Source organism: Vandammella animalimorsus (assembly GCF_002288875.1).
In the GTDB taxonomy this organism is placed as follows: Bacteria; Pseudomonadota; Gammaproteobacteria; order Burkholderiales; family Burkholderiaceae_C; genus Lampropedia; species Lampropedia animalimorsus.
The window spans coordinates 282,109-339,779 of the sequence record NZ_NTBH01000003.1; the positions used below are offsets into that span (position 1 = coordinate 282,109).

Annotated in this window: 48 protein-coding genes (2 of these 48 only partly in view); 19 read left to right on the forward strand and 29 right to left on the reverse strand. The window is 64.3% G+C overall.

Annotation, left to right across the window (positions count from 1 at the left end; genetic code table 11):
• Positions 1-253, reverse strand: partial view of a methyltransferase domain-containing protein gene (locus tag CLI93_RS06755; RefSeq protein WP_095542961.1) — the start only. It extends 641 nt beyond the left edge of the window; 253 of the gene's 894 nt are visible here — the first part of the coding sequence; it begins with the start codon at positions 251-253; its stop codon lies off the left edge, out of view.
• A gap of 417 nt (positions 254-670) precedes the next feature.
• Between CLI93_RS06755 and CLI93_RS06760 the strand changes: the two genes are divergently transcribed.
• Entirely contained in the window at positions 671-1,222 is a 552-nt protein-coding gene (locus tag CLI93_RS06760) for a ComF family protein (protein WP_238945877.1), read from the forward strand.
• Between the two features lie 42 nt (positions 1,223-1,264).
• Here the strand turns inward: CLI93_RS06760 and minE are convergent, their stop codons facing one another.
• The 3 genes from minE to minC form a co-directional block, all read right to left on the reverse strand.
• Entirely contained in the window at positions 1,265-1,549 is a 285-nt protein-coding gene (minE, locus tag CLI93_RS06765; RefSeq protein WP_095539828.1) for a cell division topological specificity factor MinE, read from the reverse strand.
• A 3-nt stretch (positions 1,550-1,552) separates the two neighbouring features.
• Complete coding sequence (gene minD / locus CLI93_RS06770) at positions 1,553-2,368, reverse strand: septum site-determining protein MinD (RefSeq protein WP_095542960.1); 816 nt, start codon at positions 2,366-2,368, stop codon at positions 1,553-1,555.
• A gap of 146 nt (positions 2,369-2,514) precedes the next feature.
• The gene (minC, locus tag CLI93_RS06775) at positions 2,515-3,288 is read right to left on the reverse strand and encodes a septum site-determining protein MinC (RefSeq protein WP_095539827.1); all 774 of its coding nucleotides are present in this window, start codon (positions 3,286-3,288) and stop codon (positions 2,515-2,517) included.
• Positions 3,289-3,641: 353 nt separating this feature from the next.
• Here minC and CLI93_RS06780 point away from each other — a divergent pair, with 353 nt between their 5' ends.
• The 4 genes from CLI93_RS06780 (at position 3,642) to CLI93_RS06795 (ending at position 7,822) form a co-directional block, all read left to right on the forward strand.
• Complete coding sequence (locus CLI93_RS06780) at positions 3,642-3,941, forward strand: FmdB family zinc ribbon protein (protein WP_095542937.1); 300 nt, start codon at positions 3,642-3,644, stop codon at positions 3,939-3,941.
• A gap of 78 nt (positions 3,942-4,019) precedes the next feature.
• Entirely contained in the window at positions 4,020-5,813 is a 1,794-nt protein-coding gene (gene aspS, locus CLI93_RS06785) for an aspartate--tRNA ligase (protein ID WP_095542936.1), read from the forward strand.
• A 54-nt stretch (positions 5,814-5,867) separates the two neighbouring features.
• Positions 5,868-6,509, forward strand: a complete 642-nt coding sequence (gene coaE / locus CLI93_RS06790; RefSeq protein ID WP_095542935.1) for a dephospho-CoA kinase — start codon at positions 5,868-5,870, stop codon at positions 6,507-6,509.
• A 32-nt stretch (positions 6,510-6,541) separates the two neighbouring features.
• Positions 6,542-7,822, forward strand: a complete 1,281-nt coding sequence (locus CLI93_RS06795; RefSeq protein ID WP_095542934.1) for an FAD-dependent monooxygenase — start codon at positions 6,542-6,544, stop codon at positions 7,820-7,822.
• Between the two features lie 9 nt (positions 7,823-7,831).
• Here CLI93_RS06795 and trxA read toward each other — a convergent pair whose 3' ends face one another.
• A complete protein-coding gene (gene trxA, locus CLI93_RS06800) occupies positions 7,832-8,740 on the reverse strand; it encodes a thioredoxin (RefSeq protein WP_095542933.1) in 909 nt (302 codons plus the stop codon).
• A gap of 295 nt (positions 8,741-9,035) precedes the next feature.
• On the opposite strand from trxA, the gene purE reads away from it, so the two are divergent.
• The 4 genes from purE to CLI93_RS06820 all read left to right on the forward strand — a co-directional run bounded on the left by purE (position 9,036) and on the right by CLI93_RS06820 (position 13,200).
• Entirely contained in the window at positions 9,036-9,539 is a 504-nt protein-coding gene (gene purE, locus CLI93_RS06805) for a 5-(carboxyamino)imidazole ribonucleotide mutase (RefSeq protein ID WP_095542932.1), read from the forward strand.
• 101 nt (positions 9,540-9,640) lie between these two features.
• Positions 9,641-10,891, forward strand: a complete 1,251-nt coding sequence (locus tag CLI93_RS06810) for a 5-(carboxyamino)imidazole ribonucleotide synthase (protein ID WP_095542931.1) — start codon at positions 9,641-9,643, stop codon at positions 10,889-10,891.
• Positions 10,892-10,912: 21 nt separating this feature from the next.
• Positions 10,913-11,938, forward strand: a complete 1,026-nt coding sequence (locus CLI93_RS06815) for an L-threonylcarbamoyladenylate synthase (RefSeq protein ID WP_095542930.1) — start codon at positions 10,913-10,915, stop codon at positions 11,936-11,938.
• A gap of 299 nt (positions 11,939-12,237) precedes the next feature.
• Positions 12,238-13,200, forward strand: coding sequence for an SGNH/GDSL hydrolase family protein (locus CLI93_RS06820; protein WP_095542959.1), 963 nt, complete (start codon positions 12,238-12,240; stop codon positions 13,198-13,200).
• 106 nt (positions 13,201-13,306) lie between these two features.
• On the opposite strand, the gene corA is transcribed toward CLI93_RS06820, so the two are convergent.
• From corA to CLI93_RS06840, 4 genes are all read right to left on the reverse strand, one after another.
• A complete protein-coding gene (gene corA / locus CLI93_RS06825) occupies positions 13,307-14,290 on the reverse strand; it encodes a magnesium/cobalt transporter CorA (RefSeq protein WP_095542958.1) in 984 nt (327 codons plus the stop codon).
• Between the two features lie 259 nt (positions 14,291-14,549).
• Positions 14,550-15,032, reverse strand: coding sequence for a uracil-DNA glycosylase family protein (locus CLI93_RS15125; protein WP_124856044.1), 483 nt, complete (start codon positions 15,030-15,032; stop codon positions 14,550-14,552).
• 544 nt (positions 15,033-15,576) lie between these two features.
• Positions 15,577-16,077 carry a ribosomal protein S18-alanine N-acetyltransferase gene (rimI, locus tag CLI93_RS06835; protein ID WP_095542928.1) on the reverse strand — a complete coding sequence of 167 codons (501 nt, stop codon included), beginning with the start codon at positions 16,075-16,077 and terminating at the stop codon, positions 15,577-15,579.
• A gap of 23 nt (positions 16,078-16,100) precedes the next feature.
• Positions 16,101-17,012, reverse strand: coding sequence for a M23 family metallopeptidase (locus tag CLI93_RS06840; protein ID WP_095542957.1), 912 nt, complete (start codon positions 17,010-17,012; stop codon positions 16,101-16,103).
• A 296-nt stretch (positions 17,013-17,308) separates the two neighbouring features.
• Here CLI93_RS06840 and pilB point away from each other — a divergent pair, with 296 nt between their 5' ends.
• From pilB to CLI93_RS06855, 3 genes are read left to right on the forward strand one after another with little or no spacing between them, the layout of a single operon-like run.
• Complete coding sequence (gene pilB, locus CLI93_RS06845) at positions 17,309-19,039, forward strand: type IV-A pilus assembly ATPase PilB (protein WP_095542927.1); 1,731 nt, start codon at positions 17,309-17,311, stop codon at positions 19,037-19,039.
• A 30-nt stretch (positions 19,040-19,069) separates the two neighbouring features.
• A complete protein-coding gene (locus CLI93_RS06850) occupies positions 19,070-20,311 on the forward strand; it encodes a type II secretion system F family protein (RefSeq protein WP_095542926.1) in 1,242 nt (413 codons plus the stop codon).
• Positions 20,311-21,189 carry a prepilin peptidase gene (locus CLI93_RS06855; protein WP_095542925.1) on the forward strand — a complete coding sequence of 293 codons (879 nt, stop codon included), beginning with the start codon at positions 20,311-20,313 and terminating at the stop codon, positions 21,187-21,189. Before CLI93_RS06850 ends, CLI93_RS06855 begins: the two co-directional genes overlap by 1 nt.
• Positions 21,190-21,408: 219 nt before the next feature.
• Here CLI93_RS06855 and CLI93_RS06860 read toward each other — a convergent pair whose 3' ends face one another.
• Together CLI93_RS06860 and CLI93_RS06865 are read right to left on the reverse strand one after the other, a co-directional pair.
• Positions 21,409-22,401: a Bug family tripartite tricarboxylate transporter substrate binding protein gene (locus CLI93_RS06860; RefSeq protein WP_095542924.1), complete on the reverse strand. Its 993-nt coding sequence runs from the start codon at positions 22,399-22,401 to the stop codon at positions 21,409-21,411.
• 110 nt (positions 22,402-22,511) lie between these two features.
• Entirely contained in the window at positions 22,512-23,738 is a 1,227-nt protein-coding gene (locus CLI93_RS06865; RefSeq protein ID WP_095542923.1) for a CaiB/BaiF CoA transferase family protein, read from the reverse strand.
• Between the two features lie 614 nt (positions 23,739-24,352).
• Here CLI93_RS06865 and yajC point away from each other — a divergent pair.
• The 5 genes from yajC to CLI93_RS06895 all read left to right on the forward strand — a co-directional run bounded on the left by yajC (position 24,353) and on the right by CLI93_RS06895 (position 31,655).
• Entirely contained in the window at positions 24,353-24,694 is a 342-nt protein-coding gene (gene yajC, locus CLI93_RS06870; RefSeq protein WP_095539810.1) for a preprotein translocase subunit YajC, read from the forward strand.
• Positions 24,695-24,952: 258 nt separating this feature from the next.
• Positions 24,953-26,893, forward strand: coding sequence for a protein translocase subunit SecD (gene secD / locus CLI93_RS06875; protein WP_095542922.1), 1,941 nt, complete (start codon positions 24,953-24,955; stop codon positions 26,891-26,893).
• Between the two features lie 13 nt (positions 26,894-26,906).
• Positions 26,907-27,857, forward strand: coding sequence for a protein translocase subunit SecF (secF, locus tag CLI93_RS06880; RefSeq protein ID WP_095542921.1), 951 nt, complete (start codon positions 26,907-26,909; stop codon positions 27,855-27,857).
• Positions 27,858-27,991: 134 nt separating this feature from the next.
• Positions 27,992-30,775 carry a DUF1631 family protein gene (locus CLI93_RS06885; protein WP_095542920.1) on the forward strand — a complete coding sequence of 928 codons (2,784 nt, stop codon included), beginning with the start codon at positions 27,992-27,994 and terminating at the stop codon, positions 30,773-30,775.
• Between the two features lie 466 nt (positions 30,776-31,241).
• A complete protein-coding gene (locus tag CLI93_RS06895) occupies positions 31,242-31,655 on the forward strand; it encodes a hypothetical protein (RefSeq protein ID WP_095542918.1) in 414 nt (137 codons plus the stop codon).
• 170 nt (positions 31,656-31,825) lie between these two features.
• Here the strand turns inward: CLI93_RS06895 and CLI93_RS06900 are convergent, their stop codons facing one another.
• The 11 genes from CLI93_RS06900 to CLI93_RS06950 form a co-directional block, all read right to left on the reverse strand.
• Complete coding sequence (locus CLI93_RS06900) at positions 31,826-32,407, reverse strand: YceI family protein (RefSeq protein ID WP_095542917.1); 582 nt, start codon at positions 32,405-32,407, stop codon at positions 31,826-31,828.
• Positions 32,408-32,590: 183 nt separating this feature from the next.
• Positions 32,591-33,160, reverse strand: a complete 570-nt coding sequence (locus tag CLI93_RS06905) for a YceI family protein (RefSeq protein WP_095542916.1) — start codon at positions 33,158-33,160, stop codon at positions 32,591-32,593.
• Positions 33,161-33,207: 47 nt separating this feature from the next.
• Positions 33,208-33,768 carry a cytochrome b gene (locus CLI93_RS06910; protein WP_095542915.1) on the reverse strand — a complete coding sequence of 187 codons (561 nt, stop codon included), beginning with the start codon at positions 33,766-33,768 and terminating at the stop codon, positions 33,208-33,210.
• Positions 33,769-34,099: 331 nt separating this feature from the next.
• Positions 34,100-35,011 carry an SAM-dependent methyltransferase TehB gene (gene tehB, locus CLI93_RS06915; protein WP_095542914.1) on the reverse strand — a complete coding sequence of 304 codons (912 nt, stop codon included), beginning with the start codon at positions 35,009-35,011 and terminating at the stop codon, positions 34,100-34,102.
• 113 nt (positions 35,012-35,124) lie between these two features.
• A complete protein-coding gene (locus tag CLI93_RS06920; protein WP_095542913.1) occupies positions 35,125-35,958 on the reverse strand; it encodes a metal ABC transporter permease in 834 nt (277 codons plus the stop codon).
• Positions 35,955-36,848: a metal ABC transporter permease gene (locus CLI93_RS06925; RefSeq protein ID WP_275249538.1), complete on the reverse strand. Its 894-nt coding sequence runs from the start codon at positions 36,846-36,848 to the stop codon at positions 35,955-35,957. The genes CLI93_RS06920 and CLI93_RS06925 overlap by 4 nt, the downstream gene beginning before the upstream one ends.
• Positions 36,845-37,819, reverse strand: coding sequence for a manganese/iron ABC transporter ATP-binding protein (locus CLI93_RS06930; RefSeq protein WP_238945876.1), 975 nt, complete (start codon positions 37,817-37,819; stop codon positions 36,845-36,847). Before CLI93_RS06930 ends, CLI93_RS06925 begins: the two co-directional genes overlap by 4 nt.
• Positions 37,816-38,787, reverse strand: coding sequence for a metal ABC transporter substrate-binding protein (locus tag CLI93_RS06935; protein ID WP_172424310.1), 972 nt, complete (start codon positions 38,785-38,787; stop codon positions 37,816-37,818). Before CLI93_RS06935 ends, CLI93_RS06930 begins: the two co-directional genes overlap by 4 nt.
• 207 nt (positions 38,788-38,994) lie before the next feature.
• Complete coding sequence (locus tag CLI93_RS06940) at positions 38,995-39,501, reverse strand: acetone carboxylase subunit gamma (RefSeq protein WP_095542912.1); 507 nt, start codon at positions 39,499-39,501, stop codon at positions 38,995-38,997.
• Positions 39,502-39,592: 91 nt separating this feature from the next.
• Positions 39,593-41,911: a hydantoinase B/oxoprolinase family protein gene (locus CLI93_RS06945; protein WP_095542911.1), complete on the reverse strand. Its 2,319-nt coding sequence runs from the start codon at positions 41,909-41,911 to the stop codon at positions 39,593-39,595.
• 38 nt (positions 41,912-41,949) lie between these two features.
• Entirely contained in the window at positions 41,950-44,103 is a 2,154-nt protein-coding gene (locus tag CLI93_RS06950; RefSeq protein WP_095542953.1) for a hydantoinase/oxoprolinase family protein, read from the reverse strand.
• Between the two features lie 508 nt (positions 44,104-44,611).
• On the opposite strand from CLI93_RS06950, the gene CLI93_RS06955 reads away from it, so the two are divergent.
• Both CLI93_RS06955 and CLI93_RS06960 read left to right on the forward strand, forming a co-directional pair.
• Positions 44,612-46,663, forward strand: a complete 2,052-nt coding sequence (locus CLI93_RS06955) for a sigma-54-dependent Fis family transcriptional regulator (RefSeq protein ID WP_172424309.1) — start codon at positions 44,612-44,614, stop codon at positions 46,661-46,663.
• 336 nt (positions 46,664-46,999) lie between these two features.
• Positions 47,000-49,771 carry an IPTL-CTERM sorting domain-containing protein gene (locus CLI93_RS06960; RefSeq protein WP_172425535.1) on the forward strand — a complete coding sequence of 924 codons (2,772 nt, stop codon included), beginning with the start codon at positions 47,000-47,002 and terminating at the stop codon, positions 49,769-49,771.
• Between the two features lie 125 nt (positions 49,772-49,896).
• Here CLI93_RS06960 and CLI93_RS06965 read toward each other — a convergent pair whose 3' ends face one another.
• From CLI93_RS06965 to uvrA, 7 genes are all read right to left on the reverse strand, one after another.
• The gene (locus CLI93_RS06965; RefSeq protein WP_095995995.1) at positions 49,897-50,394 is read right to left on the reverse strand and encodes an FKBP-type peptidyl-prolyl cis-trans isomerase; all 498 of its coding nucleotides are present in this window, start codon (positions 50,392-50,394) and stop codon (positions 49,897-49,899) included.
• Between the two features lie 100 nt (positions 50,395-50,494).
• Positions 50,495-52,591, reverse strand: coding sequence for an oxidoreductase (locus tag CLI93_RS06970; protein ID WP_095995994.1), 2,097 nt, complete (start codon positions 52,589-52,591; stop codon positions 50,495-50,497).
• A gap of 48 nt (positions 52,592-52,639) precedes the next feature.
• The gene (locus CLI93_RS06975) at positions 52,640-53,443 is read right to left on the reverse strand and encodes an ABC transporter permease (RefSeq protein WP_095551511.1); all 804 of its coding nucleotides are present in this window, start codon (positions 53,441-53,443) and stop codon (positions 52,640-52,642) included.
• On the reverse strand, positions 53,436-54,182 hold the full coding sequence (locus tag CLI93_RS06980; protein ID WP_095543670.1) for an ABC transporter permease: 747 nt from the start codon (positions 54,180-54,182) through the stop codon (positions 53,436-53,438). Before CLI93_RS06980 ends, CLI93_RS06975 begins: the two co-directional genes overlap by 8 nt.
• Positions 54,183-54,226: 44 nt before the next feature.
• A complete protein-coding gene (locus CLI93_RS06985; protein WP_095543669.1) occupies positions 54,227-55,003 on the reverse strand; it encodes a transporter substrate-binding domain-containing protein in 777 nt (258 codons plus the stop codon).
• Between the two features lie 123 nt (positions 55,004-55,126).
• Positions 55,127-55,753 carry a class I SAM-dependent DNA methyltransferase gene (locus tag CLI93_RS06990; protein WP_095543668.1) on the reverse strand — a complete coding sequence of 209 codons (627 nt, stop codon included), beginning with the start codon at positions 55,751-55,753 and terminating at the stop codon, positions 55,127-55,129.
• Positions 55,750-57,671, reverse strand: the 3' portion of a protein-coding gene (gene uvrA, locus CLI93_RS06995) for an excinuclease ABC subunit UvrA (protein ID WP_095543667.1). The gene runs 1,270 nt beyond the window's last position; the window shows 1,922 of its 3,192 coding nt (coding positions 1,271-3,192); its start codon lies beyond the right edge, outside the window — the gene reads right to left on this strand; it ends in the stop codon at positions 55,750-55,752. The genes CLI93_RS06990 and uvrA overlap by 4 nt, the downstream gene beginning before the upstream one ends.

A 57,671-nucleotide genomic window follows, 5' to 3' on the forward strand; every position in this document is an offset into this window, starting at 1 on the left:
GCTCGGGCTGTTGCTGCACGATCCAGCAGCTGCTTTTGGGGTAGCGCTGCACGATCAGGTCGTGGGTTTGCATGCCGCCGCGCACGGGTTCCCAGTCACACCAGGTCTGTGGTGCGCGAGCCATCCAGGCCAGGCGCTCTTGCATGCGCCTGCCGATTTCTTCGTGCAGCCAGGGGCTGGCTGCCGGCGCGTGGGCTTGCCAGCGCGCCAGTGCGGTGGGGTCCAGGGTGGGGGGCGTGTCGGTGGGCGGCATGTGTTCGGTGGGCGGTGCAGCCAGCGCGCGAGTATAGGTGGTGCGGGCTGCCATGGCATGATGGCGTGCGCATGGCAGGCCGTGCCTGGGCTTGCCAGCGCGGGTGGCCCAGGCAGGGTTGCCAATGTTCAGGAGCCTGCCATGCCTTTGCATTTGTTGCGTTTTGACTTGCTGGCCCGTTGTCTGCCGGCGCAGTGCCCGCTGTGCCGGCGCTGGCCGGTGTGGCATGGGCCGGCGGGCCTGTGCGCCGATTGCCTGGCGCGCCATGGGCGGCAGATGCCGCGTTGTGCACGATGTGCCTTGGCATTGGCGGCCCCTGCGGCTGCCGTGCTGGCTCAGGGGGAGGGGGGTGAGATGAGGGGGGAGGAGGCGCAGAGCAGGGCGCTGCCTTGGTCTGCCCTGGTTTGCGGCGCTTGTATGGTGCGGCCCGGCCCGTTGCAGCATTGCGTGGCGGCGGTGGACTACGCCTACCCTTGGCAGCAGCTCATTGCCCAGTTCAAGTACTACGCTGCGCCGGCCTGGGCGCATGGCTTTGCGCAGCTGCTGCTGCGGCAGCCGGGCAGTGCGGCCTTGCTGCACGGAGCCGATGCCATCGTGGCCGTGCCGCTGGCTGCGGCGCGCTTGCGCCAGCGCGGCTACAACCAGGCCTGGGAGCTGGCGCGCGCACTGGCTGCGCAAACGGGGCAGGCGCACAAGCTGCGTCGGGATGTGGTGCTGCGCCACGGCATGCAGGCGCAGCAGGCTGGCATGGGGCGGCAGGCGCGCTGGCGCAATCTGCGCCGGGCCTTTGCAGTGCAGCAGCCCGGCCCGTGCTTGCAAGGGCAGCACGTGCTGCTGGTCGATGACGTGATGACCACGGGCGCTACGTTGTGGGCGCTGGCCCGGGTGCTACAGCGTGATGCGGGTGTGGCGGCGGTCTCCGCCATGGTGTTTGCCCGCACGCCATTGCCGGCCGGGCAGGGCGCGTGAGCAGGTGCTGCGCTCGCCTGGGCGGCGGGCAGAGTGCCGGATTTATTGGCCGCCGGGCTTGGCGCGCAGTTCCGACTCCGGCATCTCGATCTTGACTTCCAGCACTTCCAGGTTGTCTTGCCGGTCGAGGTTGACCTTGATGTCGTTGGGGTGGATCTGGATGTATTTGGAAATCACCTGCACCAGGTCTTTTTGCAGGTCGTTGAGGAAGTCCGGCTTGCTGGTGGTGCGGTCGCTGCGCTCGTGCGCGAGGATGATTTGCAGGCGCTCCTTGGCCACGGAGGCGGTTTTTTTCTTCCCGCCAAAGAGCATGTCGATCAAGGCCATGGCTTACCTCCCGCCGAAGATGCGCTTGAGAAAACCGCCTTTCTGGGCATCGACAAAGCGCAGCGGCCGCTGCTCACCGAGGAAGCGGGCAATCACGTCCTGATAAGCCTCGGCCACGTCCGAGCCTTTCATGTGCACGGCAGGCAGGCCCTGGTTGGAGGCTTGCAGCACGGTCTCGGATTCGGGGATGACGCCGATGAGCGGGATGCGCAGGATTTCCTGGATGTCGGTCAGCGACAGCATCTGACCGCCCTCCACGCGACCCGGGTTGTAGCGCGTGATGAGCAGATGCTCCTTGACGGGCTCCTTGCCATCAATGGCGCGTTTGGTCTTGGACGAGAGCATGCCCAGGATGCGGTCGGAGTCGCGCACCGAGGAGACTTCCGGGTTGGTCACGACCAGGGCCTCATCGGCAAACTTCATCGCCAGCAGCGCGCCGCTCTCGATGCCGGCGGGCGAGTCGCAAATGATGTACTCGAAGCCCATGCCGGCCAGGTCGTTGAGCACCTTTTCCACGCCTTCCTCGGTCAGTGCGTCCTTGTCGCGCGTTTGCGAGGCGGCCAGGATGTAGAGGTTTTCCAGCTGCTTGTCCTTGATCAGCGCTTGATTCAGGTTGGCCTCGCCCTGGATGACGTTGATCAGGTCGTAGACCACGCGGCGCTCGGCGCCCATGATCAGGTCCAGATTGCGCAGCCCCACGTCGAAATCGATCACTGCCGTTTTGTGCCCGCGCATGGCCAGGCCCGATGAGAAGCTGGCACTGGTGGTGGTTTTACCGACCCCGCCTTTTCCGGAAGTGACGACGATGATTTTGGCCATGGAATGCATCCTGTGAAAGTTACGGTTCTGGTCGCACCCGGCCCGGTGGCTGCGGGGCGGAGCGGGTCAAAGTGTGCGTATTCTGCCTTGGTGTGCGTGGCGCTTGGCGCCTGTCATGAGCTGGCGGTGTTTCAGAGTGTCATTGCTCAGCCTTTGCCCAGCGGCTCGATGAGCAGGCGCTCGCCATCGAGGCGCACCTGCGCCGGGCGGCCGGCGACTTCTGGCGGCAAGTCGTTTTCCGCCGTGCGGTAAATGCCGGCCACCGAGACCAGCTGCGCCTCCAGGCACAGGGTCAGGATGCGGGCATTGGGGTTGCCGCGCGCACCGGCGATGGCGCGGCCGCGCAGCGGCGCATACACGTGCACATGGCCGTCGGCGATCACCTCGGCGCCGAAGTTCACGGCCGTCATGACGATCAGATCCGCGCCTCGGGCATAGACCTGCTGGCCCGAGCGCAAGGGCTTGTCGATCAGCACCGTCTCGCTGGCGGGCGCCTCGCGCACCACCTCCACCTCACGCACTACTTCGCGGATTTCCACCGAAGGCGGCGCGGGCTCGGGGGCGGCGCGCTGCGGCGGGGCGTCGGGCGCTACGGACAGGCCAGCGGCGCGCGCAAACTCGATCTGCACCGCGTTGCCGCCGCGCACCGCCACGGGCGTGGTCTTGAGGCTGCGCAATGTGCCCATCAGCCCGCGGAAGTCGATGGCGCCAGGGTCGTCGCGCACGGCGCTCAGGTCGATGATGACGGCGTCGTTGTCGAAGAAATCCGGCTCGTCGGCAAAGCGCTCGGCCAGCGCCTTGCGGATGGCGTAGGTGTCCGTGGACTTGAGCAGCAACGCCACCACGGGCAGCGTGGCGCTCTTGAGTTCAAAAGGCACCTTGGCGCCGGCAGGCGCTGGGGCGGGGTTTTGGCTGGGCATCGGTGTCCATCCAGAAAGAGAAGGGGCTGAGCGCCTGCTCACAATCCCTGCACAGCGGGCAATCCAGCGGATTCGGGCGGTCTACGGCGCCCGTAAAAACTTGCTGCCCAACCCGACCTGGGGCGAGCGCTGTGTGCGGCAATTTTGAAGACAGGCTCTGACAAAGCCTGCGAGTTTAACTGCTTAACTGCCAGGCCCGACAGGGCGGCAGCCGCGCCCGGCGGCCTGCCTGGCAGGCGCTTTGCGGGCGCCGCCCAGGCACTGGGCGCGGCTTTTATAATCAGCGGTTTTTTCTGCAGACAGGCCATGGGCTGACCATGGGCCTTTTTCTGGATTTTTCATCGCGCTGTTGTATGCCGATCTACGCCTACCTGTGCGGCCAATGCGGCTTTCGCAAAGATGTGTTGCAAAAGCTCTCTGATGCGCCGCTGACGCTGTGCCCGCATTGCGGCGCCCAGGCCTTTGTCAAGCAGCTGTCTGCGCCGAGCTTTCAGCTCAAGGGCACGGGCTGGTACGCCACGGATTTCAAAAACAGCGGCAAGCCGCCCAGCCCAGCGCCCAGCAGCGGCGATGCCGCGCCCGCAGCCGCCTCGACCGGTGCCAGCAGCGGTGGCGGCAGCCCGGCCGCGCCAGCCGCACCGGCTGCCGCCTGAGTGGCGCTGTCTGTGGCGCTTTCTTTTTCTTGCACCAGAACAACCCCGGCTGAAACCAGCCAGAAACGGACATTTTTTATGGCAATGCGCACCGAATACTGCGGCCTGGTCACCGAAGCCCTGACTGGCCAGACTGTGACCCTGTGCGGCTGGGTCAACCGCCGCCGCGACCATGGCGGCGTGATCTTCATCGACCTGCGCGACCGCGAAGGCTATGTGCAGGTGGTGTGCGATCCCGATCGCCCCGAGATGTTCGCCGCCGCCGAAACGGTGCGCAATGAGTTCTGCCTGCAAATCACCGGCCTGGTGCGCGCGCGCCCCGAAGGCACGAGCAACGACAACCTCAAAAGCGGCAAGATCGAAGTGCTGTGCCATGAGCTCAAGGTGCTCAACCCCTCGGTCACGCCGCCGTTCCAGATGGACGACGACAGTCTGTCCGAAACCACGCGCCTGACGCACCGCGTGATGGACCTGCGCCGCCCCTACATGCAGAAGAACCTGATGCTGCGCTACCGCGTCAGCATGGCGGTGCGCCAGTTCCTGGATGCGCACGGCTTCATCGACATCGAAACGCCCATGCTGGGCAAGAGCACGCCCGAAGGCGCGCGCGACTACCTCGTGCCCAGCCGCGTGCACGACGGCCAGTTCTACGCCCTGCCGCAATCGCCCCAGCTCTACAAGCAAATGCTGATGGTGGCCGGCTACGACCGCTACTACCAGATTACCAAGTGCTTCCGCGACGAGGACTTGCGCGCCGACCGCCAGCCCGAGTTCACGCAGATCGATATTGAAACGTCCTTCCTCACCGAGCAGGACATCCGCGCGCTGTTCCAGCGCATGATTTGCGAGGTGTTCGCCAAGACCATGGACGTGGATCTGGGCGAGTTCCCCGTCATGACCTTTGCCGAGGCCATGCGCCTGTACGGCTCGGACAAGCCCGATCTGCGCGTCAAGCTGGCCTTTACCGACCTCAAGGACGTGATGGCCGATGTGGAGTTCAAAGTCTTCTCCGGTCCGGCCACCATGCCCGGCGGGCGCGTCGTGGCGCTGCGCGTGCCCGGCGGCGGCGCCATGCCGCGCAGCGAGATCGACGCCTACACCGAGTTCGTCAAGATCTACGGCGCCAAGGGCCTGGCCTGGATCAAGGTCAACGACATCGCCAAGGGCCGCGACGGCCTGCAATCGCCCATCGTCAAGAACCTGCACGACAAGGCCATTGCCGAGCTGCTGGCGCGCACCGGCGCGCAGGATGGCGACCTGATCTTCTTCGGCGCGGACAAGGAAAAAATCGTCAACGACGCCATGGGCGCGCTGCGCGTGAAGATTGGCCACAGCGAATTCGGCAAGGCCAATGGCCTGTTTGAAGACCGCTGGGCGCCGCTGTGGGTGGTGGACTTCCCCATGTTCGAGTACGACGAGGAAGACAAGCGCTGGGTGGCCATGCACCACCCCTTCACCAGCCCCAAGGACGGCCACGAGGAATTGCTCGCCACCGACCCCGGCCAGTGCGTGGCCAAGGCCTACGACATGGTGCTCAACGGCTGGGAGCTGGGCGGCGGCTCGGTGCGTATCCACCGCGCCGACGTGCAAAGCAAGGTGTTCAGCGCCCTTAACATCGGTGAGGAAGAAGCGCGCGCCAAGTTCGGCTACCTGCTCGATGCGCTGCAATACGGCGCGCCGCCGCACGGCGGCCTGGCCTTTGGCCTGGATCGCCTCATCACCCTTATGACGCGCGCCGAATCCATCCGCGATGTGATCGCCTTCCCCAAGACCCAGCGCGCCCAGGACTTGCTCACCCAGGCCCCCTCCGCGGTGGACGAAAAGCAATTGCGCGAGCTGCACATTCGCCTGCGCAACCCGCAGCCGCAGTGATGCGGCCCGCGCCCGCAGCCACGGCCCAACGCTGAACCGCACCGCCTGTTTGCCATGCATTGCGAGCCAGACAGCAAACCGCCACGCCTGATTGGCCTGAGCGGCGGCATTGGCAGTGGCAAAAGCACGGTGGCGGCTTTGTGGCAGGAGCTGTTTTGCGTGCCCGTGGCCGATGCCGACGGTATTTCGCGCCAGCTGACGCAGCCCGGCGGCGCGGCTGTGGCCGCCATCGCGCAGCACTTCGGTACTGAATACGTCAGCGCAGACGGCGCTATGGACAGGGCCAGGATGCGCCAGCGCGTGTTTGCCGATGCGCAGGCCAAAAAGGCGCTGGAAGCCATTTTGCATCCCTTGATTTTTCAGGCCTTGCAGGATTTGGTGCAGCAAGCGCAGGCGCGCCGGCAGACGGCCATCGTGCTGGACATCCCCTTGTTGGTGGAATCCGCGCACTGGCGCCCGCGGCTGGACGCAGTGGTCATCGTCGATTGCAGCGCCGAGCTGCAACTGCAGCGCGTCATGCAGCGCTCGCAACTGCCGGCGCAAGAGGTGCAGCGCATTCTTGGCCAGCAGGCGCCGCGCCGCGCCAAGCTGGCCGCGGCCGATCTGGTGATTGCCAATGGCGACATCACCCTGGCGCAACTGCGCGCGCAGGCCCAGCGCGCTGGAGCCTTGCTGCAGCTTGAGCAGCGCCGGTAGCGCGCGCTTTTCTCTTCAAAAATCAGGAACACATGCAGGCCACATCACAGGCACTGGTAGCGGGCGGCGGCATTGCGGGCCTGAGTGCGGCCATCGTGCTGGCCGAACAAGGCTTTGCCACTACATTGATCGAGCAAACCCCCCAGTTCGTTGAAGTGGGCGCGGGCCTGCAAATCGGCCCGAATGCCTGGCGCTGCCTGCGCGCTTGGGGGTTGGAGCGGGATGTATTGGCCGTCTCCAGCTTGCCCCATGCCATGGTTGCCAAAAACCTGCATACAGGCGCCGTTCTGGGCACGCTGCCGCTGGGTTTGAGCTCGGAGCAGCGCTATGGCGCCCCCTATGCCACTGTGCTGCGGGCCGATTTGCTCAATTGCCTGGCGCAGCGCGCCAGGCAGACCGAGCGCCTGACGCTGCGCATGGCCGGCCAGGTACAGGCCATTGACAGCCACTGCGCTGGGCAGGCTGTTTCCCTGCGCATGGCGGGCGCCGATGGTGTGACGCAGCAGCTTCAAGGTGAGCTGCTGTTGATCGCCGATGGCGCTGGCGGCCGATTGCGCCAGCAAACAAATGTGGAGGCAGCACAAGAGCCGCTGTCTCGTTCAGGCTACACCGCCTATCGCGGCATCATCCGGCAATCTGCGCTGCCGCATTGCCTGAGAAGCCAGCAGGTCAGCGCCTGGCTGGGCAAGTACCTGCATGCGGTGACTTATCCCTTGCGGGGCAACGACTGGCTCAATGTGGTCTTGATTGCCAACGACATGGCGCTGGCGCACAGCACGAGGCGCGGCAGTGCAGATATCCAGGCGGTGCTGGGCAGCATTGAGCGGCATGGCCCGTTGGCCAAAGATCTGAAAGATACGATTCTGGCGATCGAGGCCCACGGCATGAACACGCTGGGCTATCGCTGGACGGAATGGCCGCTGCGCATCCGCCGGCCCGTGCCGTCACCCCGGGCCCTGGCATCGGGCCGCATGGCCTTGCTGGGCGATGCGGCCCATCCCATGGTGCCGTTCCTGGCCCAGGGCGCAGCCATGGCGATCGAAGATGCCCAGCAGTTGGGGCAATGCCTGCAAGGGCTGCAGGCTGACGCGCCTGCCAGTGCCATTCCGACGGCGCTGGCTCAATGGGCCCGGCTGCGAGCCGGGCGCGTGGCCAAGGTGCAGAAACAGGCGTTGCGCAATGGCCGGATCTTCCATGCGCAAGGCTTGGTGCGCCATGGGCGCGATGCTGCCCTCAGGCTGATGGGCGCTTATCTGATGGACAAGCCCTGGCTGTTCGCCGGCGGGCCCGTGCCCAAATCAGAGAAGGCTTGAGCAGGCCGCTCAGCTCAGCACCACGCTGGAGAGACGGCGGCGGTAGCTGGCCACGGTGGGGTCCTCGGGCGGGATCTGCCCTTCGGCTACGACCGGCTTGGGCGGCTCGATCAAATCCAGGATGGCCACATAGGTCTTGCGAGCCAGACCATCGTTCCATTGGCGATCGCGCATCAGGATTTCCAGCAGCTCATCCATGGCGGCCGTCCATTGGTTGTGCGCCAACAGGATTTGTGCGCGCTGGTGGCGGGCCTCGAAGTTGCGCTTGTCAGCGGCAATGGTCGCGTCCAGTTCCTTGAGTCGGGCATTGGCGTCGCCTGCGCGGTGCGCGGCGTCGAGGGCGTCCATCCAGGTCTTGAGCGCGCCATAGCGCTGTGAAGTCCCGGCCTGCGCAATGACGGGCGCAAAGGCCACCTTGGCTTCGTCTTCCAGGCCCATTTCCAGCAGCAGCTTGACGTAATCGAAGCGTGCGGCCTCGTCCTCGGGCTTGTCCTGCACGGCCTGCTGCAGCTTGTCCAGGCGGGTTTGCAGATCTTCCTCCACGGCCGGCTCGGCCGCCAGCGCCGCGCCCTCGTCCTCGATGGCCGGAGCGCCTTCGGGCAGATGCTTGTCCAGGAAGGCGCGCACCTGCGCCTCGGGCAGAGCGCCCATGAAGCCATCGACCGGCTGGCCTTGCACCATCAACACGCAGGTGGGAATGCTGCGCACACCGAACATGCCGGCGAGCTGCTGCTCTTGATCGGAGTCGATCTTGGCCAGCTTGAAGCGGCCCTGGTAGGCCGTCTCCAGTTTCTCCAGCACTGGCCCCAGCGAGCGACAAGGACCGCACCAAGGGGCCCAGAAGTCCACCAGCACGGGCGTGTGCATGGAGGCCTCGATGACCTCGGCCTCAAAGTTTTCGATCGTGACGTCCATCATGCAAACCTCGTTCGATTCAGAATCAGCGCGCGAGTGTAAGGGATGCCCCTAGAGCGTGTTATGCACTTTTCGCCCATTCCCGCCAATAGGGCCTGTGCTCAAAAATCCTCGCGCTGTGTTCATCCCCAGATAGGGGCGGCCCGCTGAGTTACAACACGTGGCAATCGCATGGGCGATTGGTTACGTTTTGCGCTTTGCGCTTTGCAGCCCGTCCCGACCTGGGGATAAGCGCGATTCGCGGTGAGTTTGAGGACACGCTCTAGAATCGCGCGTTTTGTTTCATGGACACGACGGCATGACGCAGGCGCACATCCAGGTGGGCGTGGTCATGGGCTCCAGCAGCGACTGGGAGACCATGCAGCACGCAGTTTCGATTCTTCAGGAGTTCTCCATCGCGCACGAGGCGCGGGTGGTTTCGGCGCATCGCATGCCCGATGACATGTTCGCCTACGCCGAGGCGGCCGAGCAGCGCGGCCTGCAGGCCATCATCGCAGGCGCGGGCGGCGCGGCGCACCTGCCCGGGATGTTGGCGGCCAAAACCATCGTGCCCGTGCTGGGCGTGCCCGTGGCCAGCCGCCATCTGCAGGGGGTGGATTCGCTGCACAGCATTGTGCAAATGCCCAAGGGCGTGCCGGTGGCCACCTTTGCCATTGGCGCTGCGGGCGCGGCCAATGCGGCGCTGTTTGCCGTGGCCATGCTGGCGCGGCACAATCGGTCGCTGGCCCAGCAGCTGCAGCAGTGGCGCGCGGCCCAGACCGAGCTGGCGCGCGGCATGGCATTGCCGCCTGCCACTGCCTGATATCCCTTGAGGCGGCAGCGCTGGTTCAAGTCAATCCCCCCAGGCCCTAGCGGCCAGCAGCCACACCGAATCGATCAACCTCACCAAAGAAGGCCTCTTTCATGCATGAGCCGCTGTCCATCCAGCCGCCGCTGTACGAACCCATTGCGCCCGGCGCCACCCTGGGGGTGATGGGCGCCGGCCAGCTGGGGCGCATGTTTGTGCATGCGGCCCAGGCCATGGGCTATGCCACGGTGGTGCTCGATCCGCAGCCGGGCAGCTCGGCCGGGCAGGCCAGTGAGCGGCAAATCGTCTGCGCCTATGACGATCCGCGCGGCCTGGCCGATCTGGCCAAGTCTGCGGCAGCCATCAGCACCGAATTCGAAAACGTACCGGCGCATGCTCTGACCGCCTTGGCCAAGCTCAACCGCGTCGTGCCGCCGCCCGTGGCCGTGGCCATCGCCCAGGATCGGGCGGCCGAGAAAATCCACTTCCAGCACCATGGCGTGCCGGTGGCGCCGTTTGCCGTGATCGATTCGCCGCAATCGCTGATTGCGGCTGCGCCCACGCTGTTTCCGGGCATTCTGAAAACGGCCCGCCTGGGCTACGACGGCAAGGGCCAAGTGGCCGTGGCCCATGCGCAGGAGTTGGAGGCTGCCTGGCATGCGCTGGGCCGCGTGCCTTGCGTGCTGGAAAAGCGCCTGGAGCTCGATTACGAATGCTCGGTGATCCTGGCGCGCGGCTTCGACGGGGCCATGGTGCATCTGCCCGTGCAGCGCAACATCCATCGTGGCGGCATTCTGGCCACCACGCTGGTGCTGCCCGGCAACATCGACGCTGTCGTGCAGGACAAGGCCTTGCAGGCGGCCCAGGCCATTGCCGTGGCCACCGAATACGTGGGCGTGCTGTGCGTGGAGTTCTTTGTGCTCAAGGACGGCAGCGTCGTTGCCAATGAAATGGCGCCACGGCCGCACAACAGCGGGCACTACAGCATCGACGCCTGCGACGTGTCGCAGTTCGAGCTGCAGGTGCGCACCATGGCCGGCTTGCCGCTGACCATGCCGCAGCAGCACAGCCCGGCCATCATGCTCAATCTGCTGGGCGATCTGTGGTTTCCGGCTGGCGAGGATGAGCCCGTCACGCCCGATTGGCCTGCCATTCTGGGCCTGCCCGGCGTGCACCTGCACCTGTACGGCAAGTCGCAGCCGCGCCCTGGGCGCAAGATGGGCCATGTCACCATCACCGCGCGCGGTACGGAAGCCGCCCTGCAGACTGCCGCCGAAGTGGCCGCAGCGCTGGGCCTGCCTAGTGATTTCGGCAGCCAGGCGCGCGCGCCCAGCCGCCACCCCTTTCTTGCCGCGCGCAGCGCCTGAGCGCCGCCGCCCCCGCCTGCCATGATCCTGCCGCCCAGCGAATCCGCCATCGCCCAAGCCATTGCTGCGTTGCAGCAAGGCCAGTTGCTGGGGCTGCCGACCGAGACGGTGTATGGCCTGGCTGCCGATGCCTGCCAGGATCAGGCCGTGCAGCAGATTTTCTTGCGTAAAGGCCGCCCGGCGCAGCACCCGCTGATCGTGCATGTGGCCGATGCGGCTGCTGCCGAATACTTTGCCGCCACCATCCCGGACTTTGCCCGCGCGCTGATGGCCGCTTTCTGGCCCGGCCCGCTGACGCTGATCCTGCCGCGGCGCCCGGGCGTGGCCGAGCGCGCCGCGGGCGGCCATGCCACGATCGGGCTGCGCTGTCCGGCCCATCCGGTGGCGCGCCAAGTGCTGCAACAAGGGCTGCAGGCCGACCCACCGATCCGTGGCCTGGCCGCGCCCAGCGCCAACCGCTTTGGGCGCGTCAGCCCGACCCAGGCTGAGCACGTCATCGAGGAGCTGGCCGGCAGCGGCCAGGGCGATTTGCTGGTGCTCGATGGCGGCGCCTGCGAAATCGGCATCGAATCCACCATCGTCGATTGCAGCCGTGGCCAGCCCGTGCTGCTGCGCCCCGGTCACGTACAGGCGCAGGACATCGCCCGCGTCACTGGCCTGCCCGTGGGCCGCAGCGGCGCAGCGCGTGATGCCCAAGATGACGACGCGCCGCAGGCGCCAGGCACGCTCAGCGCCCACTATGCCCCCAATGCCACGGTGCGGCTGATGGATGCCAGCGCCATCCAGACGGCGCTGGGCATTCTGGGCGCGCAAGGCAAGCACATTGCCGTGTATGCGCGCACGCCCATGCACAGCCCATCGCGTGACATCGTGCTGCGGCGCATGCCGGCCACGCCGCAGGCCACCGCACAGGAGCTGTTCCAGGTGCTTCGCAGCTTTGATGTCCAGGGTGTGAAGCTCATTTGGATCGAGACCGTGCCCGATGAGCCGGCTTGGGATGGCGTGCGCGACCGGATCGAGCGCGCGGCGGCCAGCGCCAGCGGATAAACTAGCGCGCTGTTGTGCCTTCGTTCTTGGCTCCGTTGCGACGGTTTTGGAAAAGCGGCGGCCGCCCGAAAGCAATGCGTGCGATGCGTTTGGCAATGCTGCGCTTTGTGCTTGGCAGGCGGGTGTGCTTTTCAGATCTGTGTTGTTGCGGGTCGAGAAAAATGGGCACAGGCTTTCGCCCGCCGGCCCATGCATGCCCGGGCCTGTGGGCCACCAGCGCTGCCCATGGCGATGCGCACGGTGCCTGCCCCATAGTGCCCGGCCGCGACGCTGGCCCAACGCAACCGGAGAACACCACCATGGCATACCAATGGCGCCGCTGCATCGCTCCGCTGGCAGCAGGCATTACCGCCGTCGCTTTGAGCGCCTGCGGCTCAAGCAGCACCGTCGAGTCGGCGCTCACCCCCAGCCGCATCATTGCGTTTGGCGATGGCCACAGCGACCTGGGCCAGAGAGGCTCGAGCTACACCGTCAATGGCACGGGGGGCATTTCGAACTGGAGCGAGCAGGTTGCACGCGACTACGGCTTGAGCCTGAAGCCTTCGGCGCAAGGCGGCCTGTCCTTTGCGCAAGGCAATGCGCGCGTCAGCGCCAAACCCGACGCCGCTGGCGAGGCCAGCACGCCGACGCTGGCCGAGCAGATTGACGCTTTCTTGGCCGCCCAGCAGTTTGGCCAGACCGATCTCGTGCTGGTCAGCGGCGGCACGGCCGACATCATCGTGCAGGCGCGCGCCGCTTTGGCGGGCCAGATCACGCGCGAGGCCGCGGGCCAGCAAGTGCGCCGCGCAGGCCAAGCCCTGACCGAGCAAGTGCAGCGCTTGCTGGCCAACGGGGCGCAGCACGTGGCCATCATCGGCAGTTACGACCTGGGCACCTCGGTGTGGGCGCGCAACTTGCAGGAGCAGGCGTTTCTGCGCGATCTGACGCGCCAGTTCAACGAGGGCTTCAAGGTCTCCATGCATGAGCAGGGTTTTGGCAATCGCGCGCTGTATGTGGATTTTGAGTACTACCTCAACAACATCACGACGGGGCCGCAGTATTTCGGCATCGAGCACATTGACCGTCCGGTGTGCACCTCGGTCGATGCCGGCGCCGGCATCGGCATTGGCGCAGGCCAGGTCAACTCCGCGCTGTGCAACAGCACGACGCTGGTCTCGCCCCAGGTCGAGCGTTATGGCTTTGCCGACGCCATTTACCTGACCCCCACGGTGCATCAGCAGTTTGGCAGCTGGGCCTACGGGCGTATTCGCGAGCGCTGGTGAGCGCGCTTGGGCGCGCAGGCCATGGTCACAAGGCCGGATGCCGATGAAAAAAGCCTGGGCGGCCGATAAGGCGCCCAGGCTTTTTGCGTAGAAGGGACGCGCACTTTTATTTGAGCCAGCCCTTGCGGCGGAAGTACAGCATGGGCAGCGCGGCGCTGGCAATCATCAGCCCCAGCGCGAAGGGGTAGCCGTATTTCCAGCTCAGCTCGGGCATGAACTGGAAGTTCATGCCGTAGATGCTGGCAATCAGCGTGGGCGGCAGCAGGGCTACGCTGGCCACCGAGAACAGCTTGATGATCTTGTTCTGGTTGATGTTGATGAAGCCGACGGTGGCATCCATCAGGAAGTTGATTTTGTCGAACAGAAAGGCCGTGTGGTTGTCCAGCGATTCGATGTCGCGCAGGATTTGGCGCGCATCCTCGAACTGCTCTGCGCTGAGGATTTTGCTGCGCATGAGAAAGCTCACGGCGCGGCGCGTGTCCATCATGTTGCGGCGGATCTTGCCGTTCAAATCCTCGTGGCGCGCGATGCTGCCCAGCACCTCGCCGGCCTGCTCGTCGTTGACCTCGCCCGAGAGAATGCGCTGGCTGGCCGCGTCCAGCTCGTCGTAAATCCACTCCAGCGAATCGGCCGAATACTCCGCATCGGTGTCGAACAGGCTTAGCAGCACCTCCTTGCAATCCTCAATCAGGCCGGGAATGCGCCGCGCGCGCAGGCGAAAGAGGCGAAACACCGGCACATCGTCCTCGCGGATGGAGAACAGCACGTTGTGGCTGCGCAGCTCGGGGTTTTGCAAATTCATGATGAAGGCCACGCGCACGTAGCGCGGCGAGTCGTCATCGATGAGAAAGTCGCTGCGGATGTGCAGCTCGCCGTTGTCTTCCTCGTAAAAACGCGCCGATTCCTCAATGTCGTCATCCACCGCATCGTCGGGGATGTGCAATGAGAAATGCTGCTTGATCCAGAGCTTTTCTTCCTGCGTGGGCGATTCCATGTCCACCCAGACGGGCTGGAGCTGGGTTAGGTCATGCAGGGTTTCGATGTCCTTTTGCACCAGGCGGCCATTGACCAGGACGAAGACATTGAGCATCGGGGCGCTCCATTGCGGCGTGACGGGTTGCGGGAAAGGGGCGAAGAGGGGGCTGGGGCGGCTTTCAGCGCCTGCCACCATGGCCCCCGGGCAATTTCCCGGACAGGCACGGCCTGGGCGCTGAAAGCTAGCGACTCGGGTCGGCTTCCATCGAGGACTCCAATTCAATGGCGCTACAAAACGGCATGGGTTTGCGGCACATGCCATGGCAAAGGGTGTTGCGCTGCAACAGGCGATTATGGCACTGGAGGCAGGCCTCCTAGCTCGGCTCCTGCGCCTGCAGCAGTTGCATGGCGCCTTGCAGATCGCGCCAGGCATCGCGCTTGGCGTGGGCGGCGCGCAGCAGGTAGGCAGGGCTGTAGCTGACCACCAATGCCGTGCCGCCGAACTGGTGCTGGGTTTTGCGCAGCGCCCCCAGCGGCAGCGATTCGCCCAGCAGGTGCTGGGCGCTGTCGCGGCCCAGGGCCAGGATGAGGGCCGGGCGCTGCTGCGCCAGCCAGGCCTGAAGGGACCAGTCTTGCCCCTGCCGGGGCTGGCCGTCTGCAGGGCGCTGCGCCCAGCTGCACCAAAGCCCTGGGCTGTGCGCCAGGCCCATGGCGCGCACCATGTTGTGTAGCAGCAGTAGCGCTGCGTCATGCTCAGGCCCGAGTGGGCGCAAATCGTCCACGACCAGCAGGCAGTTGCTGGCATGGACAGCTTGGTGGCTTTCGGGCGGGAACAGTGGCGCAGCAGGCGTCAGCACTGTGGCGCTTACGGGGTTGGCAGAGGTCGTGGCCGGAGGCCGGGCTTGGGGCGCTGCAGTAGCCCGCGCAAGAGGGGGACGGCCTGGGCGAGTGGAGCCGGACAGTGCGCCGTGAGGGGCATTACCCGGCGCCGTGTGCCCACTGCGCGCGGCCATGGTCGGTTCAGCAGCGGCCGCAGGCATGTCGCTGGGCCTGTGCGGAACGGCATTTGCCGGGGTTCGATCTGTTGTTGGCGCATGCGGTGTCGGCCCGAGCCACCATGGATCGGCCCCCATGGCCTGCAGCATGGCGTGGCGTCGGGCATCCAGCCAGGGGGGGCTGGCGCTGTCGGAGCGGCTGAGCATGGCCTAGAGCAAAGGAAAAGGTGCAATGGGGCAGGGCGGGCTGAAGCTGGCGGTCGATTGTAAGAGCCTGTTCGAAGGCTCTGCATGGCAGGCAATGAAGCGGATTGGGGGCGGCTTGCAGCGCCCGCAAAGCCCATCTCAAACCACTTCTTGCTAGCTCTGGCCTTTGAGCAGGCCCCAAGTCTTGGCGAAGCGCTGCTCAATCGCATCCAGCCGCAGCGGTGGGCGCAATGGCCAAGGACTTGCGCATCACGATGGCGTGCTCGCGCTGCTGGCCGTCGAGCGGGTAATAGTGCTTGCGCACGGCAATGGTCTGGTAGCCGGCCGCCACATAAACGTCCTGGGCGCGGGCATTGCTTTGCCGCACTTCCAGCCACAGCTGGGTGGCCTGCTGTTTCAGCGCCCAGAATTCCAGCGCCTGCAGCAGCAATTGGCCCAGTCCCATGCCGCGGCAGTCTGGGGCAACGGTGATGTTGAGCAGGTGGGCCTCGTCCACCCCAGGCATGGCCACCAGATAGCCCAGCAGGCGCTGCTCTTGCCACAGGCAAGGCATGTAAAAGCCTGCAGTGATGGAGTCTGCGAAGTTGCCTCGGCTCCAGGGATGGCTGTGACTGGCCTCTTCGATGGGCAGTACGGCATTCAGATCGTCCAGGGCCATGGCGCGCCAGTGACAGTCGGCCACTGGCGAGGGGGTGGTCATGGGGTCTGTGGCGGCAGAGGGCATTACGGCTTGCGTTCCAGTACCAAGAGCGGATCCAGGCGCACGTCGAACCAGTTCATGCCCCAGTGCAGATGGGGCCCGGTGGCGCGCCCGGTGGCGCCGACGGCGGCGATGATCTGCCCTTGTTCGACGCGCTGGCCGACCTGCACGTCGATACGCGAGAGGTGCAGGAAATTGGAGCTGATGCCAAAGCCATGGTCGATGAGCAGCGTGCCGCCAGTCAGAAACAGATTGGGGTTGGCAAAGGTGACAATGCCACCAGCGGGTGCTTTGACCGGTGTGCCGGTGGGGGCGGCGATGTCCATGCCCGAGTGGCCGCTGCCACTGGGAATGCCGTTGTAGACGCGCGCATTGCCAAAGCGCCCGCTGATGCGCCCTTTGACAGGCCAGATGAAGGGGTGGGCAAAGTCGGCGCGATCGTCGTCGCGTTGGCGCGCGGCAGTGACTTGGGCCTGCTCGCGTTTGATGCGCTCGGCAAGCTCCCCCTTTGGGCTGGCCGTTTTGGGCGGCACGCCCTTGACGTATTCAGTGGGCCAGTCGCGCGGCGTGACCTGGACCGTGGCCGTCAGCTGGCGGCCGTCGGGCGTTTGCACCTGCACAATCGCTGGGCCTGGCTCATTGCGGCCCACGCCGAATACGACCGTGCCATAGTTGGTGGTGCGCAGCACCCGGCCCCGGTATTGCACATGGCTGCCAGCGGGCACGCGACCGATCACCATAGATCCCTGCTGAACGCTGGCGGGAAAGCGCAGCACTCTGTCATCTGTGCCTGCGGGGGGTGTTTGTGCCAGTGTCGCGCCGCCCAGCAGTGGCATGGCCAGCAGCCAGGCAGTGAGCCAGCGGCGCGAGCGCAATGTCGTGACCGGCGCAGTCTTGAGCAGCTGGGGTGGGGTCGATATGGTGGGGTGGCGCATGGGCGGCATATGCAGATGTTGGTAGGGCACTATCGGGGATTGGCGGGCGGCAGCCAGTGTAGGCCCATCCCCTGCGCTGCGCGAGCCGAAAGCGCAGAACATGCCCATGGTGCCCGCCTGGCGAGCACATACGCAAATCTGCTGAAAAAACAACAGGATAAGAATAGTTAACGTTTGCTGGGGATTACCCTGGGGTAAACGTAACCACTTGTACGGAAATCCGATACACTGCACAGACCGATGTGCTCGCTGCTGCGGCATTTTCACTTTGAAACACCACACCGTGTTGCTGACAAATGGCCACTGAAGACCTTACCAAAAAAGCCACTGCCGAACTGGTCGTGCCCAGCGTTGCCAGGGCATTTCTGGTGGCCAAGCAGCTGACGCAGGAGCAGGTGGATGCCACGCTGCAGCGCGCCCGCAACGAAGGGCGGGACTTTCTCAGTGCGCTGGTCGAAGGCAACGTTCTGTCGGCCACCCAGGCGGCAAAAACCATTTCGGATGTTTTTGCTGTGCCTTACATCGACCTGGGCGCCGTCGATGCCATGCGCCTGCCGGCCGATCTGCTGGATTTGAAGCTGTGCCTGTCCTACAAAGTGATTGTGCTGGGCAAGCGCCAGAGCCGGCTGATCGTCGCCAGCGCCGACCCGAGCAACCGAGATACGGCGGAGAAGCTGAAATTTGCCACCCAGGCCTCCATCGAGTGGCTGGTGGCGGCGCACGACAAGATCTCAGCCTTGCTCGATGAGCTGGCCAAGGCCAATGCCCTCGATGGGCAGTCTTCGGATTTCCAGTTCGATGAGCTCGATGGCACCGTAGAGGAGGTGTCAGATGATGACGCTGGCGATGCCTCCAGCGATGCCGATGATGCGCCGGTGGTGCGGTTTTTGCAGAAAATGATCATTGATGCCTACCGTCTGGGGGCTTCAGACTTGCATTTCGAGCCGTATGAATTCAATTACCGTGTGCGTTTTCGCATTGACGGTGAGTTGCGTGAATATGCTGCACCGCCTGTTTCCATCAAGGAGCGCCTGGCATCTCGAATTAAAGTGATCTCCCGATTGGATATCGCAGAGAAACGTATCCCGCAGGATGGTCGCACCAAAATGCGCATTGGCGGAAAGTCCATCGATTTTCGTGTCAGTACCTTGCCTACACTGTTTGGCGAGAAAATCGTCATTCGTATTCTGGATTCCAGCAACGCCAAAATCGGCATTGATGCGCTGGGCTACGAGCCGATCGAAAAGGAGCGCCTGCTCACGGCCATCGAGCGGCCCTATGGCATGGTGCTGGTGACCGGGCCAACGGGCTCGGGTAAAACGGTGTCCTTGTACACCTGCCTGAACCTGTTGAACAAGCCAGGGGTGAACATCTCGACGGCGGAAGACCCCTCGGAAATCAACCTGCCGGGCGTGAATCAGGTCAACGTCAATGAAAAGGCCGGTTTGACGTTTGCTGCAGCCCTGAAATCGTTTCTGCGCCAGGATCCCGACATCATCATGGTGGGCGAGATTCGTGATTTGGAAACGGCGGACATCGCCATCAAGGCCGCCCAAACCGGGCACTTGGTCTTGTCCACGCTGCACACCAACGATGCCCCGACCACATTGACTCGATTGCGCAATATGGGGATTGCTCCCTTCAATATCGCTTCCAGCGTGATTCTGATCACTGCGCAGCGCTTGGCGCGTCGCCTGTGCAATCAGTGCAAGGAAGAAACCGATATTCCCGTGGATGCCTTGATTGATGCCGGGTTCAATTACGACGATCTCGATGGATCCTGGGTGCCTTACAAGCCGGTGGGCTGTTCGGCGTGCAATAATGGCTACAAGGGCCGGGTGGGTATTTATCAGGTGATGCCCATCAGTGAGGAAATTCAGCGCATTATTCTCAATGATGGCTCTGCCATCGAAATTCAGGAGCAGGCTGAAAAAGAAGGCGTGCGCACACTGCGCCAGTCTGGCTTGCAAAAAGTCAAGCTGGGCGTGACTTCTTTGGAAGAAGTGCTGGCTGTGACCAACGAATAATTCTCAGCATAACAACGAGGGCTAGAAATCATGGCAACCACTACTGCGGCTGCAAGCAAAGGCAAAACCAAAAGCGCCACCAAGACATTTCTTTATGAATGGGAAGGCAAGGATCGCAATGCCCGCGTAGTGCGTGGGGAAATGACGGCCGCAGGCGAGAACCAAGTGCGGGCCACATTGCGTCGCCAAGGGATTTTTGCGACCAAGATCAAAAAGCGCCGCATGAAATCCGGCAAGAAGATCAAAGGTCGTGATATTGCCGTCTTTACGCGCCAATTGGCCACCATGATGCGCGCTGGTGTGCCATTGTTGCAATCGTTCGATATCGTGGCGCGGGGCAACCCCAATCCCAATGTCACTCGTTTGCTCAATAACATCAAGGCCGATGTGGAAAGCGGAAGTCCGTTGAGTGCAGCTTTCAGAAAATATCCACTGTATTTTGATAATCTCTACTGCAATTTGGTTGAGGCAGGTGAGGCAGCAGGTATTCTCGAAGATCTGCTCGATCGTTTGGCTACCTACATGGAAAAGATGGAGGCGGTCAAATCCAAGGTGAAATCAGCGCTGATGTACCCTATAGCAGTGCTGGTGGTCGCAGCAGTGGTGTTGACGGTGATCATGATTTGGGTGATTCCGGCTTTCAAGGAAGTTTTCACCAATTTTGGTGCCGATTTGCCGGCTCCAACCCTGATTGTGATGGCCATCAGTGATTTTGTTGTGCAATGGTTTTGGTTGATTGCCATCGTAATTGGGGCGGGAAGCTATTTCGCCTATCAAGCCTGGCGCCGTAATGAGAAAGTGCAGATATTTGTCGATCGCACTTTGCTGAAGCTGCCCATCTTTGGTGAACTGGTGAACATGTCCAGTATTGCGCGCTGGACTCGAACACTGTCGACCATGTTTGCGGCTGGGGTGCCTCTGGTGGAATCGTTGGATGCCGTGGGGGGGGCATCGGGTAATTATGTGTATCGCAAAGCTACAGAAGATATCCAGAAAGAGGTTGCTACCGGAACCAGCCTGACAACAGCCATGACGAACGCCAATGTGTTCCCGTCCATGGTGCTGCAAATGACGGCCATTGGCGAGGAGTCGGGCTCGCTGGACCATATGCTGTCCAAGGCGGCCGATTATTACGAGGCCGAGGTGGACACCAAGGTGGAGGGTCTGTCCTCTTTGATGGAACCCATCATCATCGTGGTACTGGGGGTTTTGATTGGCGGCATTGTGGTGGCCATGTATTTGCCAATCTTCAAGCTGGGGCAGGTGGTTTGATGGCTTTGGATGCTTGGGCGGCGGCACTGATTTTTGCCCTGTTGGGTTTGCTCATTGGCAGTTTTCTCAATGTGGTGGTGTATCGGCTGCCTGTCATGCTGCAGCGTGCCTGGCGGCATGACAGCGTGGCTTTTCTGCGCGAGCAGGGAATTGAGTTGCCCGATGATGCTGCTGGGGAGACGACGCCATTCAATCTGGTGACACCGCGTTCGCGTTGCCGGGCTTGCGGACACCCTGTTTCTGCACTGGAAAATGTTCCGGTGCTGAGCTATTTAGTGCTGCGCGGGCGTTGCAAGGCATGCCAGACACCGATTGGTCTGCGTTATCCACTGGTAGAGCTGGCGACGGCGGCTGCGTTTGCATTTTGTGGCCATCAATGGGGCATGAGCTGGACGGCTGCGGCCTGGGCGTTTTTCTGTGCAGTCTTGATTGCGCTGATCCTGATCGACTGGGACACAACCTTACTGCCAGACACCCTGACGCTGCCATTGTTGTGGGCGGGATTGATGGCATCTTGGGTGGGGCTGATTGCCGTGCCGCTGCGCCAGTCGGTGCTTGGGGCGGCAGTGGGGTATTTGTCGCTCTGGTCGGTCGCCATGTTGTTTAAGCTGGTGACTAAGAAAGAGGGGATGGGCCACGGAGACTTCAAGCTGCTGGCTGCCCTGGGTGCTTGGCTGGGGGCTGGAGCGGTGTTGCCCATTGTGCTGGCCTCGTCCTTGTTGGGCGCTGTGGTGGGCTTGGTGCTCAAAGCGCGTCAAGGCCTGCGTGAAGGTGGCTATATCCCTTATGGCCCTTTCTTGGGCGGCGCAGGCCTGCTGATTTTGGTATGCACGCCAGAGCGTGTGAATGGCTGGCTGAACCGGCTGCTGGGTTTCTAATAGGCTGCTTTTTGCAGGGATATGGCCTGAAAAAACGATGGCTTTGGGTGTGATCTTTGCGCCCAAAGCCATCGTTTTTTGGTCTGTGCTGCTACAGCCTGAGTGACTGCTCTGTGAATGCAGTGCACTGGCCGACTGTCGAAGCAAGCTGACCCTGTTGCAGGGGGCAAGCCTTGGTAAGTCATAGGACGATCTGGCTTGACCCCTTGTCCGCTGATGTCACTGGGCCGTGATACCTGCTGATTTGACGATGTCGGCCCAGGCGGCGTAATCGTTTTGTACCCGTTGGGCAAAAGCAGCGGGGGCGCTGAAATCGGCTTTGGCCCCTTGCTGGAGAGCGCTTTGCGCAAACGTGGGTTCGGACACTACCTGTTCGATGCTGGCGGCCAGCTTGTCGATCACGGGCTGTGGCGTGCCCGCTGGCGCGAACACCCCAAACCATGAGGAGGCGTTCACGCCTGGGTAGCCTGCTTCTGCCGTGGTCGGAGCATCGGGCAGGCTGGGCAGGCGCTCACTGCCGGTCACGGCCAGTACCCGCAGGCGGCCCGATTGCACATGCGGCACGAAAGGAGGTGCTGTACCAAAGGTCAGATCCACCTGGCCGCCCAGCAGGTCCTGCAAGGCCGGGCCCGTGCCCTTGTAAGGCACATGCACCATCTGGATGCCGGCCTGTTGCTCCAACTGCACGCCGGTGACGTGTTGCAATGAGCCATTGCCAGAGGATGCGTAGTTGAGCTTGCCTGGGTTGGCCTTGGCATAGGCAATGAGCTCCTGCAGGCTCTTGACCGGCAGATCAGCGCGCACCACGACGATTTGCGGCGCTGCCAGCACGCTGGCCACGGGGATGAAGTCGCTTTGTTGCCATTGCGGCGCTGCGGTCACGTGCGGGGTGATGACGTGAAAGCCCGAATACTGCATCAACAGTGTGTAACCATCGGCCGCAGCGCGGCGCACCAGATTAGCAGCAATGGCGCCACTGCCGCCAGCCTTGTTGTCGACCACCACGGATTGCCCCAACACTTGGCCCAGTGGCTGGGCCAGCATGCGGCCGGCCAGATCAGTGGTGCCGCCGGGGGATGCGGGCACCACCAGCGTGATGGGTTGACGGCTTGGATAACCCTGCGCCCAGACTTGGCCCAGCGTGGCCAGGCCCAGCGCAGCGCCGGCCAGCAGCCAGCGGCTGGCAGCTGTTGTTGTTGTGGAAGAGATCATGCGGTGTCTCCTTGCATAGTGTGAACAGGCCCTAGAAAAGTCGGGGCCAGAGCGATGATGCCTTGCCAGGGCGTGCGCTGTGGCATGGCTGGCCGCGTCGGCGGCGGTGCTTATTGCACGATGCCCTTGTCCCGCAGCGCGGTGCACTGCTGGGGCGTTAGGCCCAGTTCGCGCAGCACGGCGTCGGTGTCGTCGCCCAGCTTTGGCGCGCTGTGGCGGATGCCGCCGGGCGTGGCTGAGAGTTTGGGCACGATACCGGGCACTGTCAGCGTGTAGCCATCGCGCGTGGTCTGCTCCAGCAGCATGTCGCGCGCTTGGTAGTGCGGGTCCTCGGCAATGTCGCGGGCGGTGTAGACCTTGCCGGCTGGCACCTGGGCGGCCTCCAGCGCCTGCAGGACTTCGGCCACGCTGCGCATCGTTGTCCAGGTGCCGATGGCCTCGTCGATCTCGGCCACGCGCGCTACGCGCCCGGCGTTGTGCGCCAGTGCGGCATCCTCGCTCAGATCGCTGCGGCCGATGGCCTGCATCAGGCGTTTGAAGATGCTGTCGCCATTGCCGGCCACCAGCACCCAGCCATCGCGGCAGGGGTAGGCATTTGATGGCGCAATGCCGGGCAGTGCGCTGCCGGCGGCTTCGCGTACGGCGCCGAACACGCTGTACTCGGGGATCAGGCTTTCCATGCAGTTGAACACGGCTTCGTGCAGCGCCACGTCAATGACTTGGCCTGGGCCGCCATGGACCTTGTGGTGGTAGAGCGCCAGCAGAACGCCAATGGTGCCGTGCAGCGCGGCCAGCGTATCGCCGATGGAGATGCCGCAGCGCACCGGCACGCGGCCGGGCTCGCCCGTGAGCTGGCGCAGCCCGCCCATGGATTCGCCGATCACGCCAAAGCCTGGCCGATCGCGGTACGGCCCGCTTTGTCCATAGCCGGAGATGCGCAGAATCACCAGCCCCGGGTTGTGCGCGTGCAGCTGCTCGGGCGACATGCCCCAGCCCTCCAGCGTGCCGGGGCGGAAGTTTTCGATCAGCACATCGGCCTCGGCAATCAGGCGGCGAGCGATGTCCTGCCCCTCGGGCTGGCGCAGATCCAGCGCCAGCGAACGCTTGTTGCGCGACTGCACCTGCCACCAGACGGAGGTGCCATCCTTGATCAAACGCCAGTTGCGCAAGGGGTCGCCGCTGCCGGGCGGCTCGATCTTGATGACCTCGGCGCCAAAATCGCCCAGCGTTTTGCCACAAAACGGCCCGGCAATGAGCTGACCCATCTCGACGACGCGCACGCCGTGCAAAACCGCGGGCGGCGCGGCGCTTTCGCTCTGCTTGCTTGCTTGCTGCATGGTGTTGTTCTCTGTCGATGCCTGCCGCCTACTGCCGCATGCCATCGTTGCGTTGAGGGGGGCTGGCCGTGTAAAAGCGGCGCATTATCAAACATCTGTCAGGCTCCTAGGCGGGCCTGTGTGCCTGCCGCGCTGCCATCGCCAATGGCCAGGGCAGGCATGCCCAGCTGTGCATGGGAGCGCCCTGCATAAGGGCCTGTGTGTGGGGCGCTCATGGTGCCCCAGCCCCTCTGTGCCGGCTGCCCCTTGCTCCAGTGTGCTGGCGCATACAATGGCAGGTTTTGGGCAGAGTAGGTTGCGTGCTGCTGCTTGTACACCTGGGCGATCGGAGTGCGAGGAGTGCGGGCGCTGTGCCGTGCGAAGGTCTGTGCAGGCACTCCACGGCTGCGGAGTCGGCCCCGCCTGCTGCCTCCTTCCAGAGCTGCAGTGCACATGACGCGCCGATTCGTGCCGCCTTTTTCTTGCACTGTCGATGTGCGCGGCTTGCATTTTCGGCTGCGGCCCTGCATGTGGCTTGTCTGTCCAAGGCGCGGCGGGCCTGCCCTGGCACAGCGGGGCGTAGGTATTGGCGCCCGCAGGTTTGTTTTTTGGCTGTTTTTTTGGAGTTTGTTGCCATGATTTCTGTTGCTTTCGCTCAAACGGCCCCTGCGGTGGCTCCTGCCGCAGGCGGTCAGTCTCTGCTGTCGGGCATCCTGCCTTTGGTGCTGATGTTCGTGGTGCTGTACTTCATCATGATTCGCCCTCAGATGAAGCGCCAGAAAGAGCACCGCGCGATGATCGATGCGCTGGCCAAGGGCGATGAGGTGACTACCGCTGGGGGCATCGTTGGTCGCGTCAGCCGCCTGAGCGATCAATGGATTCACCTGGAAGTGGCTCAGGGCGTGGAAATCCAAGTGCAGCGCTCTGCCGTGGGTCAGGTGCTGCCCAAGGGCACCTGGGACAAGAACGCCGCATAAGAGCCTGTTCACGATCTGCGGCGCAATTGGGCAATGAAGCGGTTTTTGGATGGGCTGCAAGGCACCATCCTCATATGTGGCTGATGCTGGGCTTCAGTGAATCGGCGAGGTTTTGCGGGTGTACAGACCGCACCCAACCGCCCCATTGCGCACCGTACAGAGATTGTGACCAGCCTCTTGGAGCCGACACACTGCGCGCTAGGCGATGGGTGCATGTTTGGCGCCCTGCAGCGACTGTGACTTGGATATAGGACGATCATGAACCGCTATCCCTTATGGAAATACGCAATCATGGCGATTGCGTTGGTCGTTGGGCTGCTCTACACACTGCCCAACATTTTTGGTGAGGACTACGCCGTCCAGGTCGCTTCGTTGCGTGATGACGTGCCCGTTGATGATGCGCTGCAGGCGCGCGTGCTCAACGTGCTGCAAAAGCACCAAATTGAGCCCAAGAGCATGGAGCGCGACGCCCAATCGCTGCGCGTGCGCCTGCATACGCAGGATGCGCAAGTGCCGGCGCGCGATGCCATTGCCGCGGCCCTGGTGCCCGATGAGAACCAGCCGGCCTATTCGGTGGCGTTGAACCTGCTCTCGCGCACGCCGGCCTGGCTGCAGGCGATCAATGCCAAGCCGATGTACTTGGGCCTGGATTTGCGCGGCGGGGTGCACTTCACGCTGCAGGTGGACATGGACGGGGCGCTGGTGCAGCGCAGCGAGGCCTTGCTCAGCGGTCTGCGCACGGCCTTGCGTGAGCGAAACATCCGCCATGGCGGCCTGCGTCGCGATGGCCAGGCCATCGACATCACGCTGCGCAATCCGCAGGATGGCGAGTTGATCCGCAATATCGTGGCCGACCATTTCCGTGATCTGACGCCCGATGCCGTGGCCTCCAGCGATACCAAGCTGCGCCTGGTGTTCGCACCCGAGGCCGTCAAGCACATCCAGGAGCAGGCCCTCAAGCAGAACATCACCACGCTGCACAACCGCGTCAACGAGCTGGGCGTGGCCGAGCCGGTGATCCAGCAGGAAGGCAGCAGCCGCATCGTGGTGCAGTTGCCGGGCGTGCAGGATGTGGCCCAGGCCAAGCGCATGATTGGCCGCACGGCCACGCTGCAGGTGCGTATGGTGGACGAATCCACCGAAGGCCGCGCGGCCGAGAGCGGCGCCGGGCCCGTGCCGTTCGGCTCGGAAGTCTTCAACGACGCCGAAGGCCAGCGCGTCATCGTGCAGCGTCAGGTCGTGCTCACCGGCGAGAACCTCATTGATGCCCAGCCAGGCTTCGATACCCAGCGCGGCAACATGCCCGTGGTCAACCTGGAGTTCGACGGGCCGGGGGCGCGCATCTTCCGCGATGTCTCGCGCGAGAACGTGGGCAAACGCATGGCCATCATTCTGTTCGAGCGTGGCCGGGGCACGGTCGTGACCGCGCCGGTGATCCGCCAGGAAATCGCAGGCGGGCGCGTGCAGATCTCCGGCTCCATGACCACGCGCGAGGCCAACGAAGTGGCCGTGCTGCTGCGCTCGGGCGCATTGGCCGCGCCGATGGAGATCATCGAGGAATACACCATCGGCCCCAGCCTGGGGCAGGAGAACATCGAGCGCGGCCAGAAAAGCGTGCTGTGGGGCATGCTGCTGATCGTGGCCTTCATGTGCGCCTACTACATGATGTTTGGCGTGTTCTCCTCGCTGTCGCTGGCGGTCAACATCCTGCTGCTGCTGGCCGTGCTGTCCATGCTGCAGGCCACCTTGACGCTGCCGGGCATTGCCGCGATGGCCCTGGCGCTGGGCGTGGCGATCGATTCGAACGTGCTGATCAATGAGCGCATCCGCGAGGAGCTGCGCGCCGGCGCCTCGCCGCAGGCGGCCATCCATGCCGGCTATGAGCGCGCCTGGGCGACGATTTTGGACTCCAACGTCACCACGCTCATTGCCGGCTTTGCGCTGTTGGCCTTCGGCCATGGCCCAGTGCGCGGCTTTGCCGTGGTGCATTGCATTGGCGTGCTCACCAGCATGTTCTCGGCGGTGTTCTTCTCGCGCGGCCTGGTCAACCTCTGGTATGGCCGGCGCAAGCGTCTGAAGTCCATCTCCATCGGCCAGGTCTGGCGGCCCGAGGCGGATGCCCCTGCAGCGTCTGCCGCCAGTGCAGGCGCGGCGGCGCTGGCGTCGTCGGCCCCCAAGCAACCTGAACAGCGCGTCTGAGGGAGAGCGCAGCATGGAATTCTTCAAGATCAAACGGGACATCCCCTTCATGCGGCACGTGTTGGTGTTCAACATCGTGTCCATCGTGCTGTTCGTGCTTTCGGTGTTTTTCCTGTTCACCAAGGGCTTGAACCTGTCCGTCGAGTTCACCGGCGGTACCGTAATGCAGGTGCAATATCCGCAGGCGGCCGACCTGGAGCAGGTGCGCTCCCGCGTGGGCGGCATGGGCTACAGCGATGTGCAGGTGCAGAACATTGGCACGGCGCGCGATGTGTTGATTCGCCTGCCGGTGCTGCCGGGCGCCAGCGCCGATCAGCAAAGTGAGCAAGTGCTGGCGGAGCTGCAAAAGACCGAGCCAGGCGTGCAATTGCTGCGCAACGAGTTCGTCGGCCCACAAATCGGCGACGAGCTTACCGAAAAGGGCCTGCTGGCACTGCTGTTCGTGGCGCTGGGCATCACCATTTACCTGGCGCTGCGCTTTGAGTGGAAGTTCGGCCTGGCTGCCATCATTGCCAACCTGCATGACGTGGTCATCATCCTGGGCTTCTTCTCCTTCTTCCAGTGGGAGTTCTCGCTGGCTGTATTGGCGGGCGTGCTGGCTGTCTTTGGCTATTCTGTCAACGAGGTGGTGGTGATCTTCGACCGTGTGCGAGAGATGTTCCGCAAACACCGCAAGATGACGACACAGCAGGTGCTGGACCACGCCATCACCAGCACCATGAGCCGAACGGTCATCACCCACGCCTCTACTGAGGCCATGGTGCTGTGCATGCTGTTCTTTGGTGGCCCCAGTCTGCATTACTTTGCGCTGGCCCTGACCATTGGCATCGTGTTTGGCGTGTACTCGTCGATCTTCGTTGGCTCTGGCTTGGTGCTGTGGATGGGCGTCAAGCGTGAAGATCTGATCAAGCCAGGCAAGAGCAGCGCCAATCCCAACGACCCCAATGCCGGCGCCGTGGTGTAAAGTCGCCACCATCCGTCTTGCCCCGCCAGGGATTTGTCCAAGATTTTTGGCTTTTTAGTGGTGGCAGTGAGTGGGGCGGGATTGCATGTACAGGGCAGCCGCAGCTGTCTTTGAACTTCCTGAGGGATCGTGGCATGGATACTCCCAATCCGAACGACTCCGAAACCCTGGCCAAAATGGCCAGGCAGCACTTCCTGCAAAGCCTGTGCACCAGCATTCCTGAGTTGGACCGGCTGGTGGTGCAGCGCTTCGAAGCCTTCAGCGACAGCGATTTCCGCGATCTGAACGCGCCCTCCGTGCCCATTCAGACCTGGTATCAGGACTATGTGCTGCAGCGGCGCAGCTGGGCGCAGGGCCTGTTGGACATCTGGCGCACGGCCTTTGTTGATCCCATACCAGTGAAAAAGCGCCGCTCGCTGGAAGGCCTGGCCGACATTGATGATTTACAGCTCATCAGCGACGACGCCATCGAAGGTTTGATTGCCTCTTCGCGCATGAGCATGCAGGTGGCCGAAAAGGTGGATCCAGGCTTTACTGAATTGCGCAAGCGCCTGCTGCAGCTGGAGTACCAGCGCCTGGATCCCAACGACCCGGTACAGCCAACACAGGTGGCCGAGAACCTGGTTGATGCTTGGCGCCGCGCTGGCCTGCCCCAGGCCTGCTTCACCTGGGTCATGGAGGGCATCACCAAGGAATGGGCAGCTCTGCTGCTGAAAGCCTATCAAGCGAGTAATGCATTTCTGGAAGAGAGAGGCATCAGCCCAAAGCCAACCTCTGCCCCCGCGCCCCTGCAGGATGCAGCTTCTCCCAAAGGCTTAGGTCCGGCACAGTCTGCGGCAGCGCAGGTGCCTGCAGCCATGCCCATGGTGCCAGGCGCTGTCATGGCGGGTGCGCCGACCTATCAGTACATGGTGCCCGCAGGGGGGGGGGTGCCGGTGGCAGGGGCTGTGCCTTCGATGGGAATGGTTGCTGGCGGGGCAGTGGCTGAAGTCGGCGCTGCTGCAGGCGGCCAGGTCGTGATAGGTAGCCCCGCTGTTGCCGTGGCTCAGGCCGTGGTTGCTGGCGAGGCAGCGCCTGCGGCGGAGTTCTTGGCGCCGCAGATCCTCGTGCCCGGCGCTCCGCTGCCTGCGGGGCCGATGTTGCAAGCGCCGCAGGCGCGTTTTGGCCAACCGGCGCTGCAGCAAGTGCAGGCTTTGCAGCACGATGTGCTCACGCGCATGGCCTACGTCGTTGGGGATGCGGTGCAGGCCTCACCTGGCGTGACGGCCAATGGCGATGTGCCGGAGACCCAACCGACCGTGTTGACGCCCCGGCTGATGCAAGTCATGCAGGTGCAGCAGGCCCAGGTCGTCGAGCAGCTCAAGGACGTGCAGGCACAGACTGCATTCCAGCAGTCCTCGCCTGAGGCCAGCGCCCAAGTGGCACAGTTGGCGCTGCAGCAGTCTCAGGTCATCAAGGAAGGGGCTGAGCAGCCCAACGAGAAAGCCATCATCGAGCTGGTGGCCTTGATGTTCCAGAGTGTGCTGTCCGAAGATCGCGTGCCATCGGCCGTGCGCGTACTGTTTGCCCGCCTGCAAGTGCCGGTGTTGCGCATTGCGCTGGCCGATCCGAGCTTTTTTACCGACATGGACCACACCGTTCGGCGGCTCATCGACCGCATGGGCAGTGCGGCCATGGGGTTTGACGGCGCCAACTTTCAGGGCAGTGCGTTGGAACAGGAGCTGCGCCGCATCGTGCAGACCATTGAGCAGTACCCGGACATGGGCGTCAAAGTGTTTCAGCTGGCTTTGACCGAGTTCGAACGCTTTCTGCAGAAATTCCTCTCCGAGAACCAACTGGCTGGCAAGGCCATGTCCGTGGCGCAGCAGGTGGAGGAGAAGGAAACGCTGCTGGTCAAGTTCACCATTGAGCTGCGCAAGATGCTGCAGGACCTGCCCATCCGAGAGGAAGTGCGCAGCTTTCTCTTCAAGACCTGGGCCGAGGTGCTGGCTGTTTGCGCCGTGCGCGAAGGCGTCAAAGGTCAGGAAACCCTGCGCTTCAAGCGCGCAGCAGCCTTGCTGATGTGGGCCTGCAGTGCCAAATCCAGCAGAACCGAGCGCCGGCGCGTGGCACAGGCTCTGCCGGCGTTGCTGCAGCGACTGCGCCATGGCTTGACCTTGGTGGGGGTAGTGGATATGGCGCAGCAGGCCATGATTCAGCAAATCAATGCTTGGGTTCAAGAGGCCTTTCTCGCCCGCTCCAAGGCCATCCCTGCCGATCAGCTCAAGCAGGTATCGGCACGTCTGGAAAATCTGGAGAACTTCATTGGCCATGACGAGGTGGACGACATCCCCCTCAGCCGCGAGAACGTCGAGTTGATGCTGGGCGTGGAGTTGGCTGGCCTGATCGTGCTGGAGGAGCCGGCGCAGCGGCGAGCATTGAGTCCAGAAGTGCTCGAATGGGCGCGCACGCGCACAGTGGGTGAATACTTCGAACTGATGACACAGCGCACGCCGGATACAGACCCTGTGGCCGTGCGCATGCAATACGTCTGGCACAGCAAGCAAAGGCATCTGCATGTACTCCTGGCAGCCGATGGCCGAAGCTGTCTGCTGAAACTTTGCACACTGGCTGCATATTTTGATGCGGGCCTTTTGGTGCCCATCGATCATGAAGGCCTGATGCTGCGCGCCACCCGCATTGCCTTGACGCAATACCAGCCGCCAGAAGATCTGCTGACGGTGCACTCCCCCCTGCCGCCCAAGGCTTTGCCGCAAGCGGCGGCTGCAACTGGGCTCAACGCATCAGGAAACCAGGACAGTCTTCTGGGCGCGCTGGAGGTGGATCTGAACACCCACTTCAGCGATGGTGGCGCACCAGGCGCCACGCGCGTGGTACCACTGGGCGGGCCCGTCATGGGCAGGGGCAAAACGCTCTAAGACCTGTTCAAGTTCGCGGTGCGAGTACACACAACAAAGCGGCTTGGGGTGGCCTGATAGAGGTGTAGAACACAGCAGGCGACGGGCCTGGCGAGGCTTGATGGGCGACGCAGGCTGTTCTCAAACAACTCCTACTGTATAGATGCGTTCATCAGATGAAAGCCCTAGTGGAATGTCAATTAATCGCAAAATAATTTAAAAAAAATGCAAACTACGGCCTCGCCACACTCCGTGGCTCCGCAGGTTGTGACGTACGCAGCCTGCAGGGACAGGGTGCCGGTGCCGTGGTTGGGCGCGTCAGCGAAGGACTGCATTGGTTTGCAGATCTTGTTGCAGGGGGCGATGGTTGCGGCTCTGGCGTATCAGGAAGTGGGATGCTTGCACACAGTGTGATGCAGGCATCCAGAGTCAGTCCGAGAGCCTATGCAGAGATTGCTGGCAGGCTCCGGTGAAAGGATGCGCTGTCATGTTGTACCTGGGAATTGATGCGGCCGATGCAGGCCTGGACTGTTGCGCCGTACAGCATTTGCCTGACCAAGCCGAGCAACATCCCAAAGCGGTGAGTGGCCAAGTGCGCGGGGCTGATCACTTGCTGGGCTGGTTGCGACAAAACTGGCCTGCCATGGCTTTCAGCAAAATGCATGTGACCCTGTCGGGTGAAGCCAGAGCCAATGAGGCTTTGGAGTTGGCTTTGCGTGTCGTGGGTGTGCGTGTGGCGCGTGTCGATCAACAAAAGGCCCGTTTGTTTGCTCGAACGGTGCTGGGCATCCGTTGCCAAAGAGAGCGCATCGATAGCCATGTGCTGGCGTTGTATGGCCTGCACACACAGGCTTGGCGGGCGGCCCTGAGCATGCCTGCATCTGCCCCGCTCGCAGCTTGATGCGCAGAGCCCATGTCAAGGGCTATAGATAAAAAAGCAGCTGCGCGATTGGGCGCGGCTGCTTTTAAGCGCCTGTCCTCAAAATTCTCGCGTCGCACATCCCGCCAGGGGTGAACGCATTTGCGGCGAATTTGAGGACAGTCTCTAGATAAGAACGCCGCAAGGGGGCGTTATTGCGCTTTGGCGGCCTCGATCTGAATGACGATCTTCACTTCCTTGGCGGCGCCGTGTTGGATGGCGTAATCCATGCCCCAGCGGGAGCGGTCGATGGTCAGCTCAAAGTCTCCGCCGCAGGTTTCGCGGCCTTGCAGCATGCGGTTGGCATAGCAGTTGAATTTTTCCGCCTCGATGGTCACGGGATGCGTCTGGCCCAGCAGGGTGAGCTGACCATGGATTTCGTCGATTTTCCCGTCTTCGAAGACGAAGCGTTCACTGACGAAACGCGCTGTGGCGAATTTCTCGGCGTTGAAAATGTCGGCCGATTGCAGGTGCTTGTCAAAGCCAGGAGTGCCTGTGCTGATGGAGCTCATGTCGACGCTGATGTCGGCCTGGCCGGTCTTGGCGTCGCGATCAAATTCGATGCTGCCTTGCACTTTGTCGAAGCGACCGCGATTGGTGGAGGTGCCGTTGTGGTCGATCTCAAAAGTCACGAAGGTGTGGCTGGGGTCGATGGTGTAGCTGGCAGCCTGAGCCGGCGCTGTCACGGACAGCATGGCCGCAGCACTGGCTGCTGCAAGTGTGATGAAACGCATAGGAATCTCCTCTGTTGGGGGTAAAAAAACAGTAATGTAGGGGCTGCTGGTAATCGGTGCTGCCGTGGTGTTTTCAGGCAAAACGCAGTAGCTGGGCTTTGCCTCAGAAAGCCACTGCGCCAAGGGGCGATGCCAGCACTTGCCCGTATGTGCATAGGCCGCCTGCGGCTGCAGGCTTGATGTTCATTGGGCTGGGGTCAGGCCTTGGATGGCCAGCTGGAATTGCACGCGCACTGGATTGGCGACCAAGGAGGTGTCGCTCCATTCTCCTGAGCCGATTTGATAGGGCAGGCGCTCGATGGTGAAACTGCCCCGGGCCACGGAGTGGCCGTTGGCTGCTTCCAGGCGCACGGGCACTTGCACAGGGTGGCTGACGTTTTTGATGGTCAGCGTGCCATTGGCCTGGTATTCGTTCTTTCCACTCGACTGCAGTTCATTGAGTACGAAGCTTGCCTTGGGGAAGGCAGCAGTGTTGAACCAGGCGGGCTTGCGCAACTCTTCATCGGTTTGTGCATCGCCCAGCGTGGCGCTGCCGGTGTCCACGTCAAGGCGCAGGCGGCTGGCGGACAAGTCGTCGAGCTTGAGCGCGATGTCGCCTTCAAAGGACTTGAAATGCCCGGTCACGGGCACGCCCAATTGCTGGAAAGTGAATTCGATGCGACTGTGCTGGGCCAGCAGGCTTTGCTGTGCCCAGGCAATAGGCGTCAGACTGCAGCCCAGTGCCACGGCGGTCAGTGCAAGGATTTTGTTCATGTGGTGACTCCTTTAAGGAAAGACGTTGTGTTGGAAATGCCGTGTGTTCAGGAAGAGGCTTTGCCTGGCCACATGCGCCTGAGCAGACCATCACGGTCAATGAACTGGTGCTTGAGGGCGGCCAGGATGTGAAGGCCGGCCAGGCCAATCAATGCAAATGCCGACCATTGATGCCATGGCTTGATGCGCTGTGCCAGCTGGGGGTCTGCAGCAACCCAGTCAGGCAGCGGCAGTTGGCCGAACAACACGATGGGAAAGCCCGCCGCAGAGCTATATGCCCAGCCCAGCAAGGGCACGGCAAAAAACAGCACATAAAGGGAGTGGTGCACAGCATGGTGGGCGAACTGCTGCCAGCCAGGCATGTGGCGCAGCATGGCGGGCGGCAACGCTGGAGGGCGTCGCAGCAAGCGCACCAGCAAGCGCAAGGCCGCCAGCAAAAGAATCACTATGCCGGCCCATTTGTGCCAATTGATGAGTTTGAGCTTCTGTGGCGAGAAGGGCAGTTGGACCATGTACAGCCCAAGGCCAAATACAGCAATGATGGACGCGGCCATCAGCCAGTGCAGCCATATGGCGGGGCGGGAATATCGGGTGGGGTCAGTGGTCATGGTGGGGATGGAGTGCGCGCTGGGGCGATGTATTTGCAGTGTTTGTAACACCCTGCCAGACAGCAGTTCTGGGACGGCGGTTGATTCGGCGGATTGAGCAAAGTTCCGATCTTGTTGTGTTGTTGTGGCAAGGCCGTGTCAAACGCGCCTAAGCGCCCGCTCACAATCGCGGCGAGGGTGGGCTCGCGGCGGCCTGATTGGAATACAAAAAGTCACAAAGCCTCGCCGGGTTTGATGGTCCGGCGAGGCTTTGTGACGCTGCAGGTTGCTCCCAAGGCTCCTTGACGATCCAGCAGAGATTGTGAACTAAACGCGCTTTGTGTTCGGCGGCTCATGCTGCGGGCAGGTCATGCGGCTTGCGGGCCAGCAAGGTGGCAAAGCGCATGGCAATAGGGCGGCCGTTGGCATCCGTTTTATGCAAATGGCCCAAGTCTTCGTTGTATTTGAGCAGTTGCCAGTTGCCGTAGCGAGCGCGCAGCTCACCAGCGCGAAAGGTGAAGGGAAATGGCTGCGTGCAGGGATAGTCGGCGCTGTCCATGGCGCAGACGATGAGGTGGTAGCCCCCAGGGGCTGTGGCGGCCTGCATCTGGGCCAGCAGCGCAGGCACGGCCTGTGGCTGCAGGAACATCAGCACCACGGTGCAGAGCACGAGGTCGTACTGCCCTGCGGGGTCGATCAGCGGCAGGCTGGCGGCTTGGTTCAGATCGACTTCTTGCCATTGCAATTGCGCTTGCAGGCCTTCTTCGCGGGCCAGCGCGGCCAGTTGCTGCAGCGCATCGATGTCGTGGTCCAGGGCCTGCACCTGCAGGCCCTGCAAGGCCAGATACAGGCTGTTGCGCCCCCGGCCGCAGCCCACGTCCAGGGCGCGTGCCTGCTTGGGCAATTGCAGCTGGTCAAAGGCTTCAACCAGTTCCGAATGCGTGCGGGTGAGCCGGTGCTTCTTGGCGAAATAGTCCTCGCGCGTGCAGAGAAAGCGCAGTTGGCAGCGCACATCGGCGCTGGCTGCGACGATGCGGTGCCATTGCTGTGGCGCAATCAGCGGCGGCTGCTGTTGTGGCGTGAATGTGAAGCTCTGCAGCTCCTCGCCGCTGGCGCTGGTCAGGGCAAAGTCCAGTGAGCCTTGCAGCACTTGCAGCTGCGCCCAGGTGCCCTCCTTGGTGTTGTGGTTGCGCATGAAGCCCGTGGGAATGGTGCTGTGTGTCCATTCAGGCATGGTTTTGTAGACGATCAGGTCTGGTGTCATGGCATGAGGCACAAGGGCGGCGGCACTCGTGTCTGGGTGTGGCAGAGAGGTATGGGAGATGCGCGCAGGGCTTGAGGTCTCTTGGAAGCCTGCGTGCATGCATGGACAGGCTCTCAGGCTCGCTGCTTGCGCTCACCTCGCCAGGCTGAAAAGCCCAGCGCAATGAGGAAGAAGATTCCCAGCAAAAGCACGATGGTAGGCGCAGGGGCGCTGTCGAGCAAGAAGCTCAGGTACACGCCCAGCAGTGCGGCTGCCACGGCGATGGCGCAGGCCAGCAACAGCATGCGGCCAAAGGTGCGCACCAGCAGCAAGGCGGTGGCGCCCGGCGCAATCAGTAGCGCAATGGCCAGCACCAGCCCCACGGCCTTGAGGCTGGCCACCACGGCCAGTGAGACGGCCATCAGCAGGCTGTAGTGCAGCAGCGTGCAACGCAGGCCCATGGTGTGCGCCTGCACTGGATCGAAGGCATGCAGCAGCAGGTCGCGCCATTTCAGTGCCATCCAAGCACTGATGCCCAGGGCAATAGCGGCCGCCTGCCACAGGTCGGCAGGCAGTACGCCCAGCGGGTCGCCAAACAGGATGTGCTCCAGGTGCACGTTGCTGCGCACCCAGCCGTGCAGCAGCAGGCCCAAAGCGAACAGGCCGGAGAACACCACGCCCATGACCGTGTCCTGCTTGATGCGGCTGTTGCGGTGTACGTAGCCCGTGGCGGAGGCGCAGAACAGCCCGGCGGCAAAGGCCCCGGCGGCCAGCGGCAGGCCCAATAGGTAGGCCAGCACCACGCCAGGGAAGACAGCGTGGGCGATGGCATCGCCCAGCAGCGCCCAGCCCTTGACGACCAGTAGGCAGGACAGCAGCGCCGTGGGCACGGCGACGATGGCCGCGATCAGCAGCGCCTGGCGCATGAAATCAAACTGCAGCGGCTGCAGCAACAGCTCCAGCGTCATGGCTGGCCCTCTTGCAGCGCGCCGGGCGGCGGGCCTTGTCTGCGCTGATGGGCGGCCAGCAGGCCGTGCTTGGGTGCAAAGACGAAGGCCAGCAGGAACAGTGCCGTTTGCAGCAGCACGATGACCGCGCCGGTGGCGCCGTCGAGGAAATAGCTGGCGTAGGCCCCGGCCAGGCTGCTGCCTGCGCCCAGCGCCACGGCGATGGCGATGACGCGGCCGAAGCGGTCGCTGAGCAGGTAGGCCGTGGCGCCGGGGGTGACGATCAGCGCGATCACCAGCAGCGCCCCCACGGCCTGCATGGCGGCCACGCTGCTGGCGGCCAGCAGCGCGAAGAACAGCAGCTTGAGCGGCCCCGGGCGCAGGCCCACGCTGCGCGCATGGCCCTCGTCGAAGAACAGCAGCATCCAGTCCTTCCACTTGAGCAGCAGCACCAGCAGCGTGACGCAGCCGATGAGCAGAATCTGCACGGTATCGCCCCAGGTGATGGCCAGCACATTGCCCAGCGCAATGCTTTGCAGATCCACGCGGCTGGGCCAGAGTGAGATCATGAACAGCCCCAGGCCGAAGAACAGTGTGAAGACCAGGCCGATGACCACGTCCTCCTTGAGGGCTGTGCGCTGGCGCAGCAGCACCATGGCGCCAGCGGCCAGCGCGCCGGAGAAGAACGCCCCCAGTGAAAAAGGCAGGCCCAGCAGATAGGCGCCGGCCACGCCGGGCACGATGGCGTGCGAAAGCGCGTCGCCGATCAGCGACCAGCCCTTGAGCATCAGAAAGCAGGACAAAAAGGCGCAGACCGCACCGATCAGCGTCGTGACCAGCATGGCGTTGCGCATATAGGCGTAGCCAAAGGGCTCGAGCAGCAGTGGCAGCAGACCGGCAGCGTCGCTCATGGCTGCGGCTCCTGGGCCTTGGCCTGGCTTTCTCCACCGGGCTGGGGCCTGCCGCGCACGCTGGAGCGGCCATCGAGCAGCACCAGCGGGCGCTCGTCATCGGTCATGATGCCGACCACGGCGCCTTTGCCGCTGCCGTGCGCCTGCGGCAGATCGAAATGGCGCAACAAGCCGCCAAAGGCACGCGCCAGGTTGTCATGGGTGAAAACCTCGGCCGTGGGGCCTGAGGCCAGCACCGTGCCTTTGACGAGCACGGTGCGGTCGCAGAACTCGGGCACGCTGCCCAGGTTGTGCGTGGACACCAGCATCACCCGGCCCTCGCGCTGCAGCGTGCGCAGCAGCGCGATGATGGCCTCTTCGGTTTTGACATCCACGCCGGTGAAGGGCTCGTCCAGCAGGATGACGCGCGCCTGCTGGGCCAGTGCCCTAGCCAGGAAGACGCGTTTTTTTTGCCCGCCGGAGAGCTCGCCGATCTGACGCTTGCGCTGCGCCAACAGATCCACGCGTGCAAGTGCCTCATGCACTGCAGCGCGATCGGCGGAGCTGGGGCGGCGCAAAAAGCCCATGTGGCCATAGCGGCCCATCATCACCACGTCCTCGACCAGCACCGGGAAGTTCCAATCCAGCTCCTCGCTTTGCGGCACGTAGGCAATGAGGTTGCGGCGCAGCGCCTGCTGCACCGGCATGCCCAGCACCCGCACCTGGCCTTGCGCCGGGCGCAGAAAGCCCATGATGGCCTTGAACAGCGTGGATTTGCCGCTGCCGTTCACGCCCACCAGCGCGGTGATGCTGCCGGTGGGGGTCTCGAAGCTGGCATCGTGCAGCGCTGTGGTGCCGTTGCGGTAGGTGATGCGCAGCCCATGCACGGCAATGCCGCTGTCAGGCGCGGCAGCGGCGGCCGGCGCAGCCGCTGCAACGGTTGCAACGGCTGCAGTCTCGGCGGCAGGCATGGGCTGGCGTTGCGTGCTCACGGCGTCAGGCCCTTGGCAATGGTTTCACTGGTCACGCGCAGCAGCTCCAGGTAAGTGGGCACCGGGCCGTCGGCCTCGGTCAGCGAGTCCACGTACAGCACGCCGCCGTAGTGGATGCCGGCCTCGCGCGCCACCTGCTGCGCAGGGGCTGGGGAGATGGTGCTCTCGCTGAAGATGGCAGGGATCTTGTGCTTGCGCACGGCGTCGATGACGCGGCGCACCTGCTGTGGCGTGCCCTGCTGATCGGCGTTGATGGGCCAAAGGTACAGCTCGCGCAGACCGAAATCGCGCGCCAGATAGCTGAACGCGCCTTCGCTGCTGACCAGCCAGCGGCGTTCTTGAGGCAGCTGCTCCAGCGTGCTGCGGATCGGGGCGATGGCCGCCTCGATGCGCTGTTTGTAGGCTTGGGCATTGGCCGTGTAAGTGGCGGCATGGGCCGGGTCGTGCTGCACCAGCGCATCGCGGATGTTGTCCACATAGACCATGGCTGCCGCTGGCGACATCCAGGCGTGCGGGTTGGGCTTGCCAGCGTACGGGCCCTGGGCGATGTCGATCGGCGTCACGCCCTTGGAGACGACGGCGCTGGGCACGCCATCGAGGCGCTGGTAGAAGCGCTCGAACCAGGACTCCAGGTTCAGCCCGTTCCACAGAATCAGCTGCGCGCCTTGGGCCCGCACCAGATCGCCCGGTGTGGGCTGATAACCGTGGATTTCCGCGCCTGGCTTGGTGATGGATTCGACCGTGGCCGCATCGCCAGCGACGTTGCGGGCCATGTCGGCAATGATGGTGAAGGTGGTGACGACCTTGAGCTTCTTGCCTGGCGTTGCCGCCGATTGCGCCAGCGCGACGCTGTTGGCGCACAGGCAGCTCAGCAACAGGGCAGCCAGCAGCCAGGGCATGCGGCGCAGGCGCTGCAACAGGCCATGCAGGCCACGGGGCAAGACAGGGAGAGCAAGGGGTTCAGACATGGGCAGCTCTTGAGAAAGGGGTGGACAAACAAGCGCACAACGGCGCTGTGCATGGCTGGCTTGTGGCTGGCTGTGGCACTGTATAGCCAGTGCTAATCCATTCTAATATAGCTGCCGCTATACCGCTTGAGGCTGCCGCGCGGCATGGGCAGCGGGCATGCAGAGGCGGCGAGGCAGGACATGGCCTGCCTCGCTTGCGCTCACGCCTTAAGGGTTGCTGCACTCAGGCACGGGCAGGCCCAGGGTTTCGGAGTAAAAGGCTTCGATGTCGGGCTCGAAGTCGTGGATCACCGGGTACCACGGTGTGGGCGCTTCCACGTCCAGCAGTGCGCCACTCTTGGGGCAGTAGTACTCGCGGATAACCTGCCAGCCCTGCGTGGGCGACATGAGCTTGGGGTAGAGCTCATCGAGTTTGTCTTGCGTGTCGCGCACGTAGACCACGGCGTGCAGCTTCCAGTTCTCCTTCCAGTCGCAGAACACGTGGCCGGCCTCGGATTTGATGACCCAACGATTGCTGCCTTTTTCCTGCACGACGTAGAGCTTGGGGCCCAGCGGCAGGATGATTTTGTCGTCCCAGTCCACCCGCTCCTGCAGGATGGAGATGTAGGTCTCAAAGCGCTCCGGGTCCTTGGGGGTGGACTGCATCTGGTGAAGGGTGTCGCGGTCGATGGTGCCGTCGATGAGGTCGGCAATTTTGGCGCGTTCGTATGCCATGTTGGTCTCCTGTCTTTTTCCAATTGATGGGGTTGGATGGGCTGCCGCCCTGAATGAGGGCAGCAGCGGCCTCTTGCGCATCGGGCGAGGCTTATTCCTCCACGAATTGCACGATGTGCACGTCCGGCAGTTCGGAGATGTCCATGTGGTGCGTGGAGCCGTAGTGCGGGATGCCAATATCCTCCTCGCGCAGCTGCCAGTCCTTGGGCAGGTCCCAGAACTTGCGGAACGACTCCTCAAAGCGCGGGCCGAGCTTGAAGGACGAGGCGTACATCTGCTGCACTTGCGTGCCCGCATCCTTGGCGAGGATTTTTTCGCGCTCGGTTTTCATCCACTCGCGCGTGGGCACGGCGCGCGCCAGGCGCTGCTTGAGGATGTCCTTGCGCTTGGCTTGGGTGGCTTTTTCGTCGCAGCTCCAGGTGCCGTCGGCGTTTTCCTTGGCGATCACGCCGTAGATGCTCTCGGCAAAGCGCGGCAGGATGTAGCCGCCCTCCAGATCGGCCACCACCGCCTGCGGGTCACGGTCCAGCGGGTCGCCAAAGCCTGGGCCGCCTTTCATGGTGTTCAGGTACAGGTCGTAGTCCTTGAACATGGCCTCGGTGGTGATGGCCTGCTTGTCGCGCTTGACCTTGGCGCCGGGGATGAGCTTTTCATAGCTGCGCTCGCCCGGATCGATGTCGCCGCCCAGCGGGATGGGCTTGCCATCGGCAATGATTTGCTTGAGACCGGTGTCATGCGCCTCGAAGCGGTAGCCCGACGCGGCCGGAAAGCCCCCCATCAGGCCCCAGTCGCTGCTCATGTTGCCATTGCCCATGAAGAACATCGTCCAGTCCTTGGCATTCCAGACCAGGCGCAGGCTCTCCCAGCCGCAACCACCGCGGTACTTGCCGGAACCACCCGACGAAGCCTTGATCTGGCGGCCCAGGTAGACCAGCGGCTCGGCCAGCTCCCAGATCTCCATGTCGCCCATATCGCCCTCGGGGTTCCAGATGGCAGCGGCGTGGCTCAGGCCATCGGCGTAGGCCGAGGCGCCAATGCCGTTGGCCGCGCACTCGAAGCTGTTGACGGCGTGGATTTCGTTGTACTGGTTGAAGCCCCCGCCCTGCAGCCAGTTGGAGGTGTTGGCGTTGCCGGCGTTGACTTCTTCCAGGTAGCCACGGCTGAAGTACGAACGCGACAGGCCGCGCCACAGCGAAGTCCAGGTCGAGACCAGGAAGTGCCAGGCATACGAGAACGCCACGCGCCGGTCATCGGGGTTCATCCAGGTGCCCTTGGGCAGACGGAACTCGGTGCCGTAGGCCGCGCCGTCGTTGATCATCTCTGACGGAATCAGCGTCTGCGTCATCATCACCCAGATGCCTGAGGTGAAGCTGACCTGATGGGCGTTGTAGGTGTGCCAGCCCCAGCGGCTGGAGCCTTCGAAGTCCAGCCTCCAAGTGCCATCGGCGCGGATGGTCATCTCCGAGGGCGAGTGCATGATGGTGTCGACCTTGGCGAAGTCCGAGGGCACGCGCACGTCTTCATGGTTGTAGGGCACGTCCACGAAGCCGACCTGGCGATAGGTGCCGGGCACCGTCATGGCCTTGATGCGGTTTTGCAGGCTGATGCGGCCATGCTCGACCGCCTCGTAGGCAAACTTCCAGTAGTTCTCGATGCCTTCCTGCTCGATCACCTCCTCGACCAGCTTGCGGATCATGTGGCAGCCGGCCACGCGGGTGCGCTCATCCAGCATCCAGTAGCGCGTGGTGCGCACCATCCGCTGGCTCTCGTGCAGCCAATCGCGGAACAGCTCGTCGTTGGCGCCGATCTTGCGGCAAGTGATCGAATAGCCGTCACCGAAGCGCTGCACCTGGCCGGTGGACATCGAGCCGGGCCCCACCGAACCCGTGTCGATCACGTGCGTCACGCCGCCGACCCAGCCCACCAGCTCGCCCTCCCAGAAGATGGGCACGATGGTGTGGATGTCGCAGGGGTGGACGTTGCCGATCAGCGAGTCGTTGTTGCAGAAGATGTCCTTGTCCTGGATGCCAGGGTTGGACTCCCAGTCGTTCTCGATCATGTACTTGATCGCCGCGCCCATGGTGCCCACGTGGATGATGATGCCCGTGGAGGTCAGCAGCGAATCGCCAGCGGCGTTGTAGAGCGTAAAGCACAGCTCGCCTTCCTGCTCCACGATGGGCGAAGCCGCAATCTTCTTGGCCGTCTCGCGCGCATCGACCACGCCAGCGCGCAGGCGCGAGAACAGCTTGTTGTAGAGGATGGGCTCCTTGTCGCGCAGGCTCATTTGCTCCAGCCCGGCGTAATGGCCGGTCTTGCGGGTGGCGGCCATGATGCGGTCGCGGTGCTGTTTGAGGGTTTCGCCGCCGCGCACGATGCCGCGCATCGCTTCATTGGGTTTGATCTTTGTCATGGTGAAAACTCCTTGTCGAATGCGGTCCAGATGCGGGTTCAGACTTCCTTGAGGTGGAACAGGCGGTGGCCGTCCAGCCAGGTCTCGAAGCCATCGGGCACCACGAAGGTGGTGGCGTCGGACTCGATCACCGCCGGGCCGGTGATGCGGTTGCCGGGCTTGAGCGATTCCATCTTGTAGAGCTGCGCATCCACCCACTTCTTCTTGCGATAGAACTTGCGCGTGCCCAGGTAGGCGCTCTTCTCGGGAATCTCGCTGCCCAGCTCCTCCTTGGGGATGCGCGGCTTGGGAATGGGCACGGTGCCGCGCATGATGGCGCCGGTGACCGAGTAGCCCAGCTCGGGCGAGCGCGCCGACTCCGAATACACGCGGCCATAGGTGTCGTTGAAGGCTTCCTCCAGCGCCAGCCAGTCGTTCTCGGTGGCGGCCTTCTTGATGGGCGACTCGATCTCCAGGTCGTTGAGCTGGCCGCGGTACTGCATGCGGTAGCCGGGCGTGAGCTCGACCTGATCGGGCGTGTAGCCGTTGAGCTTGAATTCTTCGAGCACGCGTTCGGTCAGCTCGGCCCAGGCATCCTGCAAGGTCTTGGCCGCTGCAATGCGCTCGGCCTCGCTGGCGTCGGTGGCCAGGTTGATGTCCAGGCTCTTGTCGTAGCGGTATTCAAAGTCCGCCGCCGCGCAGCCAAAGGCCGAGAATCCCGCCGCCCAGGCCGGCACGATCACATCCTCGAAGCCCAGTCCTTCGGTGTAGCCATAGGTGTGCACGGGGCCGGCGCCGCCGTAGGAGAAACACACGAAGCTGCCCGGGCTGTAGCCCTTGCCCGAGATCATCGAGCGCAGGTAATCACGCAGCTCCGCGTCGAGCAGCTCGATCACGCCGGCGGCCGCGTCCTCCACGCTCAGGCCCAGCGGGTCGGCCAGCTGCTTCTTGATGGCGTCATAGGCGCGCTGCTTGTCCAGCTTGAGCGCCCCGCCCAGGAAGTTGTCCGGGTTCAGATAGCCCAGCACCATGTGGCAGTCCGACACGGTGATGGTGTCGATGCCGCTGTCGGCCCAGCACACGCCCACTCGGTAGCCGGCCGAATCGGGCCCGAGCTTGATGGCCTTGGTGTAGGGATCGATGCGGATGAAGCTGCCCGCGCCCGCGCCCACCGAATCCATGGCCACCAGCGGCAGCGACAGCACCAGGCGCGCCATGTCCGGGTCGTTCTTGATGGTCATCTCGCCTTGCGTGATCAGCGCCACGTCGAACGAGGTGCCGCCAATGTCCGAGCAGGCGATGTTCTTGTAGCCCAGCACCTCGCCCAGGTACTTGGCGCCAATCACGCCGCCGATCGGGCCAGAGACGATGGTGCGCGCCAGCTCCTTGGCCTTCCAGGAAATCGTGCCGCCGTGCGTGGCCATGACGCGGAAGTCGAACTTCGAGCCCTTGTCCTTGAAGGCGGTGGTGATCTTGTTGAGCGTCTGGCGCGAAGGCTCGGCCGCGAACGCCTCCAGGATGGTGGTGTTGGTGCGGTGCGACTCCTTGCGCACCGGGTAGTAGTCGGTGGAGGCGAACACCGGAATGTTCTTGCCGCTTTTCTTCACCTCCTCCTGCACGATGTCGCGCACGCGCCGCTCGTGCGCGGGGTTCTTGTACGAGTGCAGCAGGCTGATGACGATGCCCTGCACCTCCTGCTCGATCAGCTCCTTGGCGGCCTTGCGGGCGCTGTCTTCATCGAGCGGGATCACCACCGTGCCGAACATGTCCACGCGCTCGACCACGCCGCGCGTCAGGCGCCGGGGCACCAGCGGCTCGTCGTAGTAGTGCGTGTTCAGGTGCAGCCTGTCCTCATAGGCAAAGCCCAGGTAGGCCTGCACGGCGCGGCCCATGCGGTGAAAGTCCTCACACCCCGCATTGACGATCAGCCCGGTCTTCAGCCCCTTGCGCTGCACCACGCGGTTGAGCATGGCCGTGCCTGAGTACACGCCTGTCTGCAACTGCGGCAGCGCATTCTCCAGCTGCATGCCCCACAGCCCCAGCGCGTCGATGCTGGACTCGATCAGCCCGCGCGCCTCGTTGTCCGGCGTGCTCTGGGCCTTGCCCACGACGAACTCGCCCTTGCTGTCGACGAAAAAGGTATCGGTCATGGTGCCGCCGGCGTCGATGCCCAGCACCTGCACCTGCCGTGATGGATTGGCGGTTTTGCTCATGTTGTCTCCTGATTGCGAAGTGGTGGAGCGCACCAGGCCCTGGCCTGGCGCCACCTGCCGCAGCCAGACAGGCCGCTGGCAGATCGTTGGCCGTTGGCGTGGCCCTCCTTGCGGAACGCACGGCGCCTGTGGCTGCGGTTGAACCTGCAAGCGCTGTGCCATCCGCTGCGCGGCTCAGGGAAAGTCCCAGGCCCTCCCAATGGCGGGCAGGGCGCGCAGATTGGCCTGAGGCGTGGCTGGGGATGTCTTGCTGTACGGATTTCGCCAGACAGCTGTCCGGTTTCCGGACACTTTCGGCAGCCGGGCCGGCGTCGGCTGACAGGTGAAAACCCCATTGCCCGCGCGCAGCCCGCTGGGCAGACTGATGGGCCAAGAGAGGCAAAGGCGGCCGCGGCAGGCCGCCAAAAAAGCCAGACACGGTGAGGGCGCACGCAGTCCATGCATCCGCTACAGCGGCCTGTGCGCTCAGATTCCAGCGCCAAAGCCGTGTTCTGAGCGGGAGAACCCTATGCACAACCCCCAGACCAGCGTGCGCTCGGCGTGGGAAGACTTCATGAGCGACGGCCCCATCAGCACGGCAGTGCGCCCCGTGGTGCTGGCGTCGTGGAGACGTTCGCGCGCACAGCAGGCTCCAGTGCAATCGGCCCGCACCCAGGTACTGGATCTGCAGGCCAGGCGCGCGCTTTCATTGCAAAGCGCGGAACTGCTGCGCGTGGCCGACCCGGTGCTCAAGCAAGCGCAGAAATGGCTGGCCAGCAGCCAGTCCATGCTCATCCTCTCTGACATGCAAGGGGCAGTGTTGCGCGCCACCGGTGACAGCCGAACCTTGCTGCAGGGGCAGGAGATCGGCCTGCAACAAGGCGGCTGCTGGCGTGAGCGCGACATCGGCACCAATGCCATCGGCACGGCGCTGGCCGTCAATGCGCCAGTGCGCATCCATGCCTTTGAGCACTTCTGCCAGCACGTGCAGCCTTGGAGTTGCGCCGCAGCGCCAGTGCGCGACCCCGATGGCGGGCGTTTGCTGGGCGTGGTCGATATCTCCAGCGCAGCCAGCTTCGCCAATGAGAACAGCCTGGCTTATGCCACCGTGCTGGCGCAGCAAATCCATGGCCAATTGCGCCAGCTGCGCCAAGAGCAGCACCAGTGCATCTTGCAGCACCTGCTCGATCAACTGATGCATTGGCAGGGCCGCGCCATCGTCGCGTTTGATCATCTGGGCCAGCTCATCCACAGCAATGCGCCTCATGCACTGCGCGACACGCCCATGCAAGCGCAGCTGGCCGCCGATGCCCAGGGGCGGCTGGCGCTGTTGGCGCGCACCCCGCCCGCGCAATGGCTGTTGGCATTGCACACACTCTGGCCCGAGGCGCATTGGCACATCGTGCACAGCGGGCATGAGCCCATTGGCGTCTGGGCTGCGCTGCCCCAGCGCCTGCGCCGCATCCAGCCGCCGGGCTTGCAGGAAGCTGCCGCGCCAGAGGCAGAGTCCGCCGCCGGCGCTGTTGCATTGCAGCCCAGCGTCGCAGCCCCTGCTGTGCGCTGCGCCCCAGCAATCTGGCAGCGCCCGCCAGCCTTCGATGCCCTGGTGGGCCACAGTGCAGCGCTGCGCCGCGCCATTGAGCAGGCCGTGCAAATCGCCCAGGCCGGCCTGCCGGTGCTGATCGAAGGCGAGACAGGCGCAGGAAAAGAGCTGTTTGCCCAGGCCATCCACGCCGCCAGCCGGGGCGAGCAGTCGCCCTTCGTGCCCGTCAACTGTGGCGGCTTGCCGCAGGAGCTGATCGGCAGCGAAATCTTTGGCTACGAGCGCGGCGCCTTCACCGGCGCTGCGCCCACGGGCCGCGCTGGCAAACTCGAAGCCGCCCATGGCGGCACGCTGTGCCTGGATGAAATCGGCGAAATGCCGCTGAACCTGCAACCCTACCTGCTGCGCGTGCTGGAGGATCGGCAAGTCTGGCGCATTGGCAGCCACAGCGGCCGCGCCGTGGACGTGCAACTCATTGCCATGACCAACCGCGACTTGGAGACGCAAATCCAGGCTGGACACTTCCGCCAGGATCTGTTCTACCGCATTGCCGTCACGCGCCTGCGCATTCCGCCTTTGCGCGAACGCGCCGAGGACATCCCCGCGCTGGTGGCCCATTTCGCACAACTTTGCGCCCAGAGAGCCAGGCGCGCCCTGCCGCAGTTCAAGCCTGCGGCTCTGCAGCAGCTACAGACTTGGAGCTGGCCCGGCAACATCCGCCAGCTGCGCAACACGGTGGAAAACCTGCTGCTTTGCAGCCCGCAGCAGGGCTGCAGCGGCTGGATCGACGCAGCCGATTTGCGCTGTGAGCCGGGGCTGGCGTCAGCCTGGCCCGCCCGTGCGGACGCGCAGGGCCAGGCCATACTCGGCGCACCCCATGGCGGCCCGGCCGCTGCGCCGCCAGACGATCTGCAAACTCTGGAGATACAGACCATGCAGCGCGTCATCGCCCAATGCCAAGGCAACCTCTCGGCTGCAGCGCGCCAGCTGGGCATTGCGCGCTCCACGCTCTACAGCCGTTTGCGCAAACTGCGCTGATCAGCCTGCACCAGCACCGTGAAAATAATCGTCGCTTTTTTAAAACAAATACTTGCACAACAAACTGAATTGCAATTCTAAAAATACAATCGGTGTCCGAACGTATCTAAGAGCCTGTTCAAAATCTTTGCACGGCGGTCAAGAGAGCGGATTTGGGCGCTCTGCTGCGCCCGCAAAGCCTCGCCATAGCCCCAGCTATGGCTGCGTTTTGCGCCTTGCAGCCCACCCCAAACCGCTTCTTGCCCACTCGCGCCGAGATTTTGAACAGGCTCTAAGGCACTGCACAACGTGCAGTGCCATCTGTTTGCAACTTGCATTTTTATGAGGAGAGCAGCCATGCCTTTTGCCGAGACATCAGAACCTACAGGGCAGCGGCCCATGCACTGGCACTGGGGCGCTGCCCTGGCCTTGCTGGGCGTGGCGGGCGCCGTGCAGGCACAAACTCCGCCGCTGAGCATTGATGAAACCTTTCGCAATGCAACAGCGCCCGACTGGAGTCTGCTGGGGCCTGTTGGAGGCACTGCGTCTGATCCTGCCGTGCTGACGGCCGCATCTGGCGGCATGGATGCGCCCGGCGAAGGCTGGTTGCGCCTGACCAAGGCGGCTGCGGCACAAGCAGGAACGGCGTTGTACAAACAAGCATTCAGCTCCAGCAAAGGCGTGGATGTGAGCTTTCAGTACGCCACCTGGGGCACGAACAGTGGCCGTGGCGGGGACGGCTTCACCTTCTACCTGATCGACGGCGCAGAGGCTGACCCGGTGGTTGGCGCTCGCGGCGGCAGCCTGGGCTATTCCTGGGGAAATTACGGGGCCGGGGTCAAAAGCGGTTACGTCGGCATTGGCTTTGACGAATACGGCAACTTCTCCCATCCCACATTCGGGGTTTGTGCGTTGGGGCCGAATGTGACGGCATGCGATCGTCTTCAGCATCGGGTTGCGGTGCGCGGCTCCGGGCACCTGCTGGGCTTTGCGCCTGGCGATGTGCAGAACAAGAGCACCGGCTTCAAGCTGCTGCACAACAAGATGCCGACGATGCCGCCGCCCGATACGACGATCTTCACGGGCAGCCGCGCTGACGCCAAAAATGTACGCATCGTCATCACGCCAGCCCCAGAGGTCAAGCTGACGGTCATCCTCGAAGGGCAGACCATTGTCGACCAACTGCCGCTGACCCAAGCCAATGGCGATCCCGTCGATGGCATGGCTGCTTTGCCAGCCACCTTCAAAATGGGCTTCAGCTCCAGCACTGGCGGGGCCATCAACCACCACGAAATCCGCAACCTGACGGTGCGCCAGGCGCAGCTGGAGGCCACGCCCGACAGCTACAGCACGCCTCACGGGCAAGCCCTGAACGTGGCCGCAGACGCCCCCAATGCCCTGGGCGCCAACGACTTGGGCATCATGCCTGGGGCCGTGTACTCGCTGCAGGGCCAGGCAACCGGTGGCACGGCCACCGTCAATGCCGATGGCAGCTTCCGCTTTGAGCCTGCGGCCGATTTTGTTGGCGAGGCCAGCTTCACCTACCAGGTCTGCAATCAGCCAGCCACCAACCCGGCCAACTGCAAGACGGCCTTGGCTACCGTCATCGTGGGCCCCAATGCACAGCCGGACGAAGCCACGACCACAGTGGGCCAGCCAGCCAATGGCGACCTGAAGGCCAACGATACGGCGCCAGCAGGTGCGACCTACAAGCTCAAGACCGCCCCGAACGCGGCGCAGGGCACGGCCACGGTCAATGCCGATGGCGCTTACACCTTCACGCCGGCGGCAGGCTTCTCTGGCGATGCCAGCTTCACCTACGAGGTGTGCACCGGCCCTGGCGGCACGGCACCCTGCGCCGAGGCCACGGTGACCGTCAAGGTCAATCCCAAGGCCACTGCCGACAGCTACAGCACGACGCTGAATACCGCGCTGCCCGCCGATGCATCGCGCAACCTGGGCGCCAACGACGACAAGCCGAACAACGCCAAGTTCTCGCTGGTGCCCGGCAGCGCCACGAACGGCACGGCTACGGTCGAGCCGGATGGCACATTCAGCTTTACGCCTGCGCAGGGTTTCGTCGGTGATGCCACCTTCAGCTACAAGGTCTGCAACGAGGCAGGCACGCATTGCAGCGCAGACACGACTGTGACGGTGAAAGTTGGCGCTGCAGCACCACAAGTGGCGGACGACAGTGCCACAACCACGGTGGGTCAGCCAGCCAACGGCGACTTGAAGGCCAACGATACGGTGCCGGCGGGCGCGACCTACAAGCTCAAGACCGCCCCGAACGCGGCGCAGGGCACGGCTACGGTCAATGCCGATGGCACCTACACCTTCACGCCAGCGGCAGGCTTCTCTGGCGATGCCAGCTTCATCTACGAAGTGTGCTCTGGCCCTGGCGGCACAGCGCCCTGTGCGCAGGCCACGGTGACCATCAAGGTCAATCCCAAGGCCACTGCCGACAGCTACAGCACGGCGCCGAACGCCGAGCTGCCCGCCGATGCATCGCGCAACCTGGGCGCCAACGACGATAAGCCGAACAACGCCAAGTTCTCGCTGGTGCCCGGCAGCGCCACGAACGGCACGGCCACCGTCAACCCGGATGGCACTTTCAGCTTCAAGCCGGATCAGGACTTCGTCGGTGATGCCACCTTCAGCTACAAGGTCTGCAACGAGGCGGGCACGCATTGCAGTGCAGACACGACCGTGACCATCAAGGTGTCAAGCGCCCCTGTCGCCCAGCCCGACGAGTTCACGGTGGCTCCGGGGCAGCCCATCCAGGGCGATGTCAAAGGCAATGATGTTGTTCCGGCCGGCGCTGTGTTCTCGCTGGTGCCCGGCACGCCCGTGCCTGACCCTGCAACCCAGGGCGCACTGGTCTTCAACAACGATGGCACCTTCACCTTCACGCCGGTGCAAGGTTTCACAGGCACGGTGGACTTCGAGTACCAGATGTGCGCTGGCCCGGGCGGCACTGCCCCCTGCGTGCGTGCCTCGGTGCGCTTGAATGTGCAGGCCATTGTGTTGCCTTCGACTGTGCCTGTGCCGGCACTCAACCTCTGGTCGCTGCTGGGCCTGAGCGCACTGCTGGGTGTGTTTGGCCTGCGCCGCCGCCAGCGCCAGTGATGGCGATGCAAGCCTGATCGGCGGCCGCGCCCTTGGTGGCGCGGCTCCGTCCAGACATGAAAAAAACCCGCCGGATTTTGCCGGCGGGTTTTTTTCATGCCTGCGTTGGCAGGCCCTGGAGAAGTTCAGTGCTGATGGCCGTGCGCGCCGTGTGCATGGCGGTGCTGAATTTCCTCTGGCGTGGCGGGGCGGATGGCCAGAATGCGCACCACGAAACGCACGTGCTGGCCGGCCAGCGGGTGGTTGCCGTCGAGCTGCACCTGCTGGCCCTTGATCTTTGCCACGCGCAGCAGCTGTGGCGCGCCATCGGGGCCGGGGCGCTGGACTTGGCCGCCGACTTTGGTGCCTGGCGGCAGTTCGGATTTGTCGATGGTGAGCACCAGGCTTTCGTCGCGCTGGCCAAAGCCGTCGTCAGGCGGCAGGTCGATGGTGGTGGCATGGCCTACGCTCTGGCCTTGCAGGGCGGCCTCGATCTTGGGCAGCAAGTTGTCGTAGCCGCCGTGCAGATAGGCGACTTCCTCGGCCTTGGTCTGCATGGGGCGGCCTTTGGCGTCGTCGATGCGGTAGCGGATGGTGACCACGGTGTTGGCTTCGACGCGGGGGGTATTGGTTGGGTTCGTCATGGTGCTGGTGGGTTGAAAGGGTTGGAAAGACAGAAGGATCGATTGTCGGGCCATTGATTGTGGCGCTGCCCCGCTGCCCGTTCAACGAGGGCGGGCAGGTTCAGCGGTAAGCCTCGCAGTCGGGCGCTGGCGTTTGCTGCAGCTGCCGGGCATAGGCATGGCCGGCGTAGTTGGCGGCGGCGATGATGCCGGGGGCCAGGCAGTCGCCGATGCGCTCGACGCTGGCAATGCCATGCTCGGCCCAGCTGTGGCTGGCCGCTTGCAGGGCCTGCCACAGGCCGTGGTTGGGCAGGCGGGCGGTGACGGGCACCAGGCAGGCGCAGGCGATGGGTTGCAGGCGGCCGCTGTAGACGCAGGCCAGTTCGAGCCGATCGCCCTGCCAGCCGGCCAGCTGGTGCAGCAAGGTGATGTGCACGCCCAGCTCCAGCAGGCGGCGGTGGATGCGCGGCTGCTCCAGCGTGTGTTCGCTCCAGGGCGCGACGATGGGCGCGGGGGTGACGAAGTGCACCTGCAGCCCGGCGCGCGCCAGCAGCTCGGCCAGCACGCTGGCCATGTAGTAGCGGTCGTCGTCGAACACGACCACGGGGCCTTGGGCTGGCGCGCCCTGGGCGTGGTTGGCGGCCAGGGCGGCATGCACGGCGGCCGCGCCCTGTTCGAGCAGGGCATCGACGCCTACTACGCGCGCGGCGTTGGCGCCGCCCAGAAAGGGCAGGGGCTGGCGATGCACGCGGCCCACGCCGTCGCAGCGCCAGTGCGCGCCGGTGGCGATGGCGACGTGGGCCATGCCAAAGGCGAGCACGTCCTGCGCGCTCAGCGGGCTGTCCAGGTACATCTGCACGTTGCTGGCCTGGCGCAGCTGGCCCAGGCGCCAGTCGCGCACGCGCGCCCAGGTGGCCAGGCCCGGCAGGCGCGCCTCCAGGCTGACGCGCCCGCCCCATTGCCGCGCGGCATCGGCGATGGTGACTTCGGCGCCGCGCTGCGCCAGGGCGCGCGCGGCCTCCAGCCCGGCGGGGCCGCCGCCGACGATGAGCACCGAGGCCGGGCGCGGCAGCGGGGCGATGATTTCCGGGTGCCAGCCTTTGCGCGCTTCTTCGCCGATGGTGGGGTTTTGCGTGCAGCGCATGGGCACGACGGTGTTGTCACCTGCAGTGCAAATGTTGCAGCCGATGCATTCGCGGATCTCGTCGATGCGGCCTTGCTCGATTTTTTGCGGCAGGAAGGGGTCGGCAATGGAGGGGCGGGCTGCGCCCACCAGGTCGAAGATGCCGCTGCGGATGGCGCGCACCATGGCATCGGGCGAGGTATAGCGGCCCACGCCGACCACGGGCTTGCGCGTGAGGGATTTGACGAAGGCGATGTAGGGCTCTTGAAAGCCTTCTTGCGCAAAGCGCGCGGTTTGACTGTCGTTGGCCCAGTTGGAGAGGTTGACGTCCCACAGGTCGGGCTCGTCGGCCAGCGCGGCGATGACGTCGCGGCCTTCGCCATCGTGGGTCAGGCCGTCCTGGCCCAGCAGTTCCTCGACGGCAAAGCGCACGGCCACGGCGCAGGTGTCGCCCACGGCCTCGCGGGTGTCGGCCAGCACTTCGCGGAACAGGCGCAGGCGATTTTCGAAACTGCCGCCGTATTCGTCGCTGCGCTGGTTGTAGCGCTTGAGCAAGAAGTGCTGCAGCAGCGTCATGTCGTGCCCGGCATAGACGTAGACGATGTCGAAGCCGGCGCGCTTGGCGCGCAGCGCGGCGTCGCGGTGCCATTGGCGGAAGGCGCGGATGTCGCTCTTGTCCATGGCGCGCGCCTGCACCGGGTCTTCGGTGTCCACCAGCATGTCGGCCGGGCCGTAGGGGGCGATGCGACTGAGGCGGTTGGCGGTGTGGATGCCGTTGTGCGCCAGTTGGATGGCCGCCAGGCTGCCGTGGGCGTGGATGGCCTCGGTCAGCGCCTGCAGGCGGCCGATGTCGCGTTCGTCCCACAGGCGCTGCTGGTTGGAGGGGGAGATGTCCGAGGAGGGGTGGATCTCGGTCTCCTGCGTGCTCACAACGCCCCAGCCGCCCTCGGCCTTGATCTGGCGCAGGCGTTGCTCGGCCGCAGGGTAGCGGTGCCCCATGCCGCTGCAATGCGGCACCTGGTAGAAGCGGTTGCGGGTGGTGACGGGGCCGATGCGTACAGGCTCGAAAAGAATGTCGTAGCGGGGGTCTCGCATGGGGCAAGTGGTGCGCTGTGGGTGTGTTCTTGATATTCTGGGGATGCCTCAGGCCACGGGCTGCAGCCTGCGCTCCAGGCGCCGCAGCAGCAATACCAGCACCAGCGTGAGCAGCAGGTAAATGCCCGCCAGCAGCAGCAGGGGCTCGTAGGTCAGCAGCGTGTTCTGGCGCACCATGTTGATGACGCCATAGGCATCGACCACGGTGATGGTGGCCACCAGCGGGGTGGACTTGAGCTGCAGCACGGTCTCGCCGGCCAGCGTGGGCAGGCTGCGCTGGATGGCGCGCGGCAGCCAGATGCGGCGCCAGACCTGCCAGCGCGTCATGCCGCAGGCCCAGCCGGCCTCCAGCTCGCCCCGGGGCACGCCGACAAAGGCGCCGCGCATGACCTCACCCACGTAGGCGGCGAAGGAGACGGTCAGTGCAAACAGCCCATAGGGCCAGGCCTGGCGCAGATAGGGCCACAGCGCCGAGCTGCGGATTTCCGGGATGAGCGGAAACAGCGAGCCCAGGCCGTAATAAACCAGCCACAGCTGCAGCAGCAGCGGCGTGCCGCGGATCACGGTGCAAAAGCTGCGCGCGGGCAGGCGCAGCCACCAGGGGCCGGCCGCCTGGGCAATGCCCAGCGGCAGCGCCAGGGCAAAGCCCAGCACCACGCTGCCGACCAGCATGGCCAGGCTCACGCCCACGCCGGCCAGCAGCGCCCGGGCGTACTGCGGCACCCAGGCCCATTGGCCTTGCCAGGCAATGGTCGCCAACGCCAGCAAGGCCAGGGCGGCCAGCACGCGCCGATGCGGTTGCCAGAAGGCGGCGGCCTGGCGCTGGGCGCTGTGTGCCGTGTGTTCAACCACGTGCGGCCTCCGGGCGCTGGCCGCGGCGCGCGCGGCGCTCCAGCGCGGCAAAGAGCTGGTTGGACAGCAAGGTGATGGCCAGGTAGAGCAGCCCGGCGGCGCAGAAGAACAGCAGGTAGGCCTTGGTCGTGCCGGCGGCCTGGCGCGTGGCCAGGGTCAGCTCGGTGAAGCCGGCCACGGCCAGCAGGGCCGTGTCCTTGGTGGCGATCAGCCACAGATTGGCCAGGCCGGGGATGGCAAAGGGCAGCATGCCCGGCAAGGTAATGCGCCACAGCGCCTGGCGCGCACTCATGCCAAAGGCCTGCGCGGCGTCGTGCTCGCCGGGCGCGATGGCCTGAATGGCGCCGCGGATGACCTCGGTGGCGTAGGCGCCCTGCACAATGGCAATGACGGCAATGCCGGCGACCAGGCCGCTGGCCTGCACGCGCCCCACGCCCATCAGCGCCAGCATGCGGTTGAGCAGATCGGTGCCCAGGTAGTAGAGGATCAGGATGAGGATCAGCTCGGGCATGCCGCGCACGATGGTGGTGTACGCCTCGGCCAGATCGCGCGCCACCGGCCCGCCGCGCAGCTTGGCCATGGCCCCGCCCACGCCCAGCAGCAGGCCCAGCGCATAGCCGCCGCCGGCGACGATGAGCGAATTGAGCAGGCCCTGCAGCAGCACCTTGCCCCAGCCGGGCGGGGCATAGGCCAGCAGCTGCCAGTCAACGCCGGGCAGGAGCGCAGAGAGAAAATCCATCGCCGTGCGCCAGGTGGCTACAGGTGGCTCATGGGCTTGCTGGCTCACTGTCCGTAGACGTCGTAGCTGAAGTATTTCTGCGCGATGCGCTGGTATTCGCCGCTGTCGCGCAGCGACTGGATGGCGGCGTTGAGCTGCTCGCGCAGCGCATCCTGGCCCTTGCGCAGGCCAATGCCCACGCCCTGGCCGAGCACGCCGGGGTCGGGCTCGGGGTTGCCGCGCGCCTCGCAGCAGGCCTTGCCGCCGTCGCTCTTGAGGAAGGTTTGCATGGCGTCGGTGTCGCCCATGGTGGCGTCCACTCGGCCGGAGACCAGGTCGCTGTTGGCCTCGTCCTGGTTCTGATAGACCTTGACGGTGGCGCCAGCGGGCGCGAAGTGCTTTTGCGCGTAGGCGGCATGGATGGTGGCCACCTGCACGCCGATGGTCTTGCCTTTGAAGCTGGCCGGGCTCTTGTCCACCGGCGCCTCCTTGGCCGAGACGATCAGCGGCGGCACGTCGTAGTACTTGTTGGAGAAGTCGATCTGCTTGCGGCGCTCCTCGGTGATGGACATCGAGGCCATGACCATGTCGATGTGGCCGCCGTTGAGCGAGGGGATCAGCCCGTCCCAGGCCACGGCCGTCACTTCGCAATCGAGCTTGGCGGCCTTGCACACGGCCTGGGCCAGATCGACCTCGAAGCCTTGCCACTGGCCCGAGGGCGAGGGGTAGTACATCGGCGGGTAGGGCTCGGCGGCCACGGCCACTTTCAGGGTCTTGGCCGCGGCGGCGCCGGGCAGGGCAAAGGCCAGGGCGCAGGCCAGCGAGGTCAGCAAGGGCTTCATCGGTGTTTCCTCCTCGTCGTGCGTGGGTCGGTGCGCAGGCCGCACGCCTGCCATGCGGCAGGTTCTTCTTTGCACAGGTTCTGACGTTGGGGCCCGCGCGCGTCTGGCGCAGTGTAGCCAGTTTCAACTGCGGCGGGCAGTCAGTAGAAACAGCGGGTAGTCACGCCCGTTACGGTGTGTCAGGCGGTGGATTTCTTCAAGCTGCACCTGCTCGAAACCGGCCTGCCGGGTCAGGGCCTGCAGGGCCTGGGGATCGAAGCCCAGGTGGTACACGCCCTTGGCGGCGTTGTCGCCGTGGAAGCTGCCGTCCTCGGCGTACAGGTCCACCAGCGCGATGCGCCCGCCAGGCCGCAGCGCCTGGGCGCAGCCCTGCAGCAGCGCGGCGGTGTCGGGCACGTGGTGCAAGGCCATGCAGCTGACGATGGCGTCGTAGTGGCCGGCCGGCAGGCCCTGCAGGCCGGCTTGCTGCACGGTGTCGATGTTGCTCACATTTTTTTCACGCAGCACGGCCAGCATGTTGGTCGAATGGTCCACAGCGGTGACCTGCGCCACGTGCGGCGCAATCGCCGTGGCCAGCAGGCCGGTGCCGGCGCCGAAGTCCAGCACCCGCTCGTGCGGCGCAAAGGGCACTTGCTGCAGCAGGCGCTGCGCAACGGTGGCCAGCTGCTGGGACATGGGGCGTTGATCCCAATCACGCGCGCTGGCGTCGAAGTGGCTGCTGTTGCCGGGCTGGCGGTGTGGCTCGTTCATGCGGTGCCTGTGCGGTGTGGGGATGCTGGGCCGGGACGCAGATAGCGCTGCAGGTAGCGCCCGGTGTGGCTGGCCGGGTTGGCGGCGATTTGCTCGGGCGTGCCGGTGGCCACGACCTGGCCGCCACCCTTGCCGCCCTCCGGGCCCATGTCGATGATCCAGTCGGCGGTCTTGATGACGTCCAGGTTGTGCTCGATGACCACAATGGTGTTGCCCGCATCGCGCAGCTGCTGCAGCACCTTGACCAGCAGCGCGATGTCGGCAAAGTGCAGCCCGGTGGTGGGCTCGTCCAGGATGTAGAGCGTGCGGCCGGTGTCGCGCTTGGACAGCTCCAGCGCCAGCTTGACGCGCTGGGCCTCGCCGCCCGAGAGCGTGGTAGCGCTCTGGCCCAGGCGGATGTAGGACAGGCCCACGTCCATCAGCGTCTGCAGCTTGCGCGCGATGGCTGGCACGTCCTGGAAGAAGGCCAGCGCGTCCTCGACCGTCATGTCCAGGATGTCGGCGATGTTGCGGCCCTTCCAGAGCACCTCCAGGGTTTCGCGGTTGTAGCGCCGGCCGTGGCAGACGTCGCAGGGCACGTACACGTCGGGCAGGAAGTGCATCTCCACCTTCACCACGCCATCGCCCTGGCAGGCCTCGCAGCGCCCGCCGGCCACGTTGAAGGAAAAGCGCCCCGGGCCGTAGCCGCGCTCCTTGGCGGTGGGCACCTCGGCCAACAGCTCGCGCACCGGCGTCATCAGCCCGGTGTAGGTGGCTGGGTTGCTGCGCGGCGTGCGGCCAATGGGTGCCTGATCGACGTTGATGACCTTGTCCAGCAGCTCCAGGCCCAGCAGATCCTCGTGCGCAGCCGGTTCGGTGTGGGCGCGGTGCAGGCGCTGGGCCACGGCGGCGTGCAGCGTGTCGTTGACCAGCGTGCTCTTGCCCGAGCCGGAGACGCCGGTGACGCAGGTCAGCAGGCCGATGGGGAAATCCACCGAGACCTGGCGCAGGTTGTTGCCGCACGCACCGACGATGCGCAGCGCCTGCCAGGCGCTGGCATTCGCGTTGGCGTTTGTGGCTGCGTTGGCGTTGGCCCCATCGCAGCCGGTCGGCGCGCCCGCCAGGGCCGGCGCATCGCCCTGGCCCTGCTGGCGCGCCCGCGCGCGGGGGAAGCCCTGGGCCGCATCCCCCGCCGGGGCGCTGGCGGCCGCGGCCTGGCTGGCTGCATCAAGGGGGCGGGGCGGCGTGCGCTGCGCCGGCACTTCGATGCGCAGCCGCCCGCTGAGGTATTGGCCGGTCAGCGAGTGGGGGTGTGCGGCGATCTCCTCGAAGCGGCCCTGGGCCACGACCTGGCCGCCGTGCACGCCGGCGCCCGGCCCCAGGTCGATGATCTGATCGGCCGCGCGCATCATGTCCTCGTCGTGCTCGACCACGATGACGCTGTTGCCGATGTCGCGCAGGTGCTGCAGCGTGGCGATCAGCCGGTCGTTGTCGCGCTGGTGCAGGCCAATGCTGGGCTCGTCGAGCACGTACATCACGCCCGTCAGGCCCGAGCCGATCTGGCTGGCCAGGCGAATGCGTTGGGCCTCGCCGCCGCTGAGCGTGTCGGCACTGCGCTCCAGGCTCAGGTAGTTCAGGCCCACGTCGTTGAGAAAGCGCAGCCGCAGCGCAATCTCGCGCACCACCTTGGCGGCAATCTCGGCCTTGGCGCCCTGCAGTTGCAATTGCTCAAACCATTGCTGCGCATCGGCCAGGGTGTCGCGCCCGATGTGGTGGATGGGGCGCGCTTGCGCGCCCTCGCCCAGCATCACGTGCAGCGCCTCGCGCCGCAGCCGCGCGCCGCCGCATTGCGCGCACAGCTGCGTGGTGCGGTATTTGGCCAGCTCATCACGCACCACGGTCGAATCGGTCTCGCGCCAGCGCCGCTCGATGTTGCGCA

Coding starts and splice junctions, on each gene's coding strand:
- secF (WP_095542921.1), top strand. CDS start 26,907: ATGGAATTCTTCAAGATCAAACGGGACATCCCCTTCATGCGGCACGTG.
- CLI93_RS06850 (WP_095542926.1), top strand. CDS start 19,070: ATGGCAACCACTACTGCGGCTGCAAGCAAAGGCAAAACCAAAAGCGCC.
- corA (WP_095542958.1), bottom strand. CDS start 14,290: ATGCTCAATGTCTTCGTCCTGGTCAATGGCCGCCTGGTGCAAAAGGAC.
- CLI93_RS06945 (WP_095542911.1), bottom strand. CDS start 41,911: ATGACAAAGATCAAACCCAATGAAGCGATGCGCGGCATCGTGCGCGGC.
- CLI93_RS06860 (WP_095542924.1), bottom strand. CDS start 22,401: ATGATCTCTTCCACAACAACAACAGCTGCCAGCCGCTGGCTGCTGGCC.
- CLI93_RS06935 (WP_172424310.1), bottom strand. CDS start 38,787: ATGTCTGAACCCCTTGCTCTCCCTGTCTTGCCCCGTGGCCTGCATGGC.
- yajC (WP_095539810.1), top strand. CDS start 24,353: ATGATTTCTGTTGCTTTCGCTCAAACGGCCCCTGCGGTGGCTCCTGCC.
- CLI93_RS06925 (WP_275249538.1), bottom strand. CDS start 36,848: ATGAGCGACGCTGCCGGTCTGCTGCCACTGCTGCTCGAGCCCTTTGGC.
- CLI93_RS06865 (WP_095542923.1), bottom strand. CDS start 23,738: ATGCAGCAAGCAAGCAAGCAGAGCGAAAGCGCCGCGCCGCCCGCGGTT.
- CLI93_RS06895 (WP_095542918.1), top strand. CDS start 31,242: ATGTTGTACCTGGGAATTGATGCGGCCGATGCAGGCCTGGACTGTTGC.
- minC (WP_095539827.1), bottom strand. CDS start 3,288: ATGCCCAGCCAAAACCCCGCCCCAGCGCCTGCCGGCGCCAAGGTGCCT.
- rimI (WP_095542928.1), bottom strand. CDS start 16,077: ATGACCACCCCCTCGCCAGTGGCCGACTGTCACTGGCGCGCCATGGCC.
- CLI93_RS06840 (WP_095542957.1), bottom strand. CDS start 17,012: ATGCGCCACCCCACCATATCGACCCCACCCCAGCTGCTCAAGACTGCG.
- CLI93_RS06940 (WP_095542912.1), bottom strand. CDS start 39,501: ATGGCATACGAACGCGCCAAAATTGCCGACCTCATCGACGGCACCATC.
- CLI93_RS06885 (WP_095542920.1), top strand. CDS start 27,992: ATGGATACTCCCAATCCGAACGACTCCGAAACCCTGGCCAAAATGGCC.
- CLI93_RS06990 (WP_095543668.1), bottom strand. CDS start 55,753: ATGAACGAGCCACACCGCCAGCCCGGCAACAGCAGCCACTTCGACGCC.
- minD (WP_095542960.1), bottom strand. CDS start 2,368: ATGGCCAAAATCATCGTCGTCACTTCCGGAAAAGGCGGGGTCGGTAAA.
- CLI93_RS06980 (WP_095543670.1), bottom strand. CDS start 54,182: ATGGATTTTCTCTCTGCGCTCCTGCCCGGCGTTGACTGGCAGCTGCTG.
- purE (WP_095542932.1), top strand. CDS start 9,036: ATGACGCAGGCGCACATCCAGGTGGGCGTGGTCATGGGCTCCAGCAGC.
- CLI93_RS06795 (WP_095542934.1), top strand. CDS start 6,542: ATGCAGGCCACATCACAGGCACTGGTAGCGGGCGGCGGCATTGCGGGC.
- pilB (WP_095542927.1), top strand. CDS start 17,309: ATGGCCACTGAAGACCTTACCAAAAAAGCCACTGCCGAACTGGTCGTG.
- CLI93_RS06900 (WP_095542917.1), bottom strand. CDS start 32,407: ATGCGTTTCATCACACTTGCAGCAGCCAGTGCTGCGGCCATGCTGTCC.
- CLI93_RS06820 (WP_095542959.1), top strand. CDS start 12,238: ATGGCATACCAATGGCGCCGCTGCATCGCTCCGCTGGCAGCAGGCATT.
- coaE (WP_095542935.1), top strand. CDS start 5,868: ATGCATTGCGAGCCAGACAGCAAACCGCCACGCCTGATTGGCCTGAGC.
- CLI93_RS06920 (WP_095542913.1), bottom strand. CDS start 35,958: ATGACGCTGGAGCTGTTGCTGCAGCCGCTGCAGTTTGATTTCATGCGC.
- CLI93_RS06910 (WP_095542915.1), bottom strand. CDS start 33,768: ATGACCACTGACCCCACCCGATATTCCCGCCCCGCCATATGGCTGCAC.
- secD (WP_095542922.1), top strand. CDS start 24,953: ATGAACCGCTATCCCTTATGGAAATACGCAATCATGGCGATTGCGTTG.
- CLI93_RS06760 (WP_238945877.1), top strand. CDS start 671: ATGGTGCGGCCCGGCCCGTTGCAGCATTGCGTGGCGGCGGTGGACTAC.
- trxA (WP_095542933.1), bottom strand. CDS start 8,740: ATGATGGACGTCACGATCGAAAACTTTGAGGCCGAGGTCATCGAGGCC.
- aspS (WP_095542936.1), top strand. CDS start 4,020: ATGGCAATGCGCACCGAATACTGCGGCCTGGTCACCGAAGCCCTGACT.
- CLI93_RS06950 (WP_095542953.1), bottom strand. CDS start 44,103: ATGAGCAAAACCGCCAATCCATCACGGCAGGTGCAGGTGCTGGGCATC.
- CLI93_RS06810 (WP_095542931.1), top strand. CDS start 9,641: ATGCATGAGCCGCTGTCCATCCAGCCGCCGCTGTACGAACCCATTGCG.
- CLI93_RS06985 (WP_095543669.1), bottom strand. CDS start 55,003: ATGAAGCCCTTGCTGACCTCGCTGGCCTGCGCCCTGGCCTTTGCCCTG.
- CLI93_RS06965 (WP_095995995.1), bottom strand. CDS start 50,394: ATGACGAACCCAACCAATACCCCCCGCGTCGAAGCCAACACCGTGGTC.
- minE (WP_095539828.1), bottom strand. CDS start 1,549: ATGGCCTTGATCGACATGCTCTTTGGCGGGAAGAAAAAAACCGCCTCC.
- CLI93_RS06970 (WP_095995994.1), bottom strand. CDS start 52,591: ATGCGAGACCCCCGCTACGACATTCTTTTCGAGCCTGTACGCATCGGC.
- CLI93_RS06905 (WP_095542916.1), bottom strand. CDS start 33,160: ATGAACAAAATCCTTGCACTGACCGCCGTGGCACTGGGCTGCAGTCTG.
- CLI93_RS06780 (WP_095542937.1), top strand. CDS start 3,642: ATGCCGATCTACGCCTACCTGTGCGGCCAATGCGGCTTTCGCAAAGAT.
- CLI93_RS06955 (WP_172424309.1), top strand. CDS start 44,612: ATGCACAACCCCCAGACCAGCGTGCGCTCGGCGTGGGAAGACTTCATG.
- CLI93_RS06960 (WP_172425535.1), top strand. CDS start 47,000: ATGCCTTTTGCCGAGACATCAGAACCTACAGGGCAGCGGCCCATGCAC.
- tehB (WP_095542914.1), bottom strand. CDS start 35,011: ATGACACCAGACCTGATCGTCTACAAAACCATGCCTGAATGGACACAC.
- CLI93_RS06855 (WP_095542925.1), top strand. CDS start 20,311: ATGGCTTTGGATGCTTGGGCGGCGGCACTGATTTTTGCCCTGTTGGGT.
- CLI93_RS06815 (WP_095542930.1), top strand. CDS start 10,913: ATGATCCTGCCGCCCAGCGAATCCGCCATCGCCCAAGCCATTGCTGCG.